The sequence below is a fragment of the Streptomyces sp. NPDC048507 genome (assembly GCF_043199995.1).
Lineage (GTDB): Bacteria > Actinomycetota > Actinomycetes > Streptomycetales > Streptomycetaceae > Streptomyces.
Map to the genome: position 1 here is coordinate 280,095 of NZ_JBICWZ010000002.1, position 55,017 is coordinate 335,111.

Annotated in this window: 51 protein-coding genes and 1 pseudogene (2 of these 52 running past the window's edge); 11 read left to right on the forward strand and 41 right to left on the reverse strand. The window is 75.2% G+C overall.

Going from position 1 to position 55,017, the window contains the following annotated elements; genetic code table 11:
• From ACGFXC_RS06365 to ACGFXC_RS06395, 7 genes are all read right to left on the reverse strand, one after another.
• Positions 1-6, reverse strand: partial view of a hypothetical protein gene (locus tag ACGFXC_RS06365; RefSeq protein WP_393710076.1) — the beginning only. Its footprint begins 2,067 nt before the window's first position; the window shows 6 of its 2,073 coding nt (coding positions 1-6); its start codon is at positions 4-6; its stop codon lies beyond the left edge, outside the window.
• A 45-nt stretch (positions 7-51) separates the two neighbouring features.
• Positions 52-1,485, reverse strand: coding sequence for a 5'-nucleotidase C-terminal domain-containing protein (locus tag ACGFXC_RS06370; RefSeq protein ID WP_393710078.1), 1,434 nt, complete (start codon positions 1,483-1,485; stop codon positions 52-54).
• A gap of 88 nt (positions 1,486-1,573) precedes the next feature.
• Positions 1,574-2,008, reverse strand: a complete 435-nt coding sequence (locus ACGFXC_RS06375; RefSeq protein ID WP_393710080.1) for a hypothetical protein — start codon at positions 2,006-2,008, stop codon at positions 1,574-1,576.
• Positions 2,009-2,129: 121 nt separating this feature from the next.
• On the reverse strand, positions 2,130-3,071 hold the full coding sequence (locus tag ACGFXC_RS06380; protein ID WP_393710082.1) for a M48 family metalloprotease: 942 nt from the start codon (positions 3,069-3,071) through the stop codon (positions 2,130-2,132).
• Positions 3,068-3,439, reverse strand: a complete 372-nt coding sequence (locus tag ACGFXC_RS06385; RefSeq protein ID WP_393710084.1) for a BlaI/MecI/CopY family transcriptional regulator — start codon at positions 3,437-3,439, stop codon at positions 3,068-3,070. The genes ACGFXC_RS06380 and ACGFXC_RS06385 overlap by 4 nt, the downstream gene beginning before the upstream one ends.
• A gap of 163 nt (positions 3,440-3,602) precedes the next feature.
• Positions 3,603-4,382, reverse strand: coding sequence for a crotonase/enoyl-CoA hydratase family protein (locus ACGFXC_RS06390; RefSeq protein WP_393710086.1), 780 nt, complete (start codon positions 4,380-4,382; stop codon positions 3,603-3,605).
• A gap of 70 nt (positions 4,383-4,452) precedes the next feature.
• Entirely contained in the window at positions 4,453-5,622 is a 1,170-nt protein-coding gene (locus ACGFXC_RS06395) for a CopD family protein (RefSeq protein WP_393710088.1), read from the reverse strand.
• 171 nt (positions 5,623-5,793) lie between these two features.
• On the opposite strand from ACGFXC_RS06395, the pseudogene ACGFXC_RS06400 reads away from it, so the two are divergent.
• Positions 5,794-6,606: pseudogene (locus ACGFXC_RS06400) on the forward strand (ribonuclease BN); the annotation flags it as partial.
• A 42-nt stretch (positions 6,607-6,648) separates the two neighbouring features.
• Here the strand turns inward: ACGFXC_RS06400 and ACGFXC_RS06405 are convergent.
• The 10 genes from ACGFXC_RS06405 to ACGFXC_RS06450 all read right to left on the reverse strand — a co-directional run bounded on the left by ACGFXC_RS06405 (position 6,649) and on the right by ACGFXC_RS06450 (position 26,250).
• Positions 6,649-7,080, reverse strand: a complete 432-nt coding sequence (locus tag ACGFXC_RS06405; protein ID WP_393710089.1) for a DUF5709 domain-containing protein — start codon at positions 7,078-7,080, stop codon at positions 6,649-6,651.
• Positions 7,081-7,298: 218 nt separating this feature from the next.
• Complete coding sequence (locus tag ACGFXC_RS06410) at positions 7,299-7,493, reverse strand: CsbD family protein (protein WP_393710091.1); 195 nt, start codon at positions 7,491-7,493, stop codon at positions 7,299-7,301.
• A gap of 99 nt (positions 7,494-7,592) precedes the next feature.
• Positions 7,593-8,861 carry an alkaline phosphatase family protein gene (locus tag ACGFXC_RS06415; protein WP_393710093.1) on the reverse strand — a complete coding sequence of 423 codons (1,269 nt, stop codon included), beginning with the start codon at positions 8,859-8,861 and terminating at the stop codon, positions 7,593-7,595.
• Between the two features lie 25 nt (positions 8,862-8,886).
• Entirely contained in the window at positions 8,887-9,777 is an 891-nt protein-coding gene (locus tag ACGFXC_RS06420; protein ID WP_393710094.1) for a galactokinase, read from the reverse strand.
• Positions 9,778-10,151: 374 nt separating this feature from the next.
• Positions 10,152-12,083, reverse strand: coding sequence for a methyltransferase domain-containing protein (locus tag ACGFXC_RS06425; protein ID WP_393710096.1), 1,932 nt, complete (start codon positions 12,081-12,083; stop codon positions 10,152-10,154).
• Positions 12,080-13,276: a glycosyltransferase gene (locus ACGFXC_RS06430; RefSeq protein WP_393710097.1), complete on the reverse strand. Its 1,197-nt coding sequence runs from the start codon at positions 13,274-13,276 to the stop codon at positions 12,080-12,082. The genes ACGFXC_RS06425 and ACGFXC_RS06430 overlap by 4 nt, the downstream gene beginning before the upstream one ends.
• A complete protein-coding gene (locus tag ACGFXC_RS06435; RefSeq protein ID WP_393710099.1) occupies positions 13,252-14,115 on the reverse strand; it encodes an alpha/beta fold hydrolase in 864 nt (287 codons plus the stop codon). The genes ACGFXC_RS06430 and ACGFXC_RS06435 overlap by 25 nt, the downstream gene beginning before the upstream one ends.
• 7 nt (positions 14,116-14,122) lie before the next feature.
• Complete coding sequence (locus tag ACGFXC_RS06440) at positions 14,123-14,461, reverse strand: acyl carrier protein (RefSeq protein ID WP_393710101.1); 339 nt, start codon at positions 14,459-14,461, stop codon at positions 14,123-14,125.
• Positions 14,451-19,049, reverse strand: a complete 4,599-nt coding sequence (locus ACGFXC_RS06445; protein WP_393710103.1) for a beta-ketoacyl synthase N-terminal-like domain-containing protein — start codon at positions 19,047-19,049, stop codon at positions 14,451-14,453. Before ACGFXC_RS06445 ends, ACGFXC_RS06440 begins: the two co-directional genes overlap by 11 nt.
• A complete protein-coding gene (locus tag ACGFXC_RS06450; RefSeq protein ID WP_393710105.1) occupies positions 19,042-26,250 on the reverse strand; it encodes an SDR family NAD(P)-dependent oxidoreductase in 7,209 nt (2,402 codons plus the stop codon). The genes ACGFXC_RS06445 and ACGFXC_RS06450 overlap by 8 nt, the downstream gene beginning before the upstream one ends.
• A gap of 482 nt (positions 26,251-26,732) precedes the next feature.
• Between ACGFXC_RS06450 and ACGFXC_RS06455 the strand changes: the two genes are divergently transcribed.
• From ACGFXC_RS06455 to ACGFXC_RS06470, 4 genes are all read left to right on the forward strand, one after another.
• A complete protein-coding gene (locus tag ACGFXC_RS06455) occupies positions 26,733-27,626 on the forward strand; it encodes a LysR family transcriptional regulator (RefSeq protein WP_393710107.1) in 894 nt (297 codons plus the stop codon).
• A 109-nt stretch (positions 27,627-27,735) separates the two neighbouring features.
• Positions 27,736-28,965 (forward strand): putative Ig domain-containing protein, encoded by a 1,230-nt coding sequence (locus ACGFXC_RS06460; protein ID WP_393710109.1) that lies wholly within the window; start codon positions 27,736-27,738, stop codon positions 28,963-28,965.
• A gap of 362 nt (positions 28,966-29,327) precedes the next feature.
• Positions 29,328-29,687 (forward strand): subtilase-type protease inhibitor, encoded by a 360-nt coding sequence (locus tag ACGFXC_RS06465; protein ID WP_393710910.1) that lies wholly within the window; start codon positions 29,328-29,330, stop codon positions 29,685-29,687.
• A gap of 106 nt (positions 29,688-29,793) precedes the next feature.
• Complete coding sequence (locus ACGFXC_RS06470) at positions 29,794-30,159, forward strand: hypothetical protein (protein WP_393710111.1); 366 nt, start codon at positions 29,794-29,796, stop codon at positions 30,157-30,159.
• Here the strand turns inward: ACGFXC_RS06470 and ACGFXC_RS06475 are convergent.
• Positions 30,141-30,518, reverse strand: coding sequence for a gamma-glutamylcyclotransferase family protein (locus ACGFXC_RS06475; RefSeq protein WP_393710113.1), 378 nt, complete (start codon positions 30,516-30,518; stop codon positions 30,141-30,143). The two genes, ACGFXC_RS06470 and ACGFXC_RS06475, sit on opposite strands and share 19 nt — an antisense overlap.
• Before the next feature lie 153 nt (positions 30,519-30,671).
• Between ACGFXC_RS06475 and ACGFXC_RS06480 the strand changes: the two genes are divergently transcribed.
• Complete coding sequence (locus tag ACGFXC_RS06480) at positions 30,672-31,076, forward strand: hypothetical protein (protein ID WP_393710115.1); 405 nt, start codon at positions 30,672-30,674, stop codon at positions 31,074-31,076.
• 38 nt (positions 31,077-31,114) lie between these two features.
• Here ACGFXC_RS06480 and ACGFXC_RS06485 read toward each other — a convergent pair whose 3' ends face one another.
• The 6 genes from ACGFXC_RS06485 to ACGFXC_RS06510 all read right to left on the reverse strand — a co-directional run bounded on the left by ACGFXC_RS06485 (position 31,115) and on the right by ACGFXC_RS06510 (position 35,826).
• Positions 31,115-32,155 (reverse strand): cation diffusion facilitator family transporter, encoded by a 1,041-nt coding sequence (locus tag ACGFXC_RS06485; RefSeq protein WP_393710117.1) that lies wholly within the window; start codon positions 32,153-32,155, stop codon positions 31,115-31,117.
• Positions 32,152-32,655 (reverse strand): hemerythrin domain-containing protein, encoded by a 504-nt coding sequence (locus ACGFXC_RS06490; RefSeq protein WP_393710119.1) that lies wholly within the window; start codon positions 32,653-32,655, stop codon positions 32,152-32,154. Before ACGFXC_RS06490 ends, ACGFXC_RS06485 begins: the two co-directional genes overlap by 4 nt.
• Positions 32,656-32,726: 71 nt before the next feature.
• Positions 32,727-33,287, reverse strand: a complete 561-nt coding sequence (locus ACGFXC_RS06495) for a type 1 glutamine amidotransferase domain-containing protein (RefSeq protein ID WP_393710121.1) — start codon at positions 33,285-33,287, stop codon at positions 32,727-32,729.
• A gap of 38 nt (positions 33,288-33,325) precedes the next feature.
• On the reverse strand, positions 33,326-33,814 hold the full coding sequence (locus tag ACGFXC_RS06500; protein WP_393710122.1) for a DUF6328 family protein: 489 nt from the start codon (positions 33,812-33,814) through the stop codon (positions 33,326-33,328).
• A 139-nt stretch (positions 33,815-33,953) separates the two neighbouring features.
• A complete protein-coding gene (locus ACGFXC_RS06505) occupies positions 33,954-34,331 on the reverse strand; it encodes a PRC-barrel domain-containing protein (RefSeq protein ID WP_393710123.1) in 378 nt (125 codons plus the stop codon).
• A 103-nt stretch (positions 34,332-34,434) separates the two neighbouring features.
• Entirely contained in the window at positions 34,435-35,826 is a 1,392-nt protein-coding gene (locus tag ACGFXC_RS06510) for a mycothione reductase (RefSeq protein WP_393710125.1), read from the reverse strand.
• A 131-nt stretch (positions 35,827-35,957) separates the two neighbouring features.
• Between ACGFXC_RS06510 and ACGFXC_RS06515 the strand changes: the two genes are divergently transcribed.
• Complete coding sequence (locus ACGFXC_RS06515) at positions 35,958-36,710, forward strand: restriction endonuclease (protein ID WP_393710126.1); 753 nt, start codon at positions 35,958-35,960, stop codon at positions 36,708-36,710.
• 19 nt (positions 36,711-36,729) lie between these two features.
• Here ACGFXC_RS06515 and ACGFXC_RS06520 read toward each other — a convergent pair whose 3' ends face one another.
• Positions 36,730-36,855, reverse strand: a complete 126-nt coding sequence (locus ACGFXC_RS06520) for a hypothetical protein (protein ID WP_393710128.1) — start codon at positions 36,853-36,855, stop codon at positions 36,730-36,732.
• A gap of 245 nt (positions 36,856-37,100) precedes the next feature.
• On the opposite strand from ACGFXC_RS06520, the gene ACGFXC_RS06525 reads away from it, so the two are divergent.
• The gene (locus ACGFXC_RS06525; RefSeq protein WP_393710129.1) at positions 37,101-37,535 is read left to right on the forward strand and encodes a hypothetical protein; all 435 of its coding nucleotides are present in this window, start codon (positions 37,101-37,103) and stop codon (positions 37,533-37,535) included.
• 42 nt (positions 37,536-37,577) lie between these two features.
• Here the strand turns inward: ACGFXC_RS06525 and ACGFXC_RS06530 are convergent, their stop codons facing one another.
• The 5 genes from ACGFXC_RS06530 to ACGFXC_RS06550 form a co-directional block, all read right to left on the reverse strand.
• Positions 37,578-38,600, reverse strand: coding sequence for an iron-containing redox enzyme family protein (locus ACGFXC_RS06530; protein WP_393710131.1), 1,023 nt, complete (start codon positions 38,598-38,600; stop codon positions 37,578-37,580).
• Positions 38,597-38,851, reverse strand: a complete 255-nt coding sequence (locus ACGFXC_RS06535) for a CDGSH iron-sulfur domain-containing protein (RefSeq protein ID WP_393710132.1) — start codon at positions 38,849-38,851, stop codon at positions 38,597-38,599. Before ACGFXC_RS06535 ends, ACGFXC_RS06530 begins: the two co-directional genes overlap by 4 nt.
• Entirely contained in the window at positions 38,835-39,521 is a 687-nt protein-coding gene (locus ACGFXC_RS06540; RefSeq protein WP_393710134.1) for a HemK2/MTQ2 family protein methyltransferase, read from the reverse strand. Before ACGFXC_RS06540 ends, ACGFXC_RS06535 begins: the two co-directional genes overlap by 17 nt.
• A 91-nt stretch (positions 39,522-39,612) precedes the next feature.
• A complete protein-coding gene (locus ACGFXC_RS06545; RefSeq protein ID WP_393710136.1) occupies positions 39,613-39,843 on the reverse strand; it encodes a DUF6479 family protein in 231 nt (76 codons plus the stop codon).
• A gap of 163 nt (positions 39,844-40,006) precedes the next feature.
• Positions 40,007-40,219, reverse strand: coding sequence for a hypothetical protein (locus tag ACGFXC_RS06550; RefSeq protein WP_393710138.1), 213 nt, complete (start codon positions 40,217-40,219; stop codon positions 40,007-40,009).
• Between the two features lie 131 nt (positions 40,220-40,350).
• Here ACGFXC_RS06550 and ACGFXC_RS06555 point away from each other — a divergent pair, with 131 nt between their 5' ends.
• Positions 40,351-41,190 carry a class II glutamine amidotransferase gene (locus tag ACGFXC_RS06555; protein WP_393710139.1) on the forward strand — a complete coding sequence of 280 codons (840 nt, stop codon included), beginning with the start codon at positions 40,351-40,353 and terminating at the stop codon, positions 41,188-41,190.
• A gap of 62 nt (positions 41,191-41,252) precedes the next feature.
• Here ACGFXC_RS06555 and ACGFXC_RS06560 read toward each other — a convergent pair whose 3' ends face one another.
• From ACGFXC_RS06560 to ACGFXC_RS06585, 6 genes are all read right to left on the reverse strand, one after another.
• The gene (locus ACGFXC_RS06560) at positions 41,253-41,876 is read right to left on the reverse strand and encodes a hypothetical protein (RefSeq protein ID WP_393710141.1); all 624 of its coding nucleotides are present in this window, start codon (positions 41,874-41,876) and stop codon (positions 41,253-41,255) included.
• Between the two features lies 1 nt (position 41,877).
• Positions 41,878-42,420, reverse strand: a complete 543-nt coding sequence (locus ACGFXC_RS06565) for a hypothetical protein (protein WP_393710143.1) — start codon at positions 42,418-42,420, stop codon at positions 41,878-41,880.
• A 99-nt stretch (positions 42,421-42,519) separates the two neighbouring features.
• The gene (locus ACGFXC_RS06570; protein WP_393710145.1) at positions 42,520-43,194 is read right to left on the reverse strand and encodes an HAD family hydrolase; all 675 of its coding nucleotides are present in this window, start codon (positions 43,192-43,194) and stop codon (positions 42,520-42,522) included.
• A gap of 18 nt (positions 43,195-43,212) precedes the next feature.
• A complete protein-coding gene (locus ACGFXC_RS06575; protein WP_393710147.1) occupies positions 43,213-43,536 on the reverse strand; it encodes a plasmid stabilization protein in 324 nt (107 codons plus the stop codon).
• Between the two features lie 127 nt (positions 43,537-43,663).
• A complete protein-coding gene (locus ACGFXC_RS06580; protein WP_393710912.1) occupies positions 43,664-46,090 on the reverse strand; it encodes a SpoIIE family protein phosphatase in 2,427 nt (808 codons plus the stop codon).
• Between the two features lie 67 nt (positions 46,091-46,157).
• On the reverse strand, positions 46,158-50,675 hold the full coding sequence (locus tag ACGFXC_RS06585) for a HAMP domain-containing protein (protein ID WP_393710914.1): 4,518 nt from the start codon (positions 50,673-50,675) through the stop codon (positions 46,158-46,160).
• Positions 50,676-50,876: 201 nt separating this feature from the next.
• On the opposite strand from ACGFXC_RS06585, the gene ACGFXC_RS06590 reads away from it, so the two are divergent.
• Entirely contained in the window at positions 50,877-51,308 is a 432-nt protein-coding gene (locus tag ACGFXC_RS06590) for an ATP-binding protein (protein ID WP_393710149.1), read from the forward strand.
• Between the two features lie 86 nt (positions 51,309-51,394).
• A complete protein-coding gene (locus ACGFXC_RS06595) occupies positions 51,395-51,739 on the forward strand; it encodes an STAS domain-containing protein (protein WP_393710151.1) in 345 nt (114 codons plus the stop codon).
• 94 nt (positions 51,740-51,833) lie between these two features.
• Here ACGFXC_RS06595 and ACGFXC_RS06600 read toward each other — a convergent pair whose 3' ends face one another.
• From ACGFXC_RS06600 to ACGFXC_RS06620, 5 genes are all read right to left on the reverse strand, one after another.
• Complete coding sequence (locus ACGFXC_RS06600) at positions 51,834-52,202, reverse strand: PRC-barrel domain containing protein (protein ID WP_393710153.1); 369 nt, start codon at positions 52,200-52,202, stop codon at positions 51,834-51,836.
• A gap of 108 nt (positions 52,203-52,310) precedes the next feature.
• Entirely contained in the window at positions 52,311-52,472 is a 162-nt protein-coding gene (locus ACGFXC_RS06605; RefSeq protein ID WP_393710154.1) for a hydrophobic protein, read from the reverse strand.
• Positions 52,473-52,546: 74 nt separating this feature from the next.
• A complete protein-coding gene (locus ACGFXC_RS06610; protein WP_393710156.1) occupies positions 52,547-53,641 on the reverse strand; it encodes a glutamate--cysteine ligase in 1,095 nt (364 codons plus the stop codon).
• Positions 53,642-53,693: 52 nt separating this feature from the next.
• On the reverse strand, positions 53,694-54,659 hold the full coding sequence (locus ACGFXC_RS06615) for an LLM class F420-dependent oxidoreductase (protein WP_393710158.1): 966 nt from the start codon (positions 54,657-54,659) through the stop codon (positions 53,694-53,696).
• 42 nt (positions 54,660-54,701) lie between these two features.
• A protein-coding gene (locus ACGFXC_RS06620; RefSeq protein WP_393710160.1) for an STAS domain-containing protein crosses the window boundary here: on the reverse strand, positions 54,702-55,017 show its 3' portion. Its footprint extends 44 nt past the window's final position; 316 of the gene's 360 nt are visible here — the last part of the coding sequence; its start codon lies beyond the right edge, outside the window; the stop codon is at positions 54,702-54,704.

Here is a 55,017-nt window from a genome sequence, read left to right on the forward strand (position 1 = left end):
CCGCATCCGCATGGTCCTTCCTCCCGCGTGGGGGCACGATCGGCGTCAGCCTCACACCCCCGCACGGGCCCGGGCGCCCTCCCGCACGGGCGCCCGGGCCCGTTCCGCCCGTACGGACCAACCGGGCTCCGGCGGCCCGCTCAGCAGGCCGGGGCTCCGGTCCGTCGAGCGGGAGCAGCCCGCCCGCCGGCCCGGGGGCGATCCGGCCGGGCTTGACGGACACCCGGCCCGTGGACACCGCTTCGACGGTGCCGCGGGCGGCGACGAACGCGACGAAGCTGCGCGGAACCCGCCGAGCCCGGGGTAGCCGTCCTGCCCGGTCAGCGTGTACGAGGTCGTGACCACCCGGTAGGTGCCGTCCGGGCGCAGCGCGGAGCCGCCGATGAGCACGTCGGCGGGGGCCACGCGGCCGCCGACGGGTCCGGCGGGGTCGAAGGCGTGGCGGACGTTGCCGGAGACGGCGAGGGGGGCGTACGTGAGCGTGCCGCGGGCGTCCGGCGCCCACTGCTGCTCCGGCGCGTCGTGCAGCTGGCGGCCGCTGACGGCCGTACCCGACGGCCCGCCAGGCCCGTTCGAGGCTGACCGGATCCCCGTCCGCCGGGCCGAGGGGGAGGTCGGTGTTGATGACGCTGCGGCCGGTCCGCGGCGCCGGGGCGATGAGCGCCAGGTCGGCGCGGCCGCCGCCGGGTCCGGGGGGAGGCGCAGGGTGAGCTCGTTGACGATCTGTCCGTGGCGGCCCGCCTCCTCGAAGGGCCGCGGGCGTCCGGCGGGGTCGGGGAGCATCATGGTGAAGGCGCAGTGCCAGTGCCCTGTGACGATGGCGTCGATGTCGGCGGACGCCCGCAGCGCGAGTTCGTAGGCCGGTCCGCTGGGGTCGGTGCCGGAGTCGAAGGCGGATCGTTCGTCCAGGGTGGTGAGTCCGGGCCGGAAGGAGTTCGGGAAGTCTTCGGTGCCCACGGCCGTGAGGTGGATGAATCCGAGGGGCAACCGCCGTCCGCCGGGGGCCCGTACGTATTCGACGTGGTACGGGGCCAGGACGGTCGTCCCGGCCGGGCCGGCGGTGACGGTGTTGGTGCTGCCTTCGCCCGTGTGGGGGCGGCCCCGTTCCATGTGCTGGACGAGGAATCCGGGCGTGCGGTCGAACTCGTGGTTCCCGGCGGTGGCGAAGTCGAGCCCGAGCGGGTTGAGCGCTTCGACGGTGGGTTCGTCGGCCCGGCCGGCGCGCAGCCGTTGGAGGTGGGTGGCCAGGTGGGCGGCTCCGCCCACCGTGAACCTCCGGCCGCCGGCCCCGGTGATGACGGCGTCCCGGGCGGGCGGTTCGCCGAGGTAGCCGTGCAGGTCGGTGATGTTCAGCCCGGTCCGTTCATGACAGCTCCCGGTGCGTGGGACGGGGGTCTGGGACGTTTCCGGGTGGTCATTCCCCGCCGGGGCGTCCATGCGGTGTGCGGCGGGCGCCCGTTCGGCGAATCCGGGCGCAACGGGCACCTCCGCCACACGTGACGGGACCCCGCTGCGAGGTGCTCGCAACGGGGTCCCGCGCTCCGGGTTCCGCGCAGGGGCGGCGCGCAGGGGGTCAGGCGGGGCGGGACGCGGAGCGGGTGCCGTCCGTACACAGGGCCCAGATGACGAAGAGGGAGATCGCGATGGAGACGATCGCCCAGACCGGCGTGTAGGGCAGCCACATGAAGTCGAGGATCACGTTGATGGCGGCGAGCGCCACGCCCATCACGCGGGCCCAGCCGGCGCCCTTGAGCAGGCCGGCTCCGACGATGATCAGTACGACGCCGATCGCCAGGTGGATCCAGCCCCAGGCCGAGACGTTGAACTTGAACACGTAGGACCCCAGCCGCGTGTACACGTCGTCCTGGGCGATGCCGGCGATGCCCTTGATCACTCCGAGGACGCCGTCGACGAGGAGGAGGACGCCGGCGAACACCGTGCCGCCCGCCGCCCAGGCGTTGGGGGCGCCGGCGGGGTGGGGAGACCGGGGGGTCGTCTGTTGGGACACGGGAAGCTCCTTCAACCGAAGGTGCGCCGGTTGCGGCGCGCACCCCCAGCCTTCGGCGGGGTCCGCCGGACGGACACCGGAGCGCGGCCGTTCGGGTGAACCGGCCCGCGGCGGCGCCGGGTCAGCCCGCGGGCCGCTCTCCCTGGGCGACCTCGACGCCGCGGTGCAGCCGGACCGCTCCGGCCAGGGCGGACGTCCCGGCCGCGGTGCACAGCAGGGCCATGGCCAGCAGCGCGGGCGCCAGCCGCCGGGCGGGGGCCCCAGTGAGCAGGGCCTTCACCCGGGCGGGGACCGGTCCGGTGACGGCGCCGGCCGCCAGCGGGGAGACGCGGGGACGCTCGCGGCCGCCCCGGGTGGCGGCGAGTGCCGCGCGCCCCACGGCGCGGGCCGTGAGCGCGCGGTCGCCCGCGGCGCGGGCGGCCGCCTCGTCCGCGGCCCGTTCGGCGGCGTACGAGACGTCCGGCACGACGGCGGCGAGCGCCGGGTGGCACCAGCCGGCGAGCTGCGCGGCGGCGAGGAAGAGGTGGTGGCGGGCGGCGAGGTGGGCGCGTTCGTGCGCCAGGAGGGCCTCGCGCTCGCGCGGGTCCAGCGAGCGCAGCATGCCGGAGGTGACCACGATCCGGCCCGGGCCCCGCAGGCCGGGCAGTGCGTAGGCGTCCGGGCGCGGGTCGTCCAGGACGCAGAGCCCGCCGGTGTGCGGGAGGTGGGCGACGTCGACGTGGGCGCGGCGCAGCCGCCTGCCCTCGGTGACCGCCCGGCGCAGAGTGGTGACGGCGGTGACGGCGAGGACCCCGGCGGCCAGCGCGGACACGCCGAGCACCGGGAGCGGCGGCCCGGCCCGCAGCGGCCGGACCAGTTCCGATACGGCGGCCAGCGGCGGGATCGTGAGGGCGAGGGGCAGCAGGAGGGCGCCGAGGCAGGCGAGGACGCCGACGGCCAGGGCGACGGCGGCGGCGGTGATCGTCCAGAGCGCGGTCTCGGGCCGTACCCGGCCGGCCGTCCGCCGGGCGAGCGGCGGCAGGATCCAGGGCAGGGCGAGGGGGATCAGCAGCAGGACGATCACCGGCCGCCGCCCTCCAGCAGCCTGCGCAGCTCGGCTTCGTCGTCGGGGCCGAGTCCTTCGACGAAGCGGGCCAGGACGAGGCTGCGCTCGCCGTCCTGGTCGAGCTCGCGGTGCATCCGGCGGGCGGTCAGGCCGTGCGAGTCGGCGACGGGGAAGTAGGCGAACCCGCGGCCGGCCGGGCTGCGGCCGACCGCCCCCTTCTCGTACAGCCGGGCCAGCAGCGTCGCCACCGTCGTACGGGCCAGCGGCTGCGGTATCGCCGCTCTGACCTGTGCGGCCGACTGGGGTGTGCCGGCCGCCCACAGGGCCGCGAGCACGCTGGCCTCCAGTTCGCCCGCAGGCCTGCGCTCGCCGTCCGCGTCCGTCATGGAACCCGCCCTCCCGGAAGTCCGTGCACGGGCGTCCGAACCGGCCGCCGCCCCGTGGAGCGGGGCGGACGCCGGTGCCCGTACGACCATTATCGAAGGCCCGGGCCCCCGCGACGCGCGCACCCCCCTGCCACCGGGGCCGTCCCCGCGCGGCGGGGGCCGCTCAGTCCTCGAAGGAGCCGTGCCGGCCCGCTCCGGCCGCGAACCGGCCGGCCCCGGAGCTGGTTTCCCCGGCGTCCAGCGGGACCCTGCCGTGCCGGAATTCGGCGGCGAGGGCGGCCGGCTCGTCCAGTCCGTGCTGCTCCAGGACCGACAGCCGGTCGTGGCGCAGGCACAGCTGGGGGAACCCGGCGAGCAGGCGGGCCATGTCCTCCGCCGCGCCGCGGGCCCGGCCGGGCGGTACGAGCCGGTTGGCGAGCCCCATCGCGTACGCCTCGGCGGCCCGCACCTCCCGGCCGGTGAGGATCAGGTCCATGGCCCGGCTCTCCCCGATGAGGCGCGGCAGTCTGACGGTGCCGCCGTCCACGAGCGGTACGCCCCAGCGCCGGCAGAAGACGCCGAAGACGGCGTCCTCCTCGGCGACGCGCAGGTCGCACCAGAGGGCCAGTTCCAGGCCGCCCGCGACGGCGTGTCCGGCGACGGCCGCGATGACCGGCTTGCCCAGCCGCATCCGGGTGGGGCCCATCGGCCCGTCGCCCCCGGCGCTGACCCGGTTGCCGCGCGCGGTGCCGACGGCCTTGAGGTCGGCGCCGGAGCAGAAGGTGCCGCCCTCGCCCCACAGCACGGCGACGGCCGCGCCGTCGTCGGCCTCGAAGGCGCGGAAGGCCTCGGCGAGCAGGGAGGCGGTGGGGCCGTCCACGGCGTTGCGGACCTCCGGCCGGTTGAGCACCACCGTGAACACCGGTCCGTCCCGTTCGATCCGTACCGCCGGCCGTCCGCCCACCGCGCACCCCTTCCCCTCAACGCCCGGGACCATTCTCACCCGGCGCGCGGCCGGGCCACAGGGGCCGGAGTCAGCCGGCGGCGGGTGTGGCGCGCCGGGCGAGGGCGTCGGAGGTGCGGACCGTCATGTAGAGCGAGGCCACGAGGGTGAGCACGAGGAAGGCGCCGACCGCGAAGACGCTGCCGCTCGACACGGCGGCGTCGGAGCCGGCCTCGGAGCGGGCGGAGCCGCCGAGGAAGGGGACGACGCCGAGGACGGCGGCGCCGAGGGCGACCTCACCCCAGACCACCTTGGGGAAGTGCCGCAGCGCGAGGTGGGCCAGGGAGGCCCGGTCGTCCACCAGGCGGGCCTGGGCGATGCGGGGCATCAGCCAGAACTGGTTGACGGCGCCGGCCGCCACCATGCCGAGGACCAGGACGATCTTGAGGAGCAGGACGAGCCCGTAGGTCGTGGTCCAGAGCTGGCTGACGGCGCCGACGTGCTTCCAGCTCATCCAGAGCCCGGAGGTGAACACGGAGCCGACGCAGACCAGGGCGACGAGGGAGAAGCGCCGCCACACGTCGGACCAGAGGGCGCCGGCGTCCTGCCCGAGCCGGCCGCGGGAGGTGGCGAGGGCGGCGAGGAAGGCGAGGCCGCCGATCCAGATCACGCCGCCGATGATGTGGACCTGGCCGAAGACGAGGTCGAGGACCTTGTCGGCGTCCTTCGGGGCGGTGACGGGCACGGCGCCGATGAGGGTGACGGCGAGCGTCAGCGGCAGGGCGGTGCGGGCGAGGGCGTCGGTGTGCCGGCGCGCCTTCGGGAGGAACAGCGCCATCAGGGCGAGGGCCGCGAGGAGCAGTACGGCGTTCTGGACGAGGTAGACGGTGCCCTGGGCGATCCAAGCGCCCTTCCCGGCCGGGGCGAGGAGGTAGTCGGCGATGCGGCCCGGGGCCAGGGCGTCGCCGAACGGCATGCCGTCACCGGCGCGGGCCAGGCGGGCGGCGAGCTGGAAGTAGCCCGCGACGAGCAGCACCGCTCCGGCCCAGGCCAGGTATCCGGCGGCTCTGCGTCTTATGACCTCGGCGTCCTCGGACCGCGCGCCGGCGCCGCCGAGGGCGGGGCGCACGGACGCCGCGTAGGTCGCGGTGGCGCCGATGGCGCCGGAGAGGCCCACGAAGTAGCCGGTCTTGGTGAGCACGCGGTAGGGGGCGGGCGTGCTGTAGCCGGCCGCGGCGGCGGCCAGGTGTATGAGAGTCATAAAGGTGAGGCTAACCTTACCTTCAGCGGATTACCGGAGGGTGAAGGTTCAACCTTTAACCAAGGATTCCTCCGCATTTGTGCAAGCCCGAGCCGGGCGGCAACAGGACTATCCGGGCGACAGGGGGTAGGCGCCGGTGGGGGCGGGCGTGCGGCGGGAGGCCTCGGCGAGATGAACGGAACCGGCGGGACGTGGCGGCCGTCGCCCCTGGGACGCCTACTCAGTGCCGTCCGGCGGGCGCGGGCGGGGAGCCGCTGGGGGCTCGTGCGGGGCGTCGACCTGTGGCAGCGGGCGCTCGGCTTCGCAGCGCTCGGCTTCCTGACGCTCGTGCCTCTGCTCATCGTCGTCTCGGCGGCGAACGCGAGCGGCGGAGCGGGCTTCGCCCAGTGGATCGGGGACGGACTCGGCGTCTCCGCGCCCGCCCGGGCCGAGATCGGGCGGCTCTTCGCCCTGCCCGGCCAGGCCTGGCGGACGACGACGGCCTTCGGCCTCGCCCTGCTCGCCGTGTTCGGGCTGTCCTTCGCGACCATGCTGCAGAACGGGTACGAACGCGTCTGGGACCTGCCCGCGGCGCGCTGGTGGGCGAGGTGGCGGCACGCGCTGTGGCTCGGCGTGCTCGTCGGCGTGCTCTACCTGTCCGCGATCACCCCGCCGTGGCGGGAATCCCCGGCCCGCGGCGGCGTCACCCTGGTGGTCGGCATCCTCTTCTTCTGGTGGTCCCAGCGGCTGCTGGTCAGCGGCCGGGTCCCCTGGACCGCGCTGCTGCCGGGGGCGGTGGCCACGATGCTCGGACTGCTGGGCCTGCGGATCTTCTCGCGGTTCGTGTTCTCCCCGCTGATCGCGTCGAGTGCCGTCACCTACGGCCCCTTCGGCACCGTCCTGGTGATCCAGTCCTGGCTGGTCGGCGTCGGTGTCGTCGTGTTCGGTGGCGCACTGGCGGGGCGGCTGGTCCACGAGGCCGTGCTCCGCCGGGCGGGACCGCCGCGGCAGGAGCCCGGGCAGCGCGGGGAGCCCGAGGGCCGGGAGTTACTCGGCCTCGTCCTCGTCGTCCTCGATGACGTGTACGGCCGCCTCCTCGGCGGAGGCCGCTCCGGCGTCGATGCCGACGTCGCGCGCGATCACGCTGTTGCCGTGCGGAAAGGCGCCGACCGGGGTCAGTCGCCCGGCGCGGGTACCGCCCGCCTGCGGGTCGACGGGCTCGCCCTCGCCGTCCTCCAGGTCCCCGATCCCGTCCCCCGCCGGAGACGCGTCCTCGGGCAGCTCGCGGGCGAGGCGGTCGTCGAGACTCGCCGCGCCGCCCCTGGCGTAGGGCCGGTCGGGCGGCGAATAGCCCTGATCGAGGATGCCATCGGTGTCGAGCTCACCGATGCTGTCGTCCATGTCCGGCTGCAGCTCCGACGGCTCGTCCTCGGGCTGGGGCTGGTAGACGTCGTCGCCGTGGGCATCGGATGCGCTCATGAGTCGTGTCCTCTCGTCGTCGCGGCACCTCCTCGTGCGCGCCGCGCCTTCTCGGATCACCTCCCCCGAAATCCTCGGATCACGCGATGCGGCGGCGTCCGGTCGCCGGCGGCGGGCCGGTCGCGGGCCGCCGGCGCGGGCCGGCGGTCCGTGCGTGCGAGCGCGACCGGCCGGGCCGGCCCCCGTGTGCTGGGGGCGGCCCGGCCGGTCGCGCGCGGTTACTTCTTCTTCTTGTCGCGGAGGCTGTCCGCCACGCCGCGGGCGCGGTCCGCCATGTCGGACCTGGCTTCCTTCGCCTCGCCCTTGGCCTGGTCCATCTTGCCCTCGGCCTTCATCCGGTCGTTGCCGGTGATCTTGCCCGCGGCTTCCTTCGCCTTGCCCTTGGCCTGGTCCATCTTGCCCTTGTCAGCCATCGTGAACTCCTTGACGAATCGGGAGGATCCAACGGATGACAAACTAGGCGAGAAATGGGCATTCCGCTCGGCGGGGAGTGGTGGTGCCGACCGTCGCGCTCAGAACCAGTTGAGGGTGAGGGGGAAGGTGGTGGTGGAGGTGGTGGGGGTGGTGTCGGTGGCGGTGGCGGTGATCTGGAGGGTGCCGGTGGCCCAGGGTTTGCCGGTGATGCGGCCGGTGGCGGGGTCGAGGGTGAGGCCCCAGGGGAGTCCGGTGGCGGTGTAGCGGACGGGGGGTCTGCCTCCGGTGGTGGTGAGCTGGATGGTGCAGTTCTGGTTGATCTTGCAGGTCTGTGGGCCGGGGTCGGTCAGCTTCAGTCCGCCGGTGGTGGGCGTGGGGGTCGGGGTGGGGGTCGGGGTGGGCGTGGGCGTGGGGTCCGTGGGGGCGGCGAACACCTCGCTGATCGGGGGGACGTTGGCGGCGTTGCCCGCGTGTGTCGCCGTGCCGAAGAGGTCCTCGAAGGTGCGCAGCAGGTGGTGGTGGCTGAAGGCGGTGGCGTACGTGCCCGTCTTGACTTCGGCCCCGTAGAAGACGGTGGCGATCTGGTTCGAGCCGAGGTAGTTGTCCTCGTCCCAGGTCAGCACCAGCAGGCTGTTGTTGGCCTTCGCCCACTGTGCGTAGGCGTCCAGGCTGTTCTTCGTCCAGGTGTCACCCGTGGCGACGGAGCAGGAGTGCATGTCGTTGCACTGGTTGGGGACGACGAACGACAGGTCCGGCAGGGCCGCGAAGTTGCCCTGCGGGAACTGGGCCCAGGTCTTGCCGGTGTTCAGCGGCACGTTCTTGAAGGCGAACCAGGGGTTGTGCTTCTGCGCGTACTGGCCGTTCGTACAGGCCGTGGAGCCCTCGCCGGGCAGGTCCTCGTTGTAGGTCGCGAACGTCTTCCCGGCGGCGATCAGTTCCTGGCCGAGGTTGGCCGCGGTCATCGACTGCGGGGTGTAACAGCCGTCCCCGGTGATGCCCTGGGTGGCGCCGGAGAAGAGGTTGAAGTAGTTCGGCTGGCTCGGGTGGGTCAGCGCCTTCATGCCCGTCAGGCTCGCGCCGCCCCGCGCGAGCTGGTTGACGTACGGGGCGTTGGCACTGCCGATGATCTCGCCGTACTGCTTGTTCTCGTACACGACGACGACCACGTGGTCGTACGCGGGGAGCGCGGCGGCGGGGGCGGTGGCCGCCGGACCGCTCTCCGCCGCTTCGGAGTTGGCGACGGTGAGGGCGCCCAGCAGGCCGAGCGTGCCCAGGGCCGCGGACGCGACCAGAAGCGCGGGCCGCCCGGCACGGCGGGGCCGACGTCTCGCGGGCGCGGGTCCGGCCGGACGGGGTGGTGTGCGCATGGGTTCCTCCTGGTGGTGGGTGGTGTCATTCCTCGCGCCGGGCCGCACCGGCCACGGCGATGTTCAGGAAGCGGGGTACGGGCCGGCCCCGGTCGCGGAAGTCCGCCGCGACCGCCGCCCGTACGGTCGCCCGGCGCGCCTCGGGCAGCAGCACCAGCACGCTGCGGCCGGGGCGCGGTCCGGGCGCCCAGGCACTGAGGGCGCCGGCCCCGCGGGCGCGGGCGACGGCGCGCGCCAGGTCGGCCGCCGGGTCCGGGACGGCGGGGCCCGCGCGCACCGCCAGCAGCACCAGGCGGGACCCCGAGGCGGGCGGGTCGAAGGCGACGTGGCGCGGGTCCGGCGCCGGGCCCAGGAGGAGGGCGCTGCCGGCCCGGGCGAAGAGCACCGCCCGGCGCAGGGCGTCGTCCCCGTCCGGCAGGGCCCCGGCCAGCAGCCGGGCCAGGTGCGCGCGGTCCGGTTCTTCACCGGCCGGGGTGTGTACGTCGGCCACCGCGAGGGCCACCGCGCAGTCGGCGGGCTCCGCCGTGGCCAGCCCGGCGGCCGGGGTCAGGGAGCCCTGGACGTGCAGGTCGGTCCCGCCGCGCCCGTACCCGGCCCGGGCCAGCGCGCGGAGCAGGGCGTACGGCCGGGCCGCCCAGGCGGGGGTGGCGGGGAGCGGTCCGGTCAGGGTCAGCGGCAGGTCGCAGCTGTCGGCGGGGTGCGCGAGGGAGCTGAGCCGCACCAGTCCGTCGGTGCGCGGGGCCGCCGCGGCCGCCACCGGCCAGTCGGCGGCGGCGACGAGGGCCGGGGAGCCCAGGTGGAAGGCGTACGGGGCACTCCAGACGGCGGCGGGCGGCCGGCCGTGCGCGGCCTCCAGCGCGTAGGCGACGAGCCGGTACAGGGGATCGGCGGTGGCCCGCCGCGCCAGCCCACCCACCCCACCCCCGAACCCCGCCGACGCGGTACCCGCGTCCGCGGAGCGCGCAGTCGCGGAGGGCGCGGGGACGGATGGCGCGGGGGGCCGGGGCTCACTGCCTGCGGGCGCGGAAGGCACGGGGGCGGCGCCCCCGGACGCGGAGTGCGGGGGCACGGCACCCCCAAACGCGGAGCGGGCGGGGGCGGAGGGCGCGGGCGCGGTACCCCCAGGCGCGGGCCCGCCACCCACGGACGAGGAGCGGGCGGGGGCGGAGGGCGCGGAGGCGGTACTCCCAGGAGCGGCCCCGCCACCCACCGACGCCGAGGGCGCGGGCGCGGCACCTGCGGGCGCGGAGGGCGGGGGGGCGGCGCCTGCGGCGGCGGGGGTGGGTGGGGTCATCGGGGGGCCTTTCGGGCCAGGAGGCGGTAGGCGTTGCCGCCGTCCGTGCGGCGGACCGCGGCCGTGCGGAGCCCGTCGAGCACCGCCGCGGCGGCGAAGCACGGCAGCGCCGCCATCCGTACCGCCCCCGCGCGGACCCGCGCACCGGCGGTGGCGGGCGCGGCCCACGGCCGGTCCGGGTCCGGGGCCAGCCGGGTCGCCGTCAGGGCGACGGCGCCGAAGAAGTCGTTGCCCTGGTGGGCCGGCCCGTGCTCCTCCGCGATCACGGTGAAGCCCCGGCCGGTCAGCGCCGCGCGCAGGTTCGCGGCGGGGATCAGGTGCTGGTGCTGCGGCTGGAACCAGGGCAGCCAGGCCGGGCCGAGCAGCCGGGCCATGCGCGACTGCGGGTCGGGGAGCTCGATGGCCAGGTACCCGCCGGGGGCGAGCACGGCGGCCGCCGCGTCCAGTTCGGCGAGCGGGTCACGGGTGTGCTCCAGGTAGTGGTACATGCTGACGACCTCGTACTGGCCGGCCAGTTTCCCCGCGAACTCCGGGAACTGGCCCTGGTAGCCCGTCTCCACCCAGCCGCGCCGCTCCGCCTCGCGGACCCCCTCGCCCATGTCGAGGCCGTCGAAGCGGGTGTCCGGCCACACGGCACGCGCCGCGTTGCAGAAGTGGCCGTGCCCGGTGCCGACGTCGAGCCAGGTCGCGGGGTCGGCGTGGGGGCGCAGCATCCGCGCCCGGCCCCGGTAGGCGGCGCCGAGCCGGCCGAAGACCGTGGCGGCGCCCTCTCCGCCCCGGCCGTCGTAGAAGTCGCGGTAGTAGAACTCCAGCCCGGCCGGGCTCAGCCGGGGGTTCTGGAAGACGTGCGCGCAGTCCCCGCACCGCTCCAGGGTGAACCGGCCGGGCTTGGCCTGGAGCAGGTCGGGCACCTCGACCCGGACGGACAGCCGCGGGGAGCCGCACCAGGGGCAGTCCGGCCGGCGGGGTTCGAAGAAACGGCCGGTCCCGCCGGCCAGGTCGGCCCGGTAGGCGGCGGCCCGGGCCGCCGCGGTGTGCCCGCCCCCCGGCCCGGGGTCCCGCGCGCCCCGCCCCGGGGCCGTCGCGGCGGCGGTGCGCAGGGCCGCGCCGAGGGAACGCAGCGGCCGGGCGGCCGTGGCCAGGGCCAGGTCCCCGGGGCGCAGCGGGGTGCCGGGCCGGCCGAGCGCGAGGCAGGGCTGGATCCAGTACAGGCCCGCCGCGGCGGCGCCCCACCGGCCCTGGCGTACGGCGAGGCCCGCCAGCAGCGCCAGACCGGCGAGCTGGGCCGCTGCCAGTGCGCCCGGCGGCAGCCCCTGGGCCCGGAGCTCGGCGGCCCGTGCCGCCCCGCCCGCACCGGCCGGCGGTCCGCAGCTCAGCGCCGGGGCGATGGCCAGTCCCGTCGCGTCGGCGGCGTACTCCTTCAAACGGCGGGTCAGCGCGAGGAGTTCCGCCGGAGCGGGGCGCGGACCGGCCGGATCGACCCCGGCCCGCGCGAGCACCTCGTCGGCGACGAGCAGGGCGAATCCGGCCCCGCGCCCCTCGGCGAGCCGGTCCTCGCGGTACCCGGCCGGATCGACCAGCCGCAGCAGGCCCAGGACCCGTTCGGCGGCCAGGTCCACGGGGAGCAGGTCCAGCACCCGCAGGCCTTCCCGTTCGGCGTGCGCGCAGGCGGCGAGGAAGGTGGCCGCGTCGGGCTCGACGCCGTGGGCGGTGAGCAGCCGCCATCCGGCGGCGCGCGGCAGTCCGGTCGCCGGGGACTCGGTCATGGGCAGCACCGGGATCGACCGCAGCCGGCGGGCGGCGCGTACGGTGCCCACCCCGAGCGCGGCCAGCGCCACGGCGGAGGTCCACCGGCCGCGCGGCAGCGCGAGCGGGAGCCGGGGGGTGTGCTGGGGGGTGTGCCGGGGGGTGTGCGGGGGTGGCGTCATACGAGTTCCTCCAACCGGTCTGCCGCGGCGGCGGCCCCGCCCGCGGCGGCGAATGAGGCCTGGATCCGCCGGGCGCCCGCGCGGTGGGCGGGGTCGTCCAGTACGGCCGTCAGTACGTCGCGCAGCTCCTCGGCCCGGGTCCTGCCGAAGCGCACCCGCAGTCCGGCCCCGGCGTCGACGACCTGCCGGGCGACGATCGGCTGGTCGTCGCGGATCGGTGCGACCACCAGCGGCAGCCCGTGCGCGAGGGCCTCGCAGACGGTGTTGTGACCGCCGTGGCAGACCACGGCGTCCAGGTGCGGCAGCAGTTCGAGCTGCGGCACGCTCTCCCGCAGCAGCACGTTCCCGGGCACCCCGCCGACCAGCCCGGCGGGGGCCACCAGGATCAACTGCACCTCCGCGCCCAGCCGTTCGGCGGCCCCCAGGACCGCGGCGTAGAACCGGCCGCCCGCCTCCTGGTTGAGGGTGCCCAGCGAGACGAGCACCCGCCGCCGCTCCGGGTCCAGCCGCGCCCAGGGAAATCCCGGGGCGGGCGGACGGGCCCCGAAGGCCGGGCCGACGAAGGCGTAGTGCGGCGGGAAGTCCAGGCACTCCCCCACGAGTTCGCGGCTGGAGAAGACCAGGACCAGCCGGTCCGAGAACCGCGGGTCCCAGTCCGGGCCCGCCGCTCCCGGGGCGCCGTCGAACTCCGCCAGCAGTGCGCCGATCCGCCCGGTGACCCACTCCCCCACCTTCGGGAAGCCGGCGAAGGGGCGGGTCAGTTCGGCCGAGGTGCTGGCGGAGGTCGCCCACGGCACCCCGAGCCGGCGGGCGACCACCGGCCCGGCGAGGGCCTGCTGATCGGCGACCAGCAGGTCGGGCCCGAAGGCGCGGACCGCATCCGTCACGCCGGGCACCATCGCCCGGGCGAGCGGCACCAGTGCCTCCTCCCACAGGAACCGCAGCGCCCCGACCCCGCGCAGGTCGCGCCAGCGGGCGTGCAGCGAGGCGTACCCGCCGCCCTCCTCCGCTCCGGCGGGCAGGATCCGGGCGTGCCCGGGCAGCAGCCGGGACAGCGCCCCGGCCGGGCCGGTCCAGGCGATCTCGTGTCCGCGGGCGGCGAGTTCGGCCCCGACCGCGACGGTGGGGTTGACGTGCCCCGCGAGCGGCGGCACGGTGAAGAGCACCTTCACGGCACCAGCGCTCCCGTCCACGCCCCGGCCCCTGCCCCGGACCCGGCGACCGCCCCGGGTCCGGCACCCGCGACGTGCTCGGCGTGGGCCAGTACGGCCGCGCGCAGCGCTCCGCTGCTCTCCTTCAGCACGTCGTGGCCCAGCCCCGGCAGGATCTCGACGGCGCTGACCCGTGGCGCGTGACGGGCCAGTTCCGCGGCTCCCGGCACCAGTTCCGAGTGCTCGCCGCAGACGATCAGCACCGGACAGGCCAGCGCGGCGTAGTCGGCCGGGGTGAAGGTGCGGCCCGCGGCGATGTCGTCGATGAGCGTGGTGCGGTTGAGCAGGCCGTCGGCGATGGCCGTGAGGTTGGCCGCCTTGCGCAGGCGCAGGCCCAGCAGCTCCTGGGGCACCGGGCTGTCCTCCAGGCTGAGGGCGGCCGCCGACAGGGTGTCCACCATGTTCTCCAGCCAGGCGCCGCTGAGCGGGGGTTCGAGCAGGGTGAGCCCGGTGACGCGGTCGGGCCGGGCGAGGGCGGCGTGCACGGCGAGGGTGCCGCCGTAGCTGTTGCCGACCAGGTGCACCCGGCGCCGCCCGAGGCCGAGCGCCCCGAGCAGGGCGAAGAGGTCCCGTACGGCGGTGCCGCTGTCGTAGCCGGTGACCGGCCGCCCGGTGCGGCCGTGGCCGCGCAGGTCGTAGAGGACGGCCTCGTGCCCGGCCCGGGCCACGGGCAGGGCCAGCGGGCAGTAGAACGAGGACAGGTTGTCGACGACCAGGCCGTGCAGGAACACCACCACGGGCCGGTCGGGAGCGGCGGCCCCGGCGGTGGCCGGGAGCCGCTGGACGTGGAAGCGGACGGAGTCCACGGGGACGAAGGCCATCGCGGGATCAGCCCTCCGAGGCGGGACCGCCGCCGGCGGTCCCGGCGCCGGGCGCGGCGGTCCGGGCCAGGGAGGCGTGGGTGATCCGGCCGATGTGCGTGACGAGTTCGCCGACGGACATGGCGAGGATGGCGTCCATGTCCTTCTCCGACAGGAAGCCCATCAGGTCCACCTCGGCGCCGTAGCGGTGGTGGAGCAGCTCGGCGAGGGCGACGAACTCGACGCTCTCCAGGGCGAGATCCTCGTTGAACGTCGTCTTCATCGTGACCTCGTCCGCGAGGAGGTACTCGTCACCGACGATCTCCACGAGCATGCCGGTGATCTCGGCGAGGATGTCAGCTGCCATGACTGGTCTCCGTGAGGGGGAGGGGACGGGGGACGGAGGAGCGGACTGCGGAAAGGTCGGTCCAGGCGACGACGTGGTCGGGCGCCACGCCCCCGGGGCGCAGGTCAGCGGGGTACTCGTCGGTGAGGAGGGTGGTGCGGACCGGGTACGGGCGGCCGTCCGGGGACAGCACCCGCAGCCGCCCGGAGCCCGGGTCGCCGTCGACGCGCCACTCGCGCGGTCTTCCGCCGAGCCCGGTCCCCGCCGCCTTGGCCGCGGCCTCCTTGGCGCACCACAGCAGGGTGAGCGCGGTCGCCAGCCCGGTGCCCTCGTGCGCCGCGAGCCGCTCCGCGAGCCCGAGTTCGCCGGGGGCGAGGGCGATGCGGACCAACGCGTCCGGGTCGGTGCTCACGGGCTCCACGTCGATGCCGACCGGGTGGGCGGGGTCGGCGAGGGCGACGGCGAGCCGGTCCTTGTGGGCGAGGGTCAGCCGCACGCCCCCGGCCAGCGGGCCCTCGGCGCGCGGCCGGCCCGCCGGGTCGTTGCCGACGGGCACCTCCGCCGGGAAGACGGGCCCCGCGCCGCCGTCCCACAGCAGGTGGCGCAGCGCGTCCTTGGCGGCGATCCGGCCCAGCAGCCAGGGCGCCCGGGCACGCGGCGACAGCCGTCCGTACGCCGTGCGCTCGGCGGCGCCGAGGTAGCGGCGCATGACCAGTTCCTGCGAGGCGGGGTCGCTCCAGCGGCGCCGGGCGAGGCACCACCCCTCGGGCCGGGGTTCGCCGATGCCGCACACCTCGGGGGTGAACTTCATCGGCCAGACCCGCTCGTCGGCGCCGAAGCGGCGGTACGTCCACCCCTCGATCCGGGCCCACACCGCGCCGTCGGCCCGGCGCAGCTCGATGTCGCCGCGGACGGTGACGTCGCGGACCTCGCGGATCCGGGCCGTGGCGGCGACGAGCTCGTACGGGGCGGGGGGCGGCCCCGAGAAGCGGATGCGGTCCACGGTGGCGGGGAACACCAGCCGGTCGACGGGGAGTCGGAGCTGCATCCAGTGCCCGAACAGCTGCCCGGCGGCGTCGAGGAGCGCGCCCGGGTCGGGCAGGGCCCGCAGCACGCCGAGGATGCCGTCCGAGCCGACGGCCCGGACCTCGTGGACTCCGGCGAAGCAGGGCCCGTGGAACATCCACCGGTCGCGGTAGAGCGCCTCGGCGCTGACCGGGGCGGGCCCGAGGCCGCGCACGGGAGTGGGGTCGGGCGCGAGGGGCGGCCCGTACCGGTCGGCGAGGAGCACGACCACGTCGGCGTACTCCCCGAGGAGGACGCGGAGCCGGCCGGGGCCGTCGTCGCGGACGGTGACGTCGAGGTCGAGGGCCGGTTCGACGGGGAGCCAGCGCAGGGCCCGCACCCGGTCGTAGCCGGTGACGACCAGGCCGGGCGCGGCGCGGCGCCGCGCGGCGTCGGCGGCCAGCTCCAGCATCGTCGTCATGGGGACGACGGGGAACCGGTCGGAGTCGTGCGGCCAGCCGTCGGGCTGGAGGTACACGCAGTGGTCCCGTACGTAGGGCAGCGCGGCCAGCGAGAGCCGCAGGACCTCGCTCGGGGCGGGCCCCGCGGCGGCCCCGTCGGCGGGGCCGGCGTCCAGGGCGGACAGCAGCACCGGCCGGGGTCCCGCCGCCGGAACGGGGCCGGCGGGCGCGGGCGCAGGGGTCGCGGGCGCAGGGGTAGCGGGCAGAGGGGTCGCGGGAGCGGGGGCCGGCGCGGGGGCGGCCGGGTCCAGCAGGGAGCCGAGGGCCGTGCGGGCCGCCTCGCCCAGGCGGACCAGCGGCGAGCCGAGGTCCAGGGGGACGGGCCGGCGCGGCGGCGCGGCCGGCCGGACGGCGCCCGCGCCCGGCCCGGTCTCCGCGGCCGCCGGGAGCAGGCGGTCCCAGCGCGGCGCGTGCCCCTCGGTCCACAGGGCGGCGCAGGTGCGCCGGAGGGCGTCGAGCCCCGTCAGGCGGGGCGAGGAGGCCGGCACCGAGAGGTGGGGCCGGTGGCGGAGGGTGTCCTCGACGAAGCCGGACAGGCTGCCGGGGCCCAGGGTGACGAAGCCGCGTACGCCCGCGTCCTCGTACAGCCGCAGGGTCAGTTCGCGGAAGCGGACCGGCTCCAGGAGGTGGCGCACCACCAGGGCGCGTACGTCGTCCTCCGGGGCGGGGAACGGCGCGCACGTGGTCGCCGACCAGACGGGAAGGGTGCCCGGCCGCAGCGGCAGCCGGTCGAAGGCGGCGCGGACCTGGCCCAGGTAGGGCTCCCACATCGGGGTGTGGAACCCCGAGCGGAAGGGGAGTTCGCGGCCCAGGACCCCGTCGGCCTTCAACCGTTCCAGCGCGGCCGCGACTTCGGCCGGATCCCCGCATATCACCGACTGGTGGGGGCAGTTGTCGTGGCTGACCACCACCTGCTCCAGCCCCTGGATCGCCGCCCGCGCCCGCCGGGTCCCGCAGCCCAGCGCCGCGTAGACCAGGTCGGGGACCTTCAGCGCGCCCGGCCGCAGCGAGTCCAGGAAGGCGTCGGCCGCGTCCTCGGGGTACAGGCCGGCGGCGACCATGGCCGCCCACTCCCCCAGGCTGTGGCCCGCCAGCACATCGGCCTCGATGCCGAGTCCGGGCAGTGCGCGGGCGAGGAAACGGCCGGTGGCGATCGCGTCCAGGGCGCGTTCCATCAGCTCCGTGCCGCCGGTCAGCCGGGGCCGGTCCATCCCGAGCCGGTCGGCGACGTCGTCCAGCCGGGGGGCGAACTCCGGTTCCAGGCCGGGGAACAGGAACGCCAGCCGGCCGCCCAGCGGCTCCGGCGTGAACCACACCTCCCCGCGCCCGCGCCAGGCCCGGCCGCGCGCCAGCACCTTCGCGGCCAGGGCCAGCCGCTGGGGCGTCGGCCCGACCACGGCGAGCCGGCACGGCCCCTCCCCGCCGGACTGCGGTGGGCCGCTCTCCAGCCGGGCGGACAGCTCCGCCGCGCTGTCCGCTCCCATCAGCAGTACGTCGTCCCGCCCGGCGGCTCCCACCGGCAGGGCCGCCGCGCCGTCCAGCGGCAGGAACCGGCGTCCGGGCACGGCCCGGGAACCGGACCGAGCGGGGCCGGAGCCGGTAACGCGGCCGGGGCCGGCGGGGGCGGCGAAGGCACCGGGGGCCTCCTCCAGCACCACGTGGGCGTTGATCCCGCCGAAACCGAAGGCGTTGACCCCGGCCCGCCGTGGCCCCGGTCCGCGCTCCCAGGGCCGGGCCCCCGTCAGCGGCAGCATCCGGGTGCGGGCCAGGCCGGGGTGCGGTTCCTCCAGGTGCAGGGTGGGCAGCAGCACCCCCTCGTGCACCGCGAGGGCGGCCTTGATCAGTCCGGCCATCCCGGAGGCCTGCATGGTGTGTCCGAGCATCGACTTCACGGAGCCGAAGCCGATGCCGTGCGCGGCCGTCGCCGCAGGCCCGAACACCTCGGCCAGGGTGTCCAGTTCGGCCGCGTCCCCGACCGGGGTGCCGGTGCCGTGCGCCTCCAGCAGCCCCAGCGCGCCGGGCGCCCGGGGGTCCAGGCCCGCGTCCCGCCAGGCCCGCTCCAGGGCCCTTACCTGTCCGGCGACGAGCGGGCTCATCAGGCTCGCCGCCCGCCCGTCCCCGGCCACGCCCGTACCGCGGATCACGGCGTAGATCCGGTCGCCGTCGCGCTCCGCGTCCGCCAGCCGCTTCAGCAGCACCACACCCGTGCCCTCGGACAGCAGGGTCCCGTCCGCCCGCCGGTCGAAGGGCCGGATGCGCTCGCTGGGACTCAGGGCCCGCAACTGCGTGAACACGCTCCACAGGGTGGCGATGTGGCAGTGGTGCACGGCCCCGGCGACCACGGCGTCGCAGCTCCCGGCGGCCAGCAGTCCCACCGCCTGGTCCACCGCCAGCAGCGAGGAGGCGCAGGCCGCGTCCAGGGTGTAGGCGGGGCCGCGGAAGTCCAGCCGGTTGGCGGTCCGGGCGGCCGTGAAGCTCGGCACGAGTCCGATCGAGGCGTCCGGCCGTTCGGGGCCGAGGGCGTCCTGGAAGGCGGACCGCACCTCCGCGATCCGCCGCTCCCCCAGCTCGGGCGCGAGTTCGCGCAGGGTCTGCGCCAACTGGTGCGCGGTGCGCACCCGTTGGTCGAGACGGGCGGTGGCCACGCCCATGAAGCCGCCGCGCCCCAGCACCACCCCGATCCGGGAGCGGTCGGCCGGCAGCCGGTCCTCGCCGCCCGCGTCGGCCACGGCCGCGGCCGCGGCGTGCAGGGCCAGCAGCTGATCCGGTTCGGCGCCCTCGACGGCGGCGGGCATGATCCCGAACCGGACCGGGTCGAAGGCGGCGAGCCCGTCCACGAATCCGCCGCGCCGGCAGTAGAAGCGGTCGCCGGACGCCGGACCGGTGGCGCCGTCCGGGTCGTAGTACACCTCCGGGTCCCAGCGGCCGGGCGGGACGTCACCGATGCAGTCCGTACCGGCCAGGAGGTTGCGGCGGTAGGCGGCCAGGTCCGCGGCGCCCGGGAACACCGCGCCCATCCCGACGATCGCCGCGTCGGCGGGACGCGGGCCGCCGCGGCGCCGCCGCTGCCCCCGGTCAGCCACGCCCCTCACCCTCCCCGGCCATCAGCACGACCTGTACGTCGCTCCCGTGGGCGAGTTCCGCGAGGAACGCCGCAGTGCCCGCCTCGGGGCCGATCAGCGGGATGCCGCGCCGGGCGTACTCCCGGGCCAGTTCGGGGCTGACCATCCCGCCCGCCTCCGCCGCCCAGGGCCCCCAGTCCACGGACAGCACCCGGCCCGGGAAGGACTCCGCCCAGGTGTGCGCGAGGCCGTCGAGGGCGTCGTTGGCGGCCGCGTAGTCGCTCTGGCCCCGGTTGCCGTAGGCACCCGCCACACTGGCGAACAGGGCGAGGAACCGGGGCGCGGGCCCGGTGCCGTGCTCGGCCGCCGCGGCGGCCAGGTGCCGGGCGCCGGTCACCTTCGTGGTGAACACCTCGGCGAAGGCGGTCGGCTTCTTGTCGGCGAGCAGCCCGTCGCGCAGGGTCCCCGCGCCGTGCACGATGCCGTCGAGCCTGCCGTGCCGCTCCCGTACCGCGGCGACCACCGCGCGCACCGCCCGCTCGTCCGTGACGTCCGCACAGTGGTAGCGGACGGACGCCGCCACGGCGCCGAGGGCGTCCAGGGTGGCCCGGACCTCGCGCTCGGCGAGGATCCGCGAGGCGGACGCCTCGATCTCGGCGGGGGTGCGCAGCCCGGTGGCGATCAGGGCGGCGCGCAGGGCCACCCGGTCGGTGGCGTGCCCGAACCCGTCGGCCCCGCCGCCGGGCCACGGCGTACGTCCCATCAGCTCGACGTGGCAGCCGGTGGCCCGGGCCAGCGCCAGGGCGGTGCGGGCGGTGATCCCGCGGGCCCCGCCGGTGAGCAGGACCACGGACCCCGGGCCGAGCGGGGGCTCCGCGCCGGCGGGGGCGGCGAGCGGTGCGGGAACCGGCCGGCGGGTGACCCGTACGCCCTCGGCGGTGTAGCCGACGGACGCGACGGCGGCCCCGGGGCCCTCCGGGACGGCGGACCCCAGCTCGGCGAGGAGCTGCGCGGCGATCCGCTCGGGGTCCTCCTTGGGGTGGACCTCCACGGCGCGGACCAGCCGGCCGGGGAACTCCAGTGCCGCGCTGCGGGCGAAACCGTGCAGTCCGGCGCCGGGGGTGGCGCCGTGCGCGGTGACGAGGAGCAGCCGGCGCGCGCCGCCGGTCAGGGCCTGCTGCCAGCCGGGGAAGGCCTCGGGCAGGACGGGCTCCGCCCCCGGGCGCAGGGCGGTCAGGTCGAGGAGCGCGTCGAACCCGGTTCCGGCCGCGGCGAGATGGCTCACCCGCGCCCCGTGCTCCCGGAGCGCGGCGGTGAGCGCGGGTACCACGCCCTGCCCGTCACCCGGCTCCCCGACGAGCCCGACCCGCAGGCCGCGCAGGCCCTCCGGGTCCCCGTCCGGCACGGGCAGCGGCAGCGGCACCGGCTCCACCCGCAGCCGCAGCAGCGCGGCGGCGGCCGGGGCGGCGGGCGGCGCGGCGGGAGCGGTGTGGGTGGTGACCCAGTCGACGATGCCGCGCAGGGTCTTGATGCGGGACAGTTCCTCGACGGCGGTCTCGGCGGAGCCGCCGGGGTCCCGGGGGAGGCCGATCCGGTCGGCCAGGGCGCCGATGATCTCGACGCGCTTGATGGAGTCGACGGACAGGTCGGCCTCCAGGTCCAGGTCGGGGTCGAGCATGTCCCGCGGGTAGCCGGTCCGGACGTGGACGATCTCCACCACCACGTCCAGCACCTCTTCGGCGGAGCGGGGCCCGCCACCGCCCGCGTCCCCCGGCCCCGCGTCGGGGCCGGAGGCGTAGCCGTCCGGCGGGCCGTCGCCGTCGCTGCGGGCGGGGAGCGCCGCGCCGTCGGGCAACGCGGCCGGGCTCCCGTCCGGCCCGTCCGGGCCGTCGGGCGCCCCGGATGCCGCCGCGCCGGGAGCGGCCCCGTCCGCCGCCCACGCGGCGCCCGAGCCCGCGCCCGGCCCGGCGCCGAGGGCCGGGACCGGGGCCTGCCGGGCCGCGAAGACCGTCCCCGGTGCCGCTTCCGCGCCGGCGCCCGCCACGGCCGGGGCCGCCGGGGCCGCCGAACCCAGGTATCCCAGGTACCCCAGCAGGACGTCCCGCTGCGCCTGGACCAGTTCGCACGAGGCGCGGAGGTACGCCACCACCGCCTCCTCGCCGTGGCCGGCGCCTCCCGCGGCCCGGGTTCCGGGACCGCCGGCGGGCCGCTCGACCGCCGGCCCGTCGCTCATGGCGTGCACCATCCGCTGACCTCCCGTGTCCCGCGCTGCCGTGTCCCGCCCTGCCGTGTCCCGCCCTGCCGTGTCCCGCCCTGCCGTGTCCCGCCCTGCCGTGTCCCGCTCTGCCCCGTTCCGCCGCGCCCCGTCCCCCTCCGCCGGGGCCCGCACCCGCCCCGGCTCCGCGTCCCCCGCCCCGGGCGCCACCCGGCGGGCCGGCCGCAGGCCTCCCGGGACCGGGGCGCCGTCGGCGGTGCGCACCAGATGGCCGTCCACCAGCCAGCCGGGCCTCCTGGGGGCGCGCTCGGGGAGGCGGGAGGTACGGCCGCGGAACAGCGCCTCCGGGGCGACGGGTACGCCCGCCGCCGCCAGTTCCGCGAGTGCCGTGACCAGCCGGAGCAGCCCGTGCTCCCCCGGCACGTCCAGCGGGACCACCGTGTGCGGTCGGCCGTGCAGGATGCGGCCGACCAGGCCCGACAGGACCCGGCCCGGCCCCGCTTCGACGAAGGTGCGCACCCCGGCGGCGTACATGTTCTCCACCTGCTCGACGAACCGGACCGGCTCCGCGAGCTGCCGGGCCACCAGGCTCCGTACCTCGTCGGCGGAGGCCGGGTACGGACCGGCCGTGGTGTTCGACCAGACCGGGACGGTGGCGCGCGCCGGCACCGTCCCGGCCAGTTCCGCGGCGAGGGCCGTCGCCGCCCCCGCCACGACCCCGCTGTGGAACGCGCAGGCCACCGGGATCGGTTCGGCGGACAGCCCCGCCTCCCGCAGCGCTGCCACCGCCGCGGACACGGAGCCGGAGGGTCCCGAGATCACGCACTGGCGGGGCGCGTTGTGGTTCGCCACCACGCAGCCGGTCCGCGCCGCGATCTCCCGTACCTCGTGCGGCGCGGCCGTCACCGCCGCCATCGCGCCCGGATCCGTACCGGCGGCCGCGACGATCGCCTCGGCCCGGCGGCCGCTCAGGCGCAGCAGGGTCCGCGCGTCCCACACCCCGGCCGCCCACAGGGCGGTGAGCTCTCCGTACGAGTGTCCGGCCACGCAGTCGGGCCGTACGCCGAGCGTGCCGAGCAGCAGGTGCGCGGCCGAGCCCGCCAGCCCGAGGGCGGGCTGGGCGGTGCGGGTGTCGGTGACCGCGGCGCGCTGGGCGGCCCGGGCCGCCGGCGTGAAGGCCGCCGGCGGGAACATCGCGGCGACCACGGGGGCGGGGGCCTCGTCCAGGAGCTCGCGCAGGGCGGGGAAGGCCGTGAACAACTCGGCGAGCATGCCGGTGCGTTGGCTGCCCTGGCCGGGGAAGAGGAAGGCCACCTGTCCCGGATCGGCGGTTTCCGCCCGTACGTGGACCCCCGCGCCGGGGGTGAAGGTCCGGGCCAGCTCCAGCCGGGCCGACAGCTCGTCGAGGTCGCGGGCCACGACCGCGACCCGGACCGGGGCGGAGGTGGCGGAGCCGGCGGCCTCCGCGGCGAGGTCCCGCAGCGGCCACGGCCGCCCGGCGGCGTCGTTCTGCTCCACCCGTGCGGCGAGCCGCGCCACGGCCCTGGCCGCCGCGCGCCGGTCCTCGCCCCGGAAGCAGAACAGTTCGGCGGGCCATTCCTCCCGGCCGTGGCGGGGCTCCTCGGATCCCGCGTGCCCGCTGAGCACGGCGTGGTAGTTGGCGCCGCCGAAGCCGAAGGCGCTCACCCCCGCGATCCGGCGCTCCGGGGGTGCCGCCCACGGCCGGGCCTCGGTGTCGAAGAAGAAGGGGCTGGTGTCGGCCCGCCAGGCCGGTACCGGGGTGTCGAGGTGCAGGGTGGGCGGCCGGACCCCGGCGTGCACCGCGCGGGCCGCCTTGATCAGTCCGGCCAGCCCGGCGGCGCACTTGGTGTGACCGAGCTGCGATTTGACCGAGCCGAGCGAGCAGCTCCCCGGGGTCGCCCCGGAGGCGGTGAACAGGTCGCTCAGTACGGCCAGTTCGGTGCTGTCGCCGACCACCGTGCCGGTGCCGTGCGCTTCGATCAGGCCGACCTCGGCGGGGGTGACGCCGGCCCGGGCGTAGGCCCGTTCCAGGGCCCGCCGCTGTCCCTCGGGCCGGGGCGCGGTCAGGCCGAGGGAGCGTCCGTCGCTGGCGGCTCCGACCGCCTTGATCACGGCGTACACCCGGTCGCCGTCCCGTTCCGCGTCGGCGAGCCGTTTCAGGACGAGCGCTCCGACCCCCTCCCCGAGGGCGATTCCGTCGGCGGCGGCGTCGAAGGGCCGGCAGCGGCCGCCGGGGGACAGCGCCCGGACGGAGGAGAAGAGCAGGTAGTCGTTGATGCCGTTGTGCACGTCGGCTCCGCCGCACAGCACCATGTCGCTGTCGTGGTCGGTCAGTTGGCGGCAGGCGAGGTCGAGGGCGGCGAGCGAGGAGGCGCAGGCGGCGTCGACGGTGCAGTTGGCGCCGCCGAGGTCCAGCCGGTTGGCGACCCGGCCCGCGATGACGTTGGCGAGGACGCCGGGGAAGGAGTCCTCGGTGAGGCGGGGCAGTTGCTCGTCCAGTGCGGGCGGCAGCGCCCCCAGGTAGCCGGGGTACAGGGCGCGCAGCCCGTAGGCACCGGCGAGTTCGGTGCCGGCCTCGGCGCCGAAGACCACCGAGGTCCGGGTCCGGTCGAAGTCCCGGTCCTTGCCGTACCCGGCGTCCGCGAGGGCGCGTGCGGAGATCTCCAGGGCCAGCAGCTGGACCGGTTCGATGCCCGCGAGCGAGGTCGGCGGGATGCCGTGCGCGAGGGCGTCGAAGGGGACCGGGCCGAGGAAGCCGCCCCAGCGGGAGGGCGTGCGGTCGCCGGCGCGCGCCGGGTCGGGGTCGTAGTACAGGGCCGGGTCCCAGCGTTCGGGCGGGACTTCGCCCACCGCGTCGTCCCCGGCGAGGATCCGGGCCCAGTAGCCGGCGAGGTCCGGTGCGCCGGGGTAGGCGCAGGCCATGCCGACGACGGCGATGTCCAGGGGGGCGGGCGGCCCGGCGTCCGGCGCGGGGGCGGCGAGCTCTTCGGCGCGGCGGCGGAGCAGGGCGGCCGCGCCGTCGGTGACCTGGGCGTGCAGCGCGGCGATCGTGGTGGTCTCCGTGCGCAGGGCGGCGGCCTGACCGATCATGAACAGCCCTTCGGCGTACTGCTGTTCCTCGTCGACGCGCTCCAGTCCGGAGCCGTCCGCGGCGCGCCGCAGGCCCTTGCTGGCGATGCGCAGCCGGCCCAGGTTGAGCCGTTCCAGCTCCTCCCACCCGGTGCGCGGTCCGGCCGCGTCGCGCACGAGCCGCCGCCTGGCCGCCTCGAAGGTGTCGGCGTACGGGGTGGGCGCACAGCGGGTGGCGTGGCCGGGGGCGGTGTGCAGGAGCACGGTGGTGGTGCATTCGAGCGCGGCGCGCTGGAAGCCGGGCAGGACGGCTCCCGCTGTCACGGCTTCCTCGGTGAAGAGGTAGGCGGTGCCCATGAGCACTCCCACGCGTGCGCCGAGCGCGGTCAGGGGCGCGGCGGCGGCGGTGGCCATGGCGGCGGACCGCGCGTCGTGGATGCCGCCCGCGAACAGCACGTCCAGTGCGGCCGGTTCGGGGCAGGACAGCAGGATGTCGATCTGCTCCTCCCACAGCGGGAAGGAGGCGCGCGGTCCGACGTGGCCTCCGCATTCCAGCCCTTCGAAGACGAACCGCCGGGCCCCGTCGGCGAGATGGCGTTCCAGCAGGCCCGGGGAGGGGACGTGCAAGTGGGTCTTGATCCCGGCGGCCTCCAGGGGGGCGGCCTGGGCGGGGGTGCCGCCGGCGATGATCGCGTACGGCGGGCGCGCCTCCAGGACGGCCGCGAGCTGCTCGCGGCGCAGGGCGGGCGGCGCGAAGCCGAGCAGGCCGGCCCCCCAGGGCCGCTCGCCGAGCCGCTCGGCGGTCTGGGCGAGGAGCCGGCGTACGTCGGGCCCTTCCATGACGGCGAGCGCCAGGTAGGGGATCCCGCCCTCGGCGGCCACCGCGGCGGCGAAGGCGGCCTGGTCGCTGACCCGGGTCATCGGCCCCTGCGCGACGGGGAGCGTGCTGCCCGCGGCGCGGTGTCCGCCGGCCGGGGGCAGGGCCCGTACGGCGGCCTCCAGGTGGCCGGTGACGGCGGTGCGGACGGCCCGCAGGACGCCGCCGGCCGTCCGGTGCCGGGCGGCCAGCCGGGCGGCCGCGGCCCCGTCCTGGCCGACCGGGAGGAGCTGGCTGCGCAGGTCCCGGGCGCCGAGCAGTGGGGCGGCCGGGCCTTCGGGCGGGGTCAGGTCGGGCCGCGCGTAGACCCGGTGGCCGTCGACGAGCCTGGTCTCGGAGCCGTCCATGGCCCGCAGGGCGGCGGCCACTTCGGCGGGCAGCCCGGGCTCGCCCTCGGCGGTGAGGGCGAGTTGTACGTCGACCAGCACCCCGGCGGCTCCGCCCGCGACGGCGGCGGCGGCCGTGTGCGGGCCGATCCCGCCGTACGCCCGTACGGGCACCCCGGTTCCCGGGCCGGCGAGCAGCTGCTGGAGGAGGACGAAGGTGGTGGCCGCCCCCACGCGCCCCCCGGCCTCGTGTCCCTTGGCGACGAGCGCGTCCGCCCCCGCCGACGCCGCGGCGGCGGCCCCGGCCGCCGAGGTGACCTCGGCCCATACGCGGGGCCGCCCGTCGGCCGCCGCCCAGTCGGCGATCCGCCGTGCCGTGTGTGATTCCGGGTCGGCGAGCAGCACGGTGTCCACCTCGGCCGGGAGCTCGCGCGGCCCGATCGGGCAGTCCGTGGGCACCCGTACCCCGTAGCGGCCACCGGGCAGGCGGCGGGCGAGCGCGGCGAAGCCCCGCTGCGCGGCCGGGCGGTCGCGGCCGAGGTCGAGCAGGCCGAGGGCGCCGGCCCGTTCGGCGGCGATGACGATCCGCGGGCCGGGCTCCTCGAACGGGCTGACCGCGACGACCAGGTCCCGGTCCCCGGCGGGCACGCGGGGGGCGGCGGGCGGGCGGGCGGCGGAGGGGGACCGGAGGTTCTCCGAGGGGTGGGGGGTCACGGGCGCTCCTCTTCCAGTGCTGTGTGACATGGCGCTGCGTCAGGCAGGGGCGGGCGGGAGAGCGGCGGGCGAGGTCCCCGCCGGGGGAACGGAGGTCCTGCGGCGTGCGCGTCGGCCGGGCGGTCTGCGGCGGGCAGGCTTGAACAGTGGTCAAATTCCCCGATGCCGGGATGCATCGTGCGGTGATGGCCGTGCACTGTCAACCAGCATCCGGAGGGCGCCACTTCGGGTTATCGGCGCCCGGCGGCCGTCCCGGCCGCACGCGCCCGCCCGACGGCACGCGCCCCCCGACACCGTGGCCTGCGGCGATGCACGCCGGGCCGCGCACGCCCCGCGCACGGGGCGGCGCACCCCGCCCGCGCGGGGGCATGCCGCATCGGCATGGCTCGTCACCCATCCGGCATGAACCACTACGCGCAGTCGGGCAGTTGTTCACCCGAGTTGGTCTTACAGGCGCAACCTCGCCCGGTTACCGTCCGGTCATGACCCCCACACTCGCGCAGCTCCGCTATCTCGTCGCCGTCGCCGACTGCCGCTCCATCACGGGGGCCGCGGCCTCGGTCTTCGTCGCCCAGTCGGCACTGTCCCGGGCCGTGCAGGCCATGGAGCGCGACCTGGGGGTCGAACTCCTGTCCCGCCGGGGAAGGGGGGTGGACCTCACACCGGAAGGGGCCCGGGTCGTCCGGCTGGCCCGCACCGTGCTCGACGCGGTGGAGGCGATCGACGACATAGGAACCCCCCACGGCAGGGACGTCCGGGCCGCGCTCACCCTCGTGACCACCCCGACGCTCGCCCTCGACCTGGCCTCCGAGCTGGTCCCGGCCTTCGCCGAACGGCACCCGGGCGTCGACGTCAGGCTCCAGCAGTACGACAGCCGCGAGGCGCTGGTCCAGGAAATCGGCCAGGGCCGGGCCGAGCTGGCGCTCGTCGACCTGCCGGTGGACAAGGAGCTGTCCACCCACCACATCCAGGAGCGCGAAGTGGTGCTCATCTCCCCGATCGGCACGCTGCTGCCCGACCCGCTGCCGTTCCACGCCCTCGACGGACTGCCGATGGTGCTGCCCACCCCGGGGACGGGCCGGCGCACCGAGCTTGAGGCGATGTTCAGCTGCCTGGGCGTTCGCCCGGTGCCCTGCCTCGAAGTCAACGAGCGGCTCGCCTGGGTGACGGGCGTGACGGACGGGCGCGGCTCCCTCATCTGGTACCGCGACGTGGTGCTGAGGGCCTTCGGCAGCCGGGCGGAGGTGCGCTCCTTCACCCCTCCCCTGCTGCGCCCGGTGGGCATCGCGCACGCCCGCCGGCCGCTGAGCCGGGCGGCCCGCGCCTTCGTCGCGCACGCCCGGCACAACGCGCCGCTGCGGGAACCGGCCCGCTGACCGGAAGGCGCCCGCGCGCGGCCGGACATGCCGCCCCGGCATCGAACGATGCTCAAACGGGAGCCGGCCGGGCCTGGCGCCCTGACCTGACGTCGCCTCACATGGGTGCATGTCCCGACCACTCCTCGCTCCCCGACGGACCGCCGCCCTCGCCGGCGCGGCCGTCGCCACGATCGCCACCGCCTTCGCCTGGGCGGCCGTACCGGCCGCCGGCGCCACTCCCCGGGCCGCCGCCGCCCCCGCCCCGGCCGCCGAGCGGGCCTGCACCCTCCCCGGAGGGCTGGCCGAACTCAGCGGCCTCGCGATGAGCCGCAAACACCCCGGCGTCCTCTACGCCGTCAACGACAGCGGCAACACCAACCAGGTCTTCGCCGTCGACTGCAACGGCGCCACCGGCCGCCTCGTGGCCACCTTCACGGTGGCCGGGACCGGCAACACCGACTGGGAGGCCCTGGCCATCGGCCGGGACGACGCCGGGGGTCCCGCGATCCTCGTGGGCGACATCGGCGACAACTTCGGCGGCCGGGCCGAGATCACCGTGCACCGCTTCGCCGAGCCCGACCAGCTGTCCGACGCGACCGTGACGCCCGTGACGTACCGCTTCGCCTACGCGGACGGCAGGCACGACGCGGAGTCCCTGCTCGCCGATCCCGTCACCGGGCGGCTCTACGTCGCGAGCAAACTCATCGGCGCCGCCGGCCAGTTGTACCAGGCGCCGCTGCCGCCGGTGACGGGGCAGGTCAACACGCTCACCGCCGTCCGCCCCGGCCCGGTCTTCGCCACCGACGGGGCGTTCTCGCCCTCGGGGGCCTCCTACACCCTGCGCAGCGGCGGACCGCTGGGCGCCAACACGGCCTCCGTGTACGACACCTCGGGCACCAAGCTCGCGGACGTCGCCCTGCCCGCGCAGTCGCAGGGCGAGACGGTGACGTACGCCGACTGCACGAGCCTGCTGGTCGGTTCGGAGAACGACACCCAGCTCTGGCGGGTCCCGCTGCCGCCGGCGGCCACCCCGGGCTGCACCGGCACGCCCACGCCCACCCCGACCCCCACCCCGACCCCCACGCCCACCACCGGCGGACTGAAGCTGACCGACCCCGGCCCACAGACCTGCAAGATCAACCAGAACTGCACCATCCAGCTCACCACCACCGGAGGCAGACCCCCCGTCCGCTACACCGCCACCGGACTCCCCTGGGGCCTCACCCTCGACCCCGCCACCGGCCGCATCACCGGCAAACCCTGGGCCACCGGCACCCTCCAGATCACCGCCACCGCCACCGACACCACCCCCACCACCTCCACCACCACCTTCCCCCTCACCCTCAACTGGTTCTGAGCGCGCGATCCGGACAAGCTGAGTGGCCGTTGGATGAATCCGGGCGGACGAGCGGCGGATCAACGCAACGAAACCAGCAGGTCACCGACGGCGACGCCGAAGGGCTCCGCACCGCCGCCCGGCCCGCACACCCCGCGTGAGCTGCCCGAACGACCATTCGGTTGCCGCTATGCGGACGGAGTGTCCGTAAATCGGTCATGCATATGACGCACACCTTCGGATCAGGCAGGCTCAGATTCACCGGGTTGCGAATCCACCAAGAAGGACCGCGACCAACCTTTGATTCGAAAGTGAGTCTTGTCGTGCGTCGCATCGCTACCGTCTCCGCCGCCGCCCTCCTCTGCCTCGCCGGAGTGACCGGCATGGCGGAGGCCCGGCCCACCAGCCTGTACGCCCCCTCCGCCATGGTCTTCACCGTCGCCCAGGGCGACGACGCGGCGGCCACCGTCGTCCGGGCGTCCACCCTCAGCTGCGCACCGACCGCCACCGGCACCCACCCCGACGCGCAGGCCGCCTGCGCCGCCCTGAGCGCCACCGGCGGCGCCTTCGACCGGCTGCTGGCCGCCCCCAACCCGGACCGGGCCTGTCCGATGCACTACGCCCCCGTCACCGTGACGGCCGACGGCGTGTGGCAGGGCAGCCGCGTCGCCTGGAAGCACACCTTCTCCAACGCCTGCGCCATGTCCGCGACCCTGAACGGCAACGCCGTCTTCGCGTTCTGACCGGCCCCCGCCCCACCGCGCGCCGCCGGACGGTCCGGCGGCGCGTCCACCAACGGGTATCCGGTTCGCGCCGCCGAAGGACCCGGTCCTGGCCTACGCTCCGCGCATGGAACGCGCGGAGGTTCTCAAGCGAGTGATCGGCATCCTCACCGAGGCACAGGAGATCCGGCGGACGGCCGAAGCCGGGGAGGAGGACATCGGCGACGAGGCGACGGCCGGAGTCGCCACCCAGCTCCTCAACGAAATGCTGCCGTCGATCAGCGTCCCGGCCGACGCCACGCCCCGCGAGGTGGCCGCCCTGGTGGCCGAGGCGCTCGGCCCGGCCCTGCACACGATGGTCTCCGGGTTCAGCCTCGCGTTCACCAGCCTGGCCATGGCCCACGACGCCGGGCGCACGGACGTCTCCTCCCTGGAGGTCCTCCAGGAACTCGCCCTCGAAGCCGAGGCGGGCACCTACGACGAAGGGCCCTGACCCGTCGCCGCCCGCGCGTCGAGGTAGGCCCACGCCCGGGTGCCCGAGCGGAGCACGACGGAGGTCCTGGCGTAGTCGTCGACCTCGTAGTCGTCCGCCGCGGCCAGTTCCTCGTCGGTGATCGCGAAGACGGTCCCGTCCACGGCGTCGGCGTCCGCCGACCCGGCGACCACCAGGGGATGCCGGTCCGTACCGCTGGCCGCGATCACCTCGGGGTCGGTGATCTCGATGTAGGTCATCCGGTACCCGGGCAGCGCGTCGGCGGACCCGTCGAGCAGCCTGCCGAACCGGGCGAGCTGGACCTGGGGGAACTGCAACGTGCCGTAGGAGAACAACGGTTGACGAGCCGGACCGGGCATGCGGCGGACCTCCTGGACTGCCTGTCTTCGGACGCCCCAACCTAGCGAACGCCCGGCCGCGGCAGCGGCGCGGGGGATCCGGATAATGGCACCTCCGGGGCCTGCCCGCGCCCCGTGCGGCGGCGGCCCGACCGACAGGAGGGACGAGGGCCGATGACGCTCGAAGAAGGCCGGCGCGTGAAACTGGCCGCGGAGCTGCGGCTGGCCGGGCCGGTCGTGCGGGCCCACGAGGAGCCGGAGGCGGCCGGAGCACCGGGCGCGGCCGCCTCGCTGTCCCTGGCCGCGGGCGTCGAAGGCACCGTCGAAGCCGTGGACGACGGCCGCGGCGAACCGGCCGGCCGGGAGGTCCTGGAGTACGTACGGCTCAAGTCGCTGCTCGACGACTTCGGCCACCAGATGCCCCCGGCCAGCAGGGCCCAGCTGGCGGACCAGGTCGGCGAGCTCGCCCCGGCCTGGACGGCCCACCAGCGACGGCGGCTCCGGGTGACGGTCCGCGTCCGCCTCGACAACGGCTTCGTCCTCGACGGCGCGCACGAGGACCTCTTCACGGCGCTCTGACCGGTGACCGGCTCACCGCGCCGCGGCCCGGCGCCGGATCAGGCCGGCCGGTCGGCGGCCGCGCCCCGACGGGTCGCCGCCGCGTCCGTCACGTCGAGGAAGACCTGGTCCAGTTCGGGCCAGCGCTCGCGCACCCCGTGGCGGATCCGCACCATCGCCAGCTCCACCGTCTCGCTGTCGTAGCCGGGCGACAGGTCGACGCGCGCGGCCACCATCACGGAGTCGGGGCCCAGCCGCATGGTCAGCAGCGCGGTGACCGTGTCGATCTCCGGCTGCTCCGCGAGGAACGCGCGCAGCTCCCGCTGGACATCGGGATCGGCCGCCTCGCCGACCAGTTGTCCACGGGCCGCGCGGCCCAGCGTGTAGGCGACGTAGACGAGCAGGATCCCGATCAGGACGGAAGCGGACGCCTCGTAGGCGATCTCGCCGGTCGCCATGTGCAGGGCGATGCCCGCGATGGCCAGGAGGACGCCGGCGCAGGCGGTGCTGTCCTCGGCCAGCACCGTCCGCAGGGCCGGGTCGTGGCCGTGGCGGATCTCGGCGGCCATGCTGCGGCCCCGGGCCCGCGCGGCGCCCCGTACCTGGCGCACCGCCCGCACCAGGGAGGCGCCCTCCGCGACGAGGGCGACGACCAGGACGACCAGACCGATCACGTAGCCCTGGCGGCTTTCGGAACCGCCGGAACGGAAGGCCTCGATGCCCTGGAAGACGGAGAAGCAGCCGCCGGTGACGAAGATGCCGACGGCTGCGAGGAGGGACCAGAAGTACCGTTCCATGCCGTAGCCGAAGGGGTGCCGGGCGTCCGCCGGGCGGCGGCTGCGTTTGAGGGAAGCCAGCAGGAAGACCTCGTTGAGGCTGTCGGCGATCGAGTGGGCCGCCTCCGACAGCAGGGCCGGGGAGCCCGCCACGATGCCGCCGGCCGCTTTGGCCACGCAGATGGCCAGGTTGGCGGCGAGGGCGACCCATACGGTCTTGCGCGTCTCGGCGTCCTGCCCGCCGCCGCCCCCGCCGCCGGGGGCGGGGCCGGCGCCCCGGGCCGGGTCCCCGCCGGACTGCGGAACCGCCGCCGGAGCCGTCATCCCCGTACGACTGCGCGTACGTTCTCGACGCTGCCGCAGTCGGCGGCGAGCTGCCTCTCCCGCTCCTTCAGGAAGGCCGCCCCGAGCTCGGCCCGCCGGTCGTCGGGCACGTTCTCCCGGGCCCCGTTGAGGATCGTCCGTTCCTCCTCGTCGAGGTGGTGGGTGACGGCCTTGACCAGGTCCTCCAGGCGCTCGTCCCATGCGTCGGAGCCCACCTCGGACACCTCCAGCAGGGCGAGGAGGGCCTCGTTGCCCTCGGCGTGCTCCTCGGTGCCGTGCTCGACCTCGTCGTTGTCGACGTCCTTGAACCGCTTCAGGGCGCCGTACACCTCGCTCTCCTCCGCCTCGCCGTGGGCGACGAGGAGCGCGGAGAACTTGGCGAGGGCGCCCGCCCGGTCCGCCTCCACGCTGCGCATCCGGCGGAAGAGGTCTTCCATCGTGCGGTGGTCCTTGAGGATCAGGGCGACGACGTCCTGGTCCTGCTGCTTGTCCGCGGCCATGCCACGTACCTCCTGGGTTCGTTCCTGCACTGCGTCGTGATCCCGGCGGCGCCCGGTCGGCGCCGGATGCTTCACACCCCGTCGCCCCCGCCGTGCGGCGCGTCCGCGAACTCCTTGAGGAACGCCGCGCAGAACGCTTCGAGGTCGTCCGGCTTCCGGCTGGTGATCAGCGTTCCGGGCGCCGCCGCGCAGACGTGGACGGGCTCGTCGACCCAGGTGCCTCCGGCGTTGCGGATGTCGGTGGCCAGGCTCGGCCAGGAGGTCAGCGTGCGGCCGCGCAGGACGTCCGCCTCGACCAGCGTCCACGGGGCGTGGCAGATCGCCGCGACGGGCTTGCCCGCCTCGAAGAAGCTCCGGGTGAAGGCGACGGCCAGCCCGTTCGTGCGCAGCGCGTCGGGGTTGGCGACTCCGCCGGGCAGGACGAGGGCGTCGAAGGCGTCGGCGGTGCCGCCCGCGAGGACGTGGTCGACGGGGTAGGTGCCCGCCTTGTCGAGGTGCTGGAAGGCCTGGACGCGTCCCGGCCCGGTGGAGACCAGCTGCGGGTTCCATCCGGCCCGTTCGACGGCCTTCCAGGGTTCGGTGAGTTCGATCTCCTCCACGCCCTCGGGCGCGGTCAGGAACGCGATGCGCATGGGGTTTCGCCTCCTTCGGCGGTCAGTTCCTCCGACGGTCAGTCGGTCTCGGCGGTGTAGCGGACGCGGGCCCACAGGGGCAGGGCGAACCAGCACAGGAGGTACCAGGCCAGGACGCCCGCCACGAGCCAGGGCACCACGGCGTTGTGGGTCGCGACGCGCAGGACGAGGAAGAGCGCCGCGGTGCAGGTGGCCAGCAGCAGGATCAGGCCGGTGAAGGTCAGCCGGGCCGCCCAGGCGACCGCCTCGGGTTTGATCTGCCGGCCCGAGACGATGCGGTGGAAGGCCACCGGGCCGATGAGCGCGCCCGTCGCGAGGGAACCCAGCACGACGGTCACGATGTAGATGGTCTTGTCGGTCTGCGCGAGTGCGCGGAACACGGGGGTGAAGGCCACGGTGAGGAGGAACCCGAAGAGGATCTGCACGCCGGTCTGGGCGACGCGGATCTCCTGGATCAGCTCCTGCCACTGCCGGTCCGCGCGTTCTTCGACGGTCTCGTCCCGGCCGGCCCCGCTGGCCTGCGGCATGACGCCTCCCTCTCACGCCCTGTACGGCTGCGCCTACCCGGCGCCCGCCGCCTCATGCCCTGCTCCCCGCCGTCCCGTCCGGCCGGGGCACCGCGGTGGGCCCGGACTCCGCGAGTCCGGGCCCACCGCCGCGGGCCGGTCAGACCGGGGGGACCGGCGGGAGGCCGAAGGGGCCGACCGCGCCGTAGTAGGTGCCCAGTTCGTAGCGGTACGCCGCGTCCTGGAGGTGCTTGTCCCGGTGGAATTCGGGGGCGTCCTTGATCTGGCCCTTGGTCCGGTCGACGTAGACCTTCCGCTCCTCGGTGTCGATGCTGACGACGGTGCTCGCCGGCAGCAGGACCTCCTTGCCGAAGATCCAGATCCCGGTGTCGACGACCAGGTAGGAGTCCCCGGCCTCGTCGGAGTGCTTGTCGACCTTGCCGACGCTCCCGTCGGTCGCCTCGACCTCGTAGCCGGTCAGATCGGTGCCTGCCAGCGGGCCAGAGGTCGACTTGTAACTCCACACATGCTCCGTCACGCGCAAACAACTCCTCTGGTGGTCCGGATGTGCGGGGGACGGGCGGGGCGAGGCCCCGCCGTCCCCGTCGTGCCTGGACCCCGCCTGCCCCGCTCCCCCGCGTTCATTCGCCGGGTTGCGCGGCCCCGGTCTCCCCGAGGCCGAGCAGGGCCTTCTCGACCAGTTCGGTGGGTGCCGGGTGGATCCAGTACGGGGACCTGGCGAGGGTGGACGCGTCGATGCCCAGTGTCATGGCCAGGACGAGCGGCTGGATCAGGGTAGCCGCCTGCGGACCCATCAGGTGCGCGCCGAGCAGGCGGCCGGTGCCGCGTTCGGCGAGCACCTTGCAGAAGCCGGTGGTGTCCTCGGCGGCCCAGCCGTACGCGATGTCCGCGTACTCGGCCCGGCCCACCACGAAGTCCAGCCCCCGGTCCCGGCAGTCCCGCTCGGTGGCTCCGACCGAGGCGATCTGCGGGGTGGTGAACACGGCCGCGGGCACCGGGGCGTCGCCGGTGGTGACCGGGGCGTGCGGGTGGCGCAGGTTGTGGGCGACGACGCGGGCCTCGCGGTTGGCGACGTGCTTGAGCGGCACCGGGGTGCAGATGTCGCCGAGGGCGAAGACGCCCTCGGCGGTGGTGCGCTGGAAGGCGTCGACGACGATGCGGCCGTCGTCGTGGGTGGCCACGCCCGCCGCGTCGAGGTCCAGCCGGTCGCCGCCCGGCACCCGGCCCGCGGCGACCAGCAGCAGGTCCGCCCCGATCGTGGAGCCGTCGTCGAGGGTCAGCAGCAGCTCGCCCGGCCGGCCGCCGACGGCGGTGACCTCCCGGCCGAGCCTGAGGTCGTGCCGGGCGCCGGCCAGTGCGGTGAACCGCGCGGCCACCTCCTCGTCCTGGGGGCCCAGGAGGTGGTCCTCCTTCTCGACGATGACGACGGAGCTGCCCGCCGCGGCGAACACCTCCGCGAGCTCGGCCGCGACGTACCCGCCGCCGAGCACGGCGAGGCGGCGGGGCGCGGCGTCGATCCGCATGACCGTGTCGGACGTCTCGTACGGCAGCCCGGATTCGGTGACGGGCCCGGGCACCAGGGGGCGGCTGCCCGCCGCGATGACGATCTGCCGGCCGGTGACCTCGACGGGGCCGTCCGGGAGCTCGATCCGCAGCCTGCGGGGGCCCGTGAAGCGTGCCGTCCCCTCGTACACGGTGATGTGGTCCGCCGCGAGCCGGCCCCGGCGGCCCTCCTCGCGCTCGGCGTCGAGCCGCCCGAAGACCCGGTCGCGCGCCGCCCGCCAGCGCAGGCCGCGCAGGTCCGCGTCCACGTCGTAGCGGGCGGCCTCCGCCACGGTCCGGGCGACCTGGGCGGCGTAGGCGAACATCTTGCTCGGGATGCAGCCCGCGTTCAGGCAGGTCCCGCCGAACCATCTCTCCTCGACGACGGCCACGTCCATTGCGGCGAACGAGTCGCCGATGACGGCGTTGCCGGATCCCGCTCCGATGACGACGAGGTCGTGATGACGCATCGGGTCAGGCTACGAGCCCTCCCGGCCCGCCGCCCGTCGGCGCGCTGCGCTCGCGCGCCGCCGCCGCCGCTCATGGACCCGCGCGAACGGGGCAGACGGTGATCATGGAGCACGAGCGGGAGGGGTTGCGCATGGCGATACCGAGGGTGGGCGGCACCGGCGGGGTCCGGCGCCGGGGGGCGTCCATCGGGCGCGACGTGGTGCTCGCCGTGGGACTGGCCGGGATCGGCGTGGGCGGGCTGGCGGCCTTCGTCAAGGCCGCGGGTGCGGCCGGGGCGCGGGTTCCGCTGGTCCCCGTCGTCGCGGTCGTGGTCCTGCTGGCGGGGGTGGTGCTGGCCCGCTGGAGCGTGTCGCCCGTGCGGCGGCGCCCCGCCGCCGGCCCGGACGCGTACGGGGACGTGTACGGGGAGGCGTACGGGGACACGTACGGGGAGCCGCTGACGGAGCCGTACGTTCCGGACGTGCCCGACGTGGGGGCCGACGCGCTCGACCACGCCGGGGTGGACGCCGACGGCTTCGAGCACAGCGTCGCCGCGCTCTGCGCGCGCGACGGCTGCACCACCGTGGAAGTGGTCGGTGGCGCGGGCGACCTGGGGGCCGACGTCATCGCCGTGACCCCGGACGGGCGCCGCGTCGTCGTGCAGTGCAAGCACTACGCCGAGGACCACCGGGTCGGCTCGCAGGACCTCCAGCGCTTCGGCGGTACGTGCTTCGCCGTCCACGATGCCGACGTGGCGGTCGTCGTGACCACCAGCTCCTTCACGGCGCCCGCTCTGGAGTACGCCGCCGCGTGCGGGATCCTCTGCCTCGACGGGGAGGCCCTGGCGGCCTGGACCGATCCGGCCGGCCTGCCGCCCTGGGAGGAACCGGCCGCGCGGGCGTGACCCGGGCGGGGCCGGCCTGTCAGCCGTGCCGGGCTCCGCTGCGGGCGGACGTCGCGGGCTCGTCCTCGACGATCCGGGGGGCCGTGCCCAGGGCCTTGACGAAGGCCTCCAGCTGCGGCTCCCGGCCCGGTTCCTGGTGGCGCACCGTCGTCACCCCCCGCGCCGACCGGGGGCCCAGCCGTACGGCGTAAGGGGGACGGGCCGACACGGCACGCGGTGGTGCCGGGATCGGTCGGGCTGCGCCTATCCGGTCGATTTCACATATCACCCGGATACCGGGCGAACCGGTGGCACGGGTCGAGGCGCGCGCGCTGCTTGGGGCGCGGATCCGCGGGTAGGCGCCAGCCGCGTCCGGGGGCTCGCCCGGGCGCGGCGCCAAGGAGCGATTTCATGATCCTCATCCTCGGACTCATCATCCTGATCGTCGCCGCCGTCGTCGGCCTGACCGGAATCTTCGGCAACATGGGTGCCGCTCATGGTCTCGACGCGGGCGGCGATTTCTCCGTTTTCGGCTACCACACCAACGGTTCCACCGGAAGCCTCTTCCTGTGCGGGATCATCGTCGGCGCGGCCGCCCTGCTCGGACTGACCCTGGTGATGCTCGGCGCCCGCCGCTCGGCCCGCCGCTCCGCCCGGGCCCGGCGGGGCGCCTACCGTCGCGATGCGGTCGTCGTCGACCGTCAGCGGGACGACCTGGCCGAGCAGCGGGACGACATGCGGGCGGACACCGGTGTGCCGGCCGCCGACGCGGACGCCGCCCCGGCCGAACCAGTGGCCCCGCGCGGCCGGGGCCACTGGTTCGGCCACCGCACCGCCCACCGCTGACGGTCTCCCGCCCGGACGGCCCGTCCGCACCCCCCTTCCGCATCAGCGCCGCGGGAGGGGGGTGCGCAGTGCGCTGGCCCGGCGCTCCCACGCCCGGCGGATGTGGTCCGCCAGGCGGTCCTCCAGCAGGACGGTCGCCGCGCAGCCGAAGGCGACGTCCGCCTCCAGCGCGGGCTCGTCCTCCAGCAGGCCGCCGATGACGTCGTGGCGCACGACCTGTTCGTGGACGGCGTCCGCCTCGACGTGCTCGGCGTAGAAGTGTTCGGCCGCCGGGCCCGCCCCGCAGCGCCGCATCGCCCCGGCCAGACGGCGGGAGCCGGGCGAGGAGGTGACCTCGACGCAGGCGAAGTGCCCGACGAGGGCGCCGCGCAGGGAGCGGTGCAGCCCGAAGAGGGACATCAGGTTCACGGTCGCGAGCAGCGGGGCCGGGGCGCACTCCAGGTAGCGGCCGTAGGCGGGGTCCAGATCCAGGTCGGTCATGAGTGCCGCGAAGAGGCGCGCGTGCACGCGGTCGGCGCGGCCGGCGCCGAACTCGTCGTACTCGATGGCGACCATGGCCGCCTTGGACCGGCCGGTCAGCCGGGGGATCACCCAGGCGTGCGGATCGGCCTCCTTGAGGTGATAGAGGGAGCGCAAGGCCGCGTACTCGCGCAACTGCCAGAGCTCCCCCTCGGTTTCGAGGTGGTGGCTGAGGCTGCCGGACAGGTCCACGGGCTCGACGAGCAGGGGCGCGAAGGCCTCCTCGACCGAGCGGGGGGCATCGGAGAGGCCGGTGCGCAGCGCGTCCAGGAAGCGGTCTTCCAGGGCCCGGCGCAGCCGCAGCAGGTCGGGGTCCCATTCCCGCCGGTCGTCCACGCCGTCGAAGCCGCGGTAGTGCAGTTCGTACAGGAGGTAGAGGGCGAGCTGGAGGTCCTCGCCCCATGGGTCGGCCTCCCGTACGGCCGCCGGTTCGTGCGCGGGCGGGCCGCCGGCGCGCAGGGCCCGCACCACGGCGGCGGACAGCGGTCCGCGCCCTTGGGCGAGGCGGGGACCCGCGGGGGTGGTCATCGTCTCCGGTGGGGTCATGAGGGGCTCCCTTCGCCGGTCGGCGGCACGTCCGGGCGGGCGCGCTCGCGGCGGCGGTGGCTGGTGTCGCACCAGGGGTAGGTGCGGCTGCGGCGGCAGGTGCACACGGCGACCATGAAGCGGTCGGACCGGGCGACGGTCCCGTCGTCCAGGACGATCTCGACCGGGCCCTCGACGAGCACCGGGCCGCGCGGATCCACGCACACCCGGCGGGCGGGGGCGGCGGGGCCGTGGTCAGATGTGCTGGGCACGGACGATCACCAGCTCTTCGTGTTCCTCGGCCGCGGCGGCCAGTCCCCGCTCCTCCAGCCAGGCGCGCCGCGAGCGCAGGACCGGGCCCCAGGGCACGGAGGCCCGCGCGGTCACGCCCGCGGTCAGTCCCGTGCCGGCGAGCCGGTCCACGGTCCGGGCGGCGCCGCACATGCCGGAGTGGACGATGAGCAGCACGCCGCCGGGGCTCAGCAGGGCGGGGGCGCTCGCGCAGATCCGGTCGATGACCGCACGGCCGTCGGGGCCCGCGTCCCAGGCGCGCTCGCGGCCGCGGGACGGCAGCCGCACGCGGGGGGCCGGAACGTACGGAGGGTTGGAGAGGATCAGGTCGAAGCGACGCCCCTCGGTACGGTCCGCGAAGTCCCCGTGCAGCACGCGCAGCGGAAGCCGGCCGCGCCGGGCGTTGAGCCGGGCGGTGAGCACCGCGGGCCAGGAGACGTCGACGGCGGTGACCCGGGCTCCCCGGCCCGCCGCGAGCAGGGCCAGCGCGCCGGTGCCCGTGCCGATCTCCAGTACGTCGCTCCCGGGTCCCAGTCTCTCGTGGGTGAGCGCTTCCGCGAGCAGCCGGGTGTCCTCCTGGGGCGGATAGACACCGGGCAGGGACATCAGACCGGTGGGCAGCGTGCCCAGTGTCGGCGCCGTGGTGGTCATGCGTACCTCCGGGGTCGGGACGTTCCCACCGGACCGGACCGGACGGGCGGGGGCAGACGGGGGGCCGGACGCGGTGGCGGGGCCGCCGGGATCACACGGGCGGCCGCGGGCCGTCCTCGCCGCCTTCGGGGGTCTGCCAGGAGTCCTGGCGGCGCTGCGCCGCGGGGTTCTGCTCGGCCGGCCGTGCCGGGGCCCGGCGGCGTGCGCTGCGCCGGCTGCCGACCCAGAAGGCGGCGACCAGCAGGGCGGCCACGACGACTCCGGCGACGATGAGGAAGAGCGCGCCCGAGCCTTCGGCGGCGAGGGTTTCGGTGGCAATCATGACCGGCCCCTACCCCCGATCTCCGGACTTACGGGGTCCGGGCCCCGGCGCGACGGCGGGGCGGGGCGCGGCCCGCGCACGACGGCCGCCGCGGGCGGGACACCCGTACGGGCCGTCCCGGCCGCGGCGGCCGTCGTGACGCCGTGCCGTCGTGGGGGTTCCCTCAGTGCTTCCCGTCCGGTTCGGCCTGCTCCTCACGGCCGACCCCCGGACGCTGCCGCTTGGCCCGGTGGCCCCCCGCGTCGGCATCGCCGTCCCCGGAGCCCCGTACGACGGCGTCGTCCGCCTGCCGCCGGGCCTCCCGGTCCCCGCTCTCGCCCTCCGCCTGGGACGGAGTGGTCCGCGGGTGGCTCCCGGACTTCTCGTGATCCGTCATCTCGACCTCCTTCGGTGGTACCTCTGGTCTCCTGCGACTACCCGGCCACGGTGTTCTCAGACCGCCCGGCGACGGGAAGCGGGCCGCCGTCGGCGCTAGGCTCGGAGCAGGCCGCGAAAGGGGTGGTGCGCATGTGCCGCTGGCTCGCCTACTCGGGCACGCCGATGCTGCTCGACGCCGTGCTCTACCGCCCGGAGCACTCGCTGATCAACCAGAGCCTCCATGCCCGGATGGGGGTGGAGTCGACCAACGGCGACGGCTTCGGCATCGGCTGGTACGGCCCGGACGGCGACGGGACGCCGGCGGTGTTCCGCGACATCGGTCCCGCCTGGAGCGACCGCAACCTGCGCGAGCTCGCCGCGCACGTCCGTTCGCCGCTGTTCTTCGCGCACGTACGGGCCTCGACCGGCTCGGCGATCCAGCAGACCAACTGCCATCCGTTCCGCCACGGGCGCTGGATGTGGATGCACAACGGGGCGATCGCGGACTTCCCACGGTTGCAGCGCGACCTGTGCATGGCGGTCGACCCGGCGCTCTTCCCCTGCATCGAGGGTTCCACGGACTCCGAGGTGATGTTCTACCTGGCGGTGACCTACGGCCTCGACCAGGACGTCCCGGGCGCGGTGGCCCGGATGGCCGGTCTGGTGGAGCACCTCGGCAAGGAGCACGGGGTGCCGGATCCGCTGCAGATGACGGTGGCCGTGAGCAACGGCGAGTGCGTGTGGGCCTTCCGCTACTCCAGTCTGGGCAGGTCGCGCTCGCTCTTCTACAGCAGCCGGGCGGAGACCGTGCGCCACCTCCACCCGGAGGTGTCCTACCTCCAGGCGATCTCCGACGACACCCGCATGGTGGTGTCCGAGCCGCTCGGGGACCTGCACGGGGTGTGGAACGAGCTGCCCGAGGGCAGCTACGCGGTGATCCCGTCCGCCCCGGACGCGGACTACCATCCGTTCTTCCCCGAACCGCTCTGAGGGCCGGGCCGGAACGCGCCCGAGCCCCGTCCGGGCGGACGGGGCTCGGGCATGCCGTCTGCTCAGGTGTTGAGCAGCCGGTTGAAGAACGACCGGTACTGCTGCAGGGCGAGCCGCAGGTCCTCCGTGGCCACCTGCTCGCCGCGGTCCCACTGCTCCTGCAGCCCCTGCTTGCGGGTGGAGAACGTGCCCGCCAGGGTCTGCATGACCTCGGCGACCAGGGTGTCGGCCGACCGGACCGCGTCCTGCGGGTCGTCGACGAACCGGCCCTGGATGTCGCTCCACGTCGTGCGGTACTGCTCCGCCTCGCCGGTGTCGAGCAGCGGTTCGGTCTCGCCCGGAGCCGGTCCGGCCCCGCCGGACCCGTCCTGCCGCAGGTCGCCGCCGCGCACGTCGTCGCCCCGCACGTCGTCGCCGCGCAGGTCGTCGCCCCGTACGCCGTCGCCGCGCGGGTCGTCACCGCGCAGGTCGTCGCCCCGTACGCCGTCGCCGCGCACGTCGTCGCCGCGCACGTCGTCGCCGCGCACGTCGTCGCCGCGCACGTCGTCGCCGTCGCGCAGGCCGGGGGTGGCCTCGCCCGGGTAGAGGGGCGCCTGACCGGCGCCGCCCGCACCGGGGTGCGCCAGGTCCTCGGTGGTCAGACCGGGGTCACCGCCGCGGCCGTCCATGTCCTCGTGGGTCTGCATGTCATCGGCTCCTCTGGTCGGTCAGCAGGTCTTCGAACAGGGCGCGGTAGTGGACCATCGCACCCCGCAGCTCTTCCGTCGTCGCCTGTCCGTTTCCGCTGCGCACCTTGACGTCGTGCGCGGCGCGGTAGTGCTCCAGCGTGCGTCCGTGTTCGACCGACAGGTCGCGGACCGCACCGTGGTAGCCCTCCGTCGGATATCCGCGCTCCCCCATCAACCGGGAAACGAGCGCGTCGGCTTCGGACACCGACCCTTCGGGACGGTCCACGAAGTGCTCCTGAACTCCGCTCCACTCCTGCGCGTACTCGCTGCGCCGCTCGGCGGAGAGTTCCTTGATGTCGAGCTGGTCGTGCCGTTCCTCACGGGCGCGCAGGTCGCGCTCGGCGGCGAGCCTGCCCCCCTCTTCGTCGACGGCGCGCTCGTATTCGGGACCGAACCGGTTGCGCAGGTGGCGTCGTCGGGCCAGCATGCCCATGAGCGCGGTGATCGCGAGCACCACGAGTACCGCGACGACGATGATGATGATCAACATGCTTGTCGACATGTCCGGCCTCCATCCCGGGGCCATCGGCCATCCCCTGTGTGTCGACGCGCCTGCCCGCCCTGCCCCCGGGCAAACGCGGGGGCGGGGTCCTCTGCGGGGTCAATCCCCGTCCGCGGCGGCCCCGAAGGGACTGTCGTCGAGGTGCGCGAGCAGGTCGGCGGGGTGCCGGTACACGGCGCGGGCACCGGCCCCTTCGAGGTCGTCGCGCGGGATGCCGCCGCAGAGCAGCCCCACGCAGGCGACGCCGGCGCGGGCGCCCGCCTTCATGTCCCAGACGCTGTCGCCGACGAGTACGGACCCGTGCGCGGACGCGCCGGCGAGGCCGAGGGCGTGCCGCACCGGATCCGGGGCGGGCTTGCCCCGTTCCACGTCGTCGGAGCTCGCGGTCGCGGCGATGGCGTCGTCGGCGCCCACCGCCCGCCTGAGCGCGTCGAGTTCGCTGTCCCGGGCGGAGGTCACGAGCACCACCCGCCAGCCGCGCCGGTCCAGCTCGCGCAGCAGCGCGGCCGCCGCGTCGAAGGCGGCCAGCCGGTCGAACCAGGTGGCGTAGAGGGTGCTGTGCGCGGCGCTGAGCCCGGCGTCGGCGTCCGTGTCGCGCCCCTCGCCCAGCAGGTGCGCCAGGAGGTCTTCGCCGGGCAGGCCGATCGCGCGGTGGACGTCGTGCATCGCGACGTCGTGGCCCGCCTGCCGCAGCGCCTCCCACCAGCAGACGACGTGCAGGTGGTTGGTGTCGGCGAGGGTTCCGTCGACGTCGAACAACGCGGCGCGGTTCACGGTGTCACCCCCCGGGGTTCAGTCGCCGAGTTCGCGCTTGAGCTCGGCCTTGTTCATGGACGACCGGCCGTGCAGGTTGCGGCGCCTGGCCTCCGCGTAGAGCTGGTCGTAGGTGGGTCCGCTCGCGCCGCTGTGGGAGTGCAGCCCGCCGCGCCGCGCGGAGGACATGTCCTCGGTCGAGCTCTTGCTCGCGGTCTTCGACTCCCCCGCCCGGGCCCGCTCCTTGTTGACCGTGCGGGCGGCGATCTCCTCGGCGCGGGCCGGGCTCTCGCCGCGTTCCCGCACGCTCTCCTTGATGTGCTCGTACTGACGCTCGCGCTTGGGGCTGGACCCTCGCGGCATGACGACCGCCTCCTCTCGCGCCGCGGCGCCGCGGCGCGGCCGCTGATCGGCCGCGCGCCGGCGGTCGCCGGAGCCGCAGGGCGCCTACCCGCTGCCCGCCCCCGCACGCGTCGTCGGGCCGCTCACCTCACCGCACCTGGATGCCGATCAGGCAGGTGTCGTCGTCGGTGTCGGAGCGGCTGTAGGTGAGCAGGTGGTCGAGCCTCCCCTCCAGGCTGCTCGCCTCCTCGGCCGCGACGGCGATGAGGTGGCTCAGCGTCTCCGCGACGGAGGTGTCGCGCCGCTCCACGAGGCCGTCGGTGTACATGAGCAGGGTGTCGTCCGGTTCGAGCTGGATCTCCTGTTCGGTGTAGACGGTCTCCGGCAGCGCTCCGAGCAGGAGGCCGCCGGTGAGGGGGAACACCTCGGCGGCGCCGCGACGGACGAGGACGGGCGGCAGGTGGCCCGCGCGGGCCCAGCGCAGGACGCGGGTGCGGGGATCGTAGACCCCGCAGACGGCGGTGGCGGTCACCTGGTCGGTGAGGTGGTGCGCGACGGCGTTCAGCCAGGTCAGCAGTTGCGCCGGGCCGGCTCCGGTCACCGCGAGGCCGCGCAGGGCGTTGCGCAGGATGACCATGCCCGTGGCGGCCTCGATGCCGTGGCCCGCCACGTCGCCCACGCACAGCAGGATGGACCGGCTGGGCAGGACGGTCGCGTCGTACCAGTCGCCGCCCACCAGGGCCTCTTCCTCGGCGGGCCGGTAGCGCACGGCGACGCGGATGCCGGGGACGTCCAGCGGGGCGGGCGCGGGCGGCATGATCGCGTGCTGGAGCTGGAGGGTCAGTCGGGTGCGTTCGACGGTCTCGGCCTCGCTGTGGGCCAGCCGGTCGCGGGTGGCGGCGAGGGCGACCTCGGTCCAGTGCTGGGAGGAGATGTCCTGGTAGGCGCCCCGGACGGTGTGCAGGGCGCCCTGCGCGTCGAGGACGGGCTCGGCGACGATGCGGACGTGCCGCGTGATGCCGTCCGGGCGACGCAGACGCACGTCGATGGCGGCTTCCCGGTGGTGGTGCAGCAGGGTGCGCAGGAAGCGGGTGATGGCGATGGCGTCGTCGGGGTGGGCGTGGGCGGCGAGGTCGCGCAGCGGGACGGGCGGGGTGGTGGGAGGCAGTCCGTAGAGGGCGAAGAGCTGTCCGTTCCAGGTGATCCGGCCGCTGACGACGCCCTCCTCGAAACCGCCGACGCGCCCGAGCCGCTGGGCGTGCCCGAGCAGGCTCGCCAGCCGCGCCGTCTCGTCCTCGACCCGCCACAGGAGCAGCAGGGCTCCGCCGTGGCGGCTGATGCCGATGTCGGCGAAGGAGGTCAGGGGGACCTGGTCCACGACGGCGGTCAGCGACATGCGCTCGGTGCGCAGCGGTTCTCCCGTCGCGTGGACCCGCTCGATCTTCTCGAAGAGGCCGTCCGCTTCGGCGAGGGCGTACGCCTCCAGGAACAGGGAGCCGACGACGGAGCCGGTGGGCCGGCCGGCCGGGTCGACGAAGGCGGCGTTGGCGTGGTGGATCCGGAAGTCGGCGAGGTGGCCGCGCGCATCGAGGAGGGGGATGAGGATCAGGGCGGGGTCGTGGAGGTTGTCGCTGAGGTCGGTGAGCTCCGCTATGCCCGTGCCGGGAGGCGCCTGGGCGGAGCCCTCGTACGGGGTGGGGGAGGCGTCGTCGAGGGTACGGGCGCACAGCTCGGCCAGGGCCTCGATCTGCCGGACGATCCGGGGCTGCTGGCGGGGCTGCGGCTGGGGCCAGGCGACCTCCACCACTCCGATGATGCGGCCGCCCGTGCCGGCGGGCACCGCGAGGCGGGCGCCGTGGGGGTGCCTGCGGCGGCCGATGGTGGGCAGGCCGTCGTCCGCGAGGGAGGCGATGAAGGCGGGTTCGCGGCCGGAGAGGGCCAGCCGGGCGCAGGTGGCGACCTCGGGCGGTACGTAGCGCCAGCGGGCGGCTTCCTCGTCGGTGAATCCGGCCTGGCCCACGAGGGTGAGGGAGGAGTCGGCGTCGGCGAGCCAGATCGCCACGCCGGTCGCGCCGAGCGGTGCGAGGGCGTTCTCCAGGAGGGCGGCGGCGACGGACCGGGCGTCCGGGGAGGCCAGGACGCGGCTCTCCGCGCTGCGCAGCCGCAGGGCGGTGGTACGGCCCTCGTCGCCGCGCTCCCGGGCGGCGCGGGCGAGGAACTCCGCGGCGATCTGGCTCACCCGGTCGCCGGCCGCCTCGTTGATGACGTCCACGGCCAGTTCGAGGGGTTCGGTGCCGGACCGCTCGGCGAGGGTGGCCAGCTGGTGGGCGGCCTCGGCCGGACCGCAGCCGAGGCGGCCCATCAGGACGCCCTTGGCCATCTCGACGAGGGCCCGCCCGTCGGCGGCGTTCTGGGCCGCCCGGACTTCGGCGCGCAGCCGTTCCACGGCGGCGGCGAGCCGCCCCGCCTCGGCGTGCTGCTGCCCGGCGGCGGGCGGCGCCGGCTCGTCCTGCGCGGTGGGGCGGCGGGGGCCGGGTGTACGCGTGGGGGCGTGCGGGTCGCCGACGTCCGGCACGTGGTTCACGGGGTTCCTCGTCGTCTGGGGCGGTGGGGGGCGAAGGGCCGCGGGGGGCCCGGCTCGCTCACTCGGGGTCGCGGACGATCCAGCGGCGGACCCGGCCGATGAGGTCGTCGGCGTCCACGGGCTTGGTGACGTAGTCGCTGGCTCCCGCGGCGAAGCTCTTCTCGCGGTCCCCCGGCATCGCCTTGGCGGTGACGCTGATGATGGGGAGGTCCGCGTAGCGGGGGATGCGGCGGATCTCTCCGGTCGCGGCGTACCCGTCCATCTCCGGCATCATCACGTCCATCAGGATCAGGTCGACCCGGGGGTTGGCGATCAGGGCCTCGATGCCCTTGCGGCCGTTCTCGGCGTGCAGGACGCGGATGCCGTGGAGTTCGAGGATGCCGGTGATCGCGTACAGGTTGCGCGAGTCGTCGTCGACGACGAGGACGGTGCGTCCCGTCAGCTCCCCCTCGATGACGTGGGCCGGGTGGCTGCCGGTCTGCTGGCGGACCAGCGGCAGGACGTCGGCGGCCTGTTCGGCGGACAGGTGCAGGGTGATGCGCTCGCGCAGTTCGTCCAGGCTGGAGAGGAGTTCCAGGGGCCGCCGGGAGAGGTGCTGCTGGAGTTCGCGTTCCTGTTCCGCGTAGAGGCGGCTGGTGCCGTGCGCGAGGACCGGCGTGGCCGACAGGGCGGCGTCCCCGTCGAGGGCGTCGAGGAAGCGGATGGCGCCGTCGCGGGAGAGGCCGAGGTCGAGCACGACGCAGTGCACCGGGGCGCTGGCGAGGGCCGCGGCCGCCTCCTGGGAGCTGGTGACGGTGACGACCTCGACGGAGTCCTGGTCGCCCGCGGGGCCGCGTCCCTGGGCCAGGTCCTGGGAGGCGCTTTCGGCGACGAGGGTGAGCAGGCCGTGGGGCCGCTCCTCGATGATCAGGAGCCGGCGCTGGTGGGGTACGGAGAGGGAGGCGGCCGGGGCGGTACCGGGGCCGGGTCCGCCGTCGGCCTCCGCCGTGCGGGCCTCGGCCGCGGGCAGTTCCCGGGCGGCGAAGTCGGGCCGGGCGACGGGCAGGTAGAGGGTGAAGACGGAGCCCTCGCCGAGCGCGCTGCGCGCCGTGACGGCGCCGCCGAGGAGGTGGGCGATCTCGCGGCTGATGGACAGGCCCAGTCCGGTGCCGCCGTACTTGCGGCTGGTGGTGCCGTCGGCCTGCTGGAAGGCGGCGAAGACGGTCTCCAGCTGCGCTTCGGCGATCCCGATGCCGGTGTCCTTGACGCGGAAGGCGACCATGGCCTGGTACGGGGCCAGGCCGGGCGGGAGTTCGCCGGCGGTGACGGGTTCGATGTGCAGTTCGACCCGGCCGTGCTCGGTGAACTTCACCGCGTTCGAGAGCAGGTTGCGCAGGATCTGCCGGAGCCGGGCGTCGTCGGTGAGCAGGTCCACCGGCACTCCGGTGGCCGTGCTGATCTCGAAGCCGAGGCTCTTTTGGCTGGTCAGCGGCCGGAAGGTGGCTTCGACGTAGTCGAGGAGCTGTTTGAGGGCCACCCGCTCGGGGTTGATGTCCATCTTGCCCGCCTCGACCTTGGACAGGTCGAGGATGTCGTTGATGAGCTGGAGCAGGTCGGAGCCCGCGGAGTGGATGATGCCCGCGTACTCGACCTGCTTCGAGGTGAGGTTGCGCGTGGGGTTCTGTGCCAGGAGCTGGGCGAGGATCAGCAGGCTGTTGAGCGGCGTGCGCAGTTCGTGGCTCATGTTGGCCAGGAACTCGGACTTGTACTTCGAGGCCCGCGAAAGCTGCTGGGCGCGGTCCTCCAGCTCCTGCCGGGCCTGCTCGATCTCCAGGTTCTTGGCCTCGATGTCCCGGTTCTGGCTGGCGAGGAGCGCGGCCTTCTCCTCCAGTTCGGCGTTGGAGCGCTGGAGTTCGTCCTGCTGGACCTGGAGTTCGGTGGAGCGGGCCTGCAGTTCGGCGGTGAGGCGCTGGGACTCGCCGAGCAGTTCGTCGGTGCGCGCGTTGGCGACGATCGTGCTGACGTTGGCGCCGATGGTCTCCATCAGCTGGCCGAGGAAGTCCCGGTGGACGGCGGTGAAGGCGCGGAAGGAGGCGAGTTCGATGACGCCGAGCACCTGCTCCTCGACCACGATGGGCAGGACCACGAGGCTGGCGGGCGCGGCCTGGCCCAGGCCGGAGGAGATGAGGTAGCCGGCGGGCAGGTCGTCGATGGCGATGGTGCGCCGGCTGCGGGCGGCCTGGCCGACGAGGGTGTCGCCGCGCCGGAACCGTACGGTCGCGGGGCTGTCCGCCGGCCGGCCGTACGAGCCGAGGAGGGTCAGCCAGGTCTCCGAGCCGGTCTCCTCCGCCAGGTAGAAGGCTCCGTAGCTGGCCGACACCAGGGGGGAGAGCTCGTCCATGACGAGCTCGGCGACGACGGCGAGGTCGCGGTGCCCCTGCATCAGGGAGGAGATGCGGGCCAGGTTGGACTTGAGCCAGTCCTGTTCCTGGTTGGCCCGGGTGGTCTCGCGCAGCGATCCCACCATGGAGTTGATGTTGTCCTTGAGTTCGGCGACCTCGCCGGAGGCGTCCACGGTGATGGAGCGCGTCAGGTCGCCCTCGGCGACGGCGCTGGCGACCTCGGCGATGGCGCGGACCTGCCGGGTCAGGTTCCCGGCCAGCTCGTTGACGTTCTCGGTGAGGCGCTTCCAGGTGCCGGAGACCCCCTCGACCTCGGCCTGGCCGCCGAGCCTGCCCTCGCTGCCGACCTCGCGGGCGACGCGGGTCACCTCGGCGGCGAAGGCGGAGAGCTGGTCGACCATCGTGTTGATGGTCGTCTTCAGTTCGAGGATCTCGCCGCGGGCGTCGACGTCGATCTTCTTGGACAGGTCGCCGTTGGCCACGGCGGTGGTGACGAGGGCGATGTTGCGGACCTGGCCGGTGAGGTTGTTCGCCATGGAGTTGACGTTGTCGGTGAGGTCCTTCCAGGTGCCGGCGACGTGCGGCACGTGGGCCTGCCCGCCGAGCCGGCCCTCGGTGCCGACCTCCCTGGCCACGCGGGTCACCTCGTCGGCGAACGCGGAGAGGGTGTCGACCATGGTGTTGATGACGCCCGCCAGGGCCGCGACCTCGCCCTTGGCCTCCACGGTGATCTTCTGCGAGAGGTCGCCGCGGGCGACGGCCGTGGCCACCTGGGCGATGGAGCGGACCTGGCCCGTCAGGTTGGAGGCCATGACGTTGACGTTGTCGGTGAGGTCCTTCCAGGTGCCGGAGACCCCGCGGACGGTCGCCTGGCCGCCGAGGTTGCCCTCGGTGCCCACCTCGCGGGCGACGCGGGTGACCTCGTCGGCGAAGGCCGAGAGCTGGTCCACCATCGTGTTGATGGTCTCCTTCAGCTCCAGGATCTCCCCCCGCGCGTCCACCCGGATCTTCTGCGACAGGTCCCCCTGCGCGACGGCCGTGGTGACCTCCGCGATGGAGCGGACCTGCGCGGTCAGGTTGTCGGCCATGAAGTTCACGGAGTCCGTCAGGTCCCGCCAGGTGCCGGAGACCCCCTTGACGTCGGCCTGGCCGCCGAGCCTGCCGTCCGTGCCCACTTCCCTCGCCACCCGGGTGACCTCGCCCGCGAAGGCGGAGAGCTGGTCCACCATCGTGTTGATGGTGCTCTTGAGCTCCAGGATCTCCCCGCGCGCGTCCACCGCGATCTTCTGCGACAGGTCCCCCTTGGCCACCGCCGTGGCGACCTGGGCGATCGAGCGGACCTGCGCGGTCAGGTTGCCCGCCATGAAGTTGACCGAGTCCGTCAGGTCCCGCCAGGTGCCGGAGACCCCCTTGACGTCGGCCTGGCCGCCCAGGATGCCCTCGGTGCCGACCTCGCGGGCCATGCGGGTGACCTCGTCGGCGAAGGCGGAGAGCTGGTCCACCATCGTGTTGATGGTGTTCTTCAGCTCCAGGATCTCCCCGCGCGCGTCCACCGCGATCTTCTGCGACAGGTCCCCCTTGGCCACCGCCGTGGTCACCTGGGCGATGTTGCGGACCTGGTCGGTGAGGTTGCCCGCCATGAAGTTGACGGAGTCCGTCAGGTCCCGCCACACGCCCGCGACCCCGGGCACCTGCGCCTGGCCGCCGAGGCGTCCCTCGCTGCCGACCTCGCGGGCGACGCGGGTCACCTCGTCGGCGAAGGCCGAGAGCTGGTCCACCATCGTGTTGACGGTGTTCTTCAGCTCCAGGATCTCCCCGCGCGCGTCCACGTCGATCTTCTGCGAGAGGTCGCCCCGGGCGACGGCCGTGGCGACCTGGGCGATGTCACGGACCTGGGAGGTGAGGTTCCCGGCCATGGCGTTCACGGAGTCGGTGAGGTCCGCCCAGGTGCCCGAGACGCCCGGCACCTCCGCCTGGCCGCCCAGCGTCCCCTCCGTACCCACCTCGCGCGCCACGCGCGTGACCTCGGAGGTGAACAGGGACAGCTGGTCGACCATGCCGTTGAAGACCGTGGCGATCTCGCCGAGCAGCCCGTCCGCACGGTCGGGCAGCCGGGTCCCGAAGTCACCGTCGCGCACGGCGGTCAGACCAGCCAGCAACTGGCGCAGCTCCGGCTCCCCCACCGCGCCGGGCATCGCCTGGACCTCCGGCTCGCCCGTGAGACCCGGACCTTCCGCAGCCGGCTGTGACATCGTGCCCCCTGATCCGTGCGCGGCGGCCCTCGCCGCCGACAAATATCTGAAGGCTACCGCCCCCGGGAGGATCGCCGTACGGGACGGAGGTATCCGCGGGTAGTACGGTGAGCTGCCGAACGACGCCGACAGCAGGGGGAAAGCATGCGGGGCGGGTCTGGTGAGCACCACTCGGCGGGCGGCGAGCCCGAGCCGGCGGTGGCGGAGGCGGCGGTCCAGCCGGGTCCCGCCCTCACCGGCGCCGAGGCGCGCGCACACACGCGCGAGTTCCTGACGGCGCAGGGCCTGCCCGAGGGACAGCAGATGGACGCCGCGCTCCTGGTCGTGACGGAGCTGGTCACCAACGCACAGCGCCATGCCGGTGGCGTCCGCGCCTTCCGTCTGGCCCGTACGGACACGGGCGTACGGGTCACCGTCGAGGACGCGAGCCCGCGGTCCCCGGTGGACCGGGCCTCCCCCGCCTGGCAACCCGGCGGCTTCGGCTGGCCGTTGATCCACGAACTGGCCGCGAAGGTGGAGGTGGAGGCGCTCCCGCAGGGCAAGGCGGTGCACGCCCACCTCGAACTCGACGGCTGACGCCGCCCGGCCGGGCCCTCCCCGGCCACGCGGTCCGCCCGCGGGGCCGTGCATACTTCATCCGACCGAACGCGAGGGGACACGACATGTCGGACGAGATGCGGGCCCGACCGCAGGGCCCGGTCGGCGACAGCTACGCCGTCGACGGGATCTGGATCGTCGCTGCGCGCGGTGAACTCGACAGCGAGACGATCGGGCCGCTCAACGAGACGCTCGTCGAAGCGGGGAGCCTGCATCCCACCGTGGTCCTCGACGCCTCCGAGGTCACCTTCGCCGACTCGACGTGCCTGAACATGCTGCTGCGCGTCCACCGACTCACCCGGCTGCGCATCGCCGCGCCCCGCCAGCAGCTGGTCCGGCTGCTCGCCCTCACCGGCGCGGACACGGTCCTGGACGTGCACACCACGCTCGACGAGGCCGTCCGGGCCTGACCCGGGGGCCGGTCCGGCACGTGGAGAGGGGCCCGAACCGGTGCGGTTCGGGCCCCTCTCCCCCGCCCTTCCTCGGCCCGGGGCGGGCGGGCGGTCAGACGGGACGGCCGCCGAAGGGGATGTCCGGACCGTAGTAGACGGCGAGTTCCTCGCGGTAACCCGCGTCGGCGAGGTGCTCGTCACGGCGGAACTCGGGAGCGTTCTTGATCTGGTCCCGGGTCCGGCCGACGAAGACCTTCCGGTCGGCGGTCTCGACCCGGATCACCGTGCCGGCCGGCAGGAGGACCTCCTTGCCGAAGATCCAGACCCCGGTGTCGACGACCAAGTAGGCGTCACCGACCTCGTCGGAGTGCTTGTCGACCTTGCCGACGTTCCCGTCGACGGCCTCGACCGTGAAACCCGTCAGGTCGTCACCCGCCAGGTATCCCGAGGTCGGCTTGTAACTCCACGTCTGTTCAGTCACGCGAAAACAACTCCTCCGATAAACGGGAGACGGCGGGGAATGCCTGCCGTCCGTCCATTTCGTCGTCGTGTTCGGCCGCGGTGCGCGGCGGGCGCGGTCGTGGCGCGCCTACCAGCGGTACCAGCGTCCGCTGCCGCTCTTCGGACGTGCGACGAAGCCGATCAGCCAAAGGACCAGGACGGCGATCGCGACCCACCAGAGGATCTTCAGGGCGAAACCCGCGCCGAAGAGGAGCAGCACCAGCAGTAGAACGAGAAGCAGGGGAACCATGATTATCAACCTCCGAACAGACGTGTGCCCCGCGTTTTTCCGCTCACACAATCCTTCCGGGGGAATTCCGGCCCTCACCCGGTGGAATGGGCCCCCGTGATGAGACCGAGCAGGCCCGCCGTTCCGCCGTCGGCCAGGGCCCGGCGCTGGCGGTCGGCGGGGGTGCCTTCGCGCAGGAGCCGGTGCACGAGCGAGCTCACCTCGCGCAGGTCGCCCGCGTCCTCCAGGGCCGGGGTGATGTGCCGCAGCAGCGCGCACAGCACGTCCCCGCTGCTGTGCGCGCGGCCGCCCGGGTCCAGCAGCGTGCCGCCCAGGCCGTAGCGGGCCGCGTGCCAGTTCGCCGCGTGCACGAGCTCGGGCGTGGACACGATCGGCGGGACGTCCGCCTCGGCCTCGGTGATCGACGTGGCGACCAGGGCGCGGACGATGCCGGCGAACATCACCGCGTCGTCGGCACGGAGCTGGACGTCCAGGCAGCGCACCTCGACGGTGGGGTAACGGTCGGAGAGGCGGGCCTGCCAGTAGACCTGCCCCCGGTCGGCGATGGCCCCGGAGGCCACCAGTGCCTCCACGCGCTGTTCGTAGTCGCCGATGCCGCCGAAGAAGGGCGGCGGGCCACTCACGGGCCAGCGTCCGAACACGATGGTGCGCCAGCTGGCGAAGCCGGTGTCCCGGCCGTCCCACAGCGGCGAGTTCGCCGACATGGCCAGCAGCGTGGGCAGCCAGACCCGGATGCGGTTGAGCACCTCCACGCCGGTCTGCGGGTCGGGAACCGCCACGTGCACGTGCATCCCGCAGATCAGCTGCTCGTCGACGAGCTGGCGGGCCTCGCCCTCCATCTTCAGGTATCGCGGGGTCGGGGTCACCGGGACCGGCCCGGCCCCGCGCAGGGGCGCGGCCCCCGTGGCGGCGATCCGGCAGCCGTTCTCCTCCGCTGCCGCGCCCACCGCGTGGCGCAGCCGCAGCAGGTGGCCGCCGACCTCCTCCAGGCTCTCGCACACCGGGGTGGCCACCTCGACCTGGGCCTGGAGCAGCTCGTCCTGGATCTCTCCCCGTTCGGTGAGGGGGCCGATGCCCGCGGTGCGCCGCACCTCCTCCACCAGGGGGAGCGGCAGCCCGTGGGCGGGCTCCAGCAACAGGTATTCCTCTTCGACGCCTACCGTGATCACGGTCTGGGGCTACCCGGATACGCGAAGATCACCCCTGTCTCCGGGGTGGTCCTCACAGGGCTCGCAGGGCGGGCAGCAGTTCGGCCCCGGCCCACTCCAGGAAGGGTTCCTGGTGGTCGCCGCCGATCTGGACGAGGGCGACCTCGGTGAATCCCGCCTCCGCGTAGGGGCGCACCGCCCGGACGAAGGCGTCCACGTCGTCGCCGCAGGGGATGGCGTCGGCGACGTCCTCGGGCCGGGTGTGCGCGGCGGCCTGCGCGAAGCCCTCCGGGCCGGGCAGCTCGGCGTTGACCTTCCAGCCGCCCAGGGCCCAGCGGAACTGGTCGTGGGCCCGTGCCACGGCGGCCGCGCGGTCGGGGTCGTAGCAGACGGGGAGCTGGCCGACGCGCGGTTTGCCCGCCCCGCCGTGCGCGTCGAAGCCCGCCAGGAGCTCCCGCTTCGGTTCCGTCGCGATCACGAGGTCGGCGAGGCGTCCGGCCAGCGCGCTGGAGCGGGGCCCGGAGACGGCGATCCCGATGGGGGGCGGCGGGCCGGGGAGGTCCCAGAGCCGGGCGTTCTCGACGTCGAAGTGCGCGCCGTGATGGCTCACGTACCCGCCGGCGAACAGGCGCCGGATGATGTCGACGGCCTCCTCCAGCATCTCCAGCCGGACGTGGGCGGCGGGCCAGCCGGCGCCGACGACGTGCTCGTTGAGGTTCTCCCCCGAGCCCAGCCCGAGCCGGAAGCGCCCCTCGGAGAGGATCTGGAGCGTCGCGGCCTTCTGCGCGACGACCGCCGGGTGGTAGCGGAAGGTCGGGCAGGTCACGTACGTCATCAGCGGGATGCGGGAGGTGGCCTGCGCGGCCGCGCCCAGCACGGACCAGGCGTACGGGGCGTGTCCCTGCGACTCCAGCCACGGGAAGGAGTGGTCGGAGATCACGGAGAAGTCGAATCCCGCCCGCTCGGCGCCCACCACGTGGGACACCAGTTCGCGGGGGCCGGCCTGCTCGGTCATCATCGTGTACCCGATTCTCACCATGCGCCGCGCCTAACCGCCACCGGACGCCGGAAACCTCCCCGGCTACCCCGTCTCCGGCGGCCGCCAGGCGGCCGCGGCGGCCGTGGCGGTGGGGTAGGTGGTGAAGACCCGGTCCAGGCCGACGATGCGGAAGATCCGGTGGACCCGGTCGGGCACGGCGGCCAGCACGATGTCGGCGCGGGCCCCGACCGCGTGGTTGCGGGCCGCGATCATCACGGTGATGCCGCTGGAGTCGCAGAACGTCAGTCCGGAAAGGTCGACGACGAGCTGCTGCCCGGCGCGGAGCTCCAGACCGGGCAGCAGGGCGCGGACCTGGGGGGCGCTGTGGTGGTCCAGGTCTCCGGCGAGTTCGACGACC

What these genes read in the sequence shown, in the direction of transcription:
- ACGFXC_RS06385 (WP_393710084.1), bottom strand. Translation starts at nt 3,439, where the DNA reads ATGACGGACGCGGACGGCGAGCGCAGGCCTGCGGGCGAACTGGAGGCC.
- ACGFXC_RS06395 (WP_393710088.1), bottom strand. Translation starts at nt 5,622, where the DNA reads ATGACTCTCATACACCTGGCCGCCGCCGCGGCCGGCTACAGCACGCCC.
- ACGFXC_RS06405 (WP_393710089.1), bottom strand. Translation starts at nt 7,080, where the DNA reads ATGAGCGCATCCGATGCCCACGGCGACGACGTCTACCAGCCCCAGCCC.
- ACGFXC_RS06410 (WP_393710091.1), bottom strand. Translation starts at nt 7,493, where the DNA reads ATGGCTGACAAGGGCAAGATGGACCAGGCCAAGGGCAAGGCGAAGGAA.
- ACGFXC_RS06415 (WP_393710093.1), bottom strand. Translation starts at nt 8,861, where the DNA reads ATGCGCACACCACCCCGTCCGGCCGGACCCGCGCCCGCGAGACGTCGG.
- ACGFXC_RS06425 (WP_393710096.1), bottom strand. Translation starts at nt 12,083, where the DNA reads ATGACGCCACCCCCGCACACCCCCCGGCACACCCCCCAGCACACCCCC.
- ACGFXC_RS06435 (WP_393710099.1), bottom strand. Translation starts at nt 14,115, where the DNA reads ATGGCCTTCGTCCCCGTGGACTCCGTCCGCTTCCACGTCCAGCGGCTC.
- ACGFXC_RS06440 (WP_393710101.1), bottom strand. Translation starts at nt 14,461, where the DNA reads ATGGCAGCTGACATCCTCGCCGAGATCACCGGCATGCTCGTGGAGATC.
- ACGFXC_RS06455 (WP_393710107.1), top strand. Translation starts at nt 26,733, where the DNA reads ATGACCCCCACACTCGCGCAGCTCCGCTATCTCGTCGCCGTCGCCGAC.
- ACGFXC_RS06460 (WP_393710109.1), top strand. Translation starts at nt 27,736, where the DNA reads ATGTCCCGACCACTCCTCGCTCCCCGACGGACCGCCGCCCTCGCCGGC.
- ACGFXC_RS06465 (WP_393710910.1), top strand. Translation starts at nt 29,328, where the DNA reads ATGGCGGAGGCCCGGCCCACCAGCCTGTACGCCCCCTCCGCCATGGTC.
- ACGFXC_RS06470 (WP_393710111.1), top strand. Translation starts at nt 29,794, where the DNA reads ATGGAACGCGCGGAGGTTCTCAAGCGAGTGATCGGCATCCTCACCGAG.
- ACGFXC_RS06475 (WP_393710113.1), bottom strand. Translation starts at nt 30,518, where the DNA reads ATGCCCGGTCCGGCTCGTCAACCGTTGTTCTCCTACGGCACGTTGCAG.
- ACGFXC_RS06480 (WP_393710115.1), top strand. Translation starts at nt 30,672, where the DNA reads ATGACGCTCGAAGAAGGCCGGCGCGTGAAACTGGCCGCGGAGCTGCGG.
- ACGFXC_RS06485 (WP_393710117.1), bottom strand. Translation starts at nt 32,155, where the DNA reads ATGACGGCTCCGGCGGCGGTTCCGCAGTCCGGCGGGGACCCGGCCCGG.
- ACGFXC_RS06490 (WP_393710119.1), bottom strand. Translation starts at nt 32,655, where the DNA reads ATGGCCGCGGACAAGCAGCAGGACCAGGACGTCGTCGCCCTGATCCTC.
- ACGFXC_RS06495 (WP_393710121.1), bottom strand. Translation starts at nt 33,287, where the DNA reads ATGCGCATCGCGTTCCTGACCGCGCCCGAGGGCGTGGAGGAGATCGAA.
- ACGFXC_RS06500 (WP_393710122.1), bottom strand. Translation starts at nt 33,814, where the DNA reads ATGCCGCAGGCCAGCGGGGCCGGCCGGGACGAGACCGTCGAAGAACGC.
- ACGFXC_RS06510 (WP_393710125.1), bottom strand. Translation starts at nt 35,826, where the DNA reads ATGCGTCATCACGACCTCGTCGTCATCGGAGCGGGATCCGGCAACGCC.
- ACGFXC_RS06515 (WP_393710126.1), top strand. Translation starts at nt 35,958, where the DNA reads ATGGCGATACCGAGGGTGGGCGGCACCGGCGGGGTCCGGCGCCGGGGG.
- ACGFXC_RS06525 (WP_393710129.1), top strand. Translation starts at nt 37,101, where the DNA reads ATGATCCTCATCCTCGGACTCATCATCCTGATCGTCGCCGCCGTCGTC.
- ACGFXC_RS06530 (WP_393710131.1), bottom strand. Translation starts at nt 38,600, where the DNA reads ATGACCCCACCGGAGACGATGACCACCCCCGCGGGTCCCCGCCTCGCC.
- ACGFXC_RS06540 (WP_393710134.1), bottom strand. Translation starts at nt 39,521, where the DNA reads ATGACCACCACGGCGCCGACACTGGGCACGCTGCCCACCGGTCTGATG.
- ACGFXC_RS06545 (WP_393710136.1), bottom strand. Translation starts at nt 39,843, where the DNA reads ATGATTGCCACCGAAACCCTCGCCGCCGAAGGCTCGGGCGCGCTCTTC.
- ACGFXC_RS06550 (WP_393710138.1), bottom strand. Translation starts at nt 40,219, where the DNA reads ATGACGGATCACGAGAAGTCCGGGAGCCACCCGCGGACCACTCCGTCC.
- ACGFXC_RS06555 (WP_393710139.1), top strand. Translation starts at nt 40,351, where the DNA reads ATGTGCCGCTGGCTCGCCTACTCGGGCACGCCGATGCTGCTCGACGCC.
- ACGFXC_RS06560 (WP_393710141.1), bottom strand. Translation starts at nt 41,876, where the DNA reads ATGCAGACCCACGAGGACATGGACGGCCGCGGCGGTGACCCCGGTCTG.
- ACGFXC_RS06565 (WP_393710143.1), bottom strand. Translation starts at nt 42,420, where the DNA reads ATGTCGACAAGCATGTTGATCATCATCATCGTCGTCGCGGTACTCGTG.
- ACGFXC_RS06575 (WP_393710147.1), bottom strand. Translation starts at nt 43,536, where the DNA reads ATGCCGCGAGGGTCCAGCCCCAAGCGCGAGCGTCAGTACGAGCACATC.
- ACGFXC_RS06585 (WP_393710914.1), bottom strand. Translation starts at nt 50,675, where the DNA reads ATGCCCGGCGCGGTGGGGGAGCCGGAGCTGCGCCAGTTGCTGGCTGGT.
- ACGFXC_RS06590 (WP_393710149.1), top strand. Translation starts at nt 50,877, where the DNA reads ATGCGGGGCGGGTCTGGTGAGCACCACTCGGCGGGCGGCGAGCCCGAG.
- ACGFXC_RS06595 (WP_393710151.1), top strand. Translation starts at nt 51,395, where the DNA reads ATGTCGGACGAGATGCGGGCCCGACCGCAGGGCCCGGTCGGCGACAGC.
- ACGFXC_RS06605 (WP_393710154.1), bottom strand. Translation starts at nt 52,472, where the DNA reads ATGGTTCCCCTGCTTCTCGTTCTACTGCTGGTGCTGCTCCTCTTCGGC.
- ACGFXC_RS06615 (WP_393710158.1), bottom strand. Translation starts at nt 54,659, where the DNA reads ATGGTGAGAATCGGGTACACGATGATGACCGAGCAGGCCGGCCCCCGC.